The sequence below is a fragment of the Thermoflexus sp. genome, from assembly GCF_034432235.1.
Taxonomy (GTDB): domain Bacteria; phylum Chloroflexota; class Anaerolineae; order Thermoflexales; family Thermoflexaceae; genus Thermoflexus.
This window is the reverse complement of record NZ_DAOUCJ010000005.1, coordinates 1-55,177: the sequence shown is the minus strand read 5'-3', so window position 1 is coordinate 55,177 and position 55,177 is coordinate 1. Positions and strand designations below refer to the sequence as shown.

Here is a 55,177-nt window from a genome sequence, read left to right as displayed (position 1 = left end):
ATCGCCCCGCCCAGGGCCAGGAAGGGACCGTAAGGGATAGCGGTCTTCAGCGTGGCCCGCCGGGTCAGCAGGAGGAAAAGGCTCACCCCCCCAGCGATGAGGATCCCGTAAGCCAGCGCCTGGAGGCCCTGGGGGAACCCGGTGGTCAGCCCGATGAAGGCGGCCAGCGTGGCATCCCCGCCCCCGATCCCCCCGCGGGTGAGCAGGGCCATCAAGAAAAAGAAAACGAAGGCCCCCAGGCCCACGAGCCACGCCCCCACGGGGCCCGCCCCCAGCCACGGGGAAACCGGTGCTAGGATGGCCGCCAGGGCGATGGCCGGAAGCATCACCGCATCGTAGATCCGTCGGTGCTCCAGGTCGGTGACCGTGACCAGAACCAGAACCGTCAGATACAGAGCGACCAGCCCCGCCCGGGTGGAGAGCCCGAAACGGGCGGCCGTTAGCCCCCAGAGGATCGGCACCCCCAGCTCCACGATCAGATCCCGCCGACGGGAGAAAGCCCCCGTTCGAACCGCCCGGATCCAGGCGGAGGGAAGGCCCCCGCCATCCTCCCACAACGGAACCACCCGGCGACGCGGCAGGGCATTCGCCAGGCCGTTGACCAGCATCCCGATGGGCCATCCGATCCATCCGAAGAGAAAAGCTTCGATCATCCGACCTCCAGGCTCCAGGCAAGGATCTGGAAGGGACGGGTCGGCCGTGAAGCGGCCTGTCCTATCGGCATCCGAGGGATGATCCCCCGGACCCGAACTCCCTCATTATGCCATCAGTGGGCCCCGGGGGAGAACGGATAAAGGATTTGACACCCCATGCAAAGGCTGTTAAATTATTAGTCAAAAGAATCGCTCGAAAAGCGATGAGGGGGAAGAGTAAGGATCCAGCGCCGCCCAGAGAGTCGGGGTTCAGGTGGGAGCCCGATGCGGATCCTGGATCCTGAATGGGCCCCGGAGCTGCCGCCCGAACCGGAAGGCTTTCTTCCGCAGTAGGCGCGGCCGGAGACGCCACCGTTATCGGCTGAGGGCTTCGCCCGGTCTGACCGGGCGGCGCCTGCGACAATGAGGGGGGCCGGCCTCTCTCCGGAGAGGCTGCGCTCAAAAAGGGTGGCACCGCGGGCAACCCCAGGGCCCGTCCCTTTGCGGGGCGGGCCCTGTTTTATTCACCCGGAGGGTGCGGGCTTTCTTTATCCTGAGGGGCTTTCGGGGACAGGACACCCGTCGCTGGGCTCCTGTTCCGGAAAGCGGATTCACGCTTTTCCCATTTCAATCAGGAGGTCGCGATGGCGAAAAAGAAGCGCGTGCTGACAGGCGATCGCCCAACGGGCCCATTGCACCTGGGCCACTATGTGGGGACGCTGGCCAACCGGGTGCGATTGCAGGATGAGTATGAGGTCTTCCTCCTGATCGCGGATTACCACGCCCTCACCACCAAGCCGGAGAAGGCGGACATCCTGGCCGCCCGTGAATACATCCGGGAGATCGTGCTGGATTACCTGGCGGTGGGCATCGATCCGGAGAAAACCACCATCTACGTCCAGTCCGATGTGCCAGAGGTCTGCGAGCTGGCACTGTTGTTTTCCATGCTGGTCACCCTGCCCCGCGTCGAACGCATCCCCACCCTGAAGGATATGATCCGGGACCAGAAGATCGAGAACCCCTCCATGGGGCTTATGCTCTACCCCATCCTCCAGGCGGCGGACATCCTCCACGTTAAAGCGGAGATCGTCCCGGTGGGGAAAGACCAGGAGTCCCACATTGAGCTCTGCCGGGAGATCGCCCGCCGGTTCAACAGCCTCTATGGGGAGGTCTTCCCCGAGCCGGAGGCGCTGATCGGAGATGTGCCCACCCTCCCGGGGATCGACGGGCGGGCCAAGATGAGCAAATCCCTGGGCAATGCGATCTTCCTCAGCGACCCGCCGGAGGAGGTCGCCCGCAAGGTGATGCAGATGTTCACGGATCCCACCCGGATCCGGCCGGATATCCCGGCGGACCCCGATGCGCCCCACAATGTGGTCTTCCGCTACCATGAGGCCTTCAATGATGATAAAGCGGAGGTGGAGGAGCTGAAAGCTCGCTACCGGCAGGGGAAAGTCGGAGACGTGGAGGTCAAGAAACGGTTGATTGCGGCCCTGGAGCGGTTCCTGACGCCGATCCGGGAGCGGCGGGCGTATTACGCGGCGCGGCCCCATCTCATCGATGAAATCCTGGCCGCCGGTGCGGCAAAGGTCCGCCCGATCTCCCAGGCCACCCTGGCGGAGGCCCGGGAGGCGATGGGTCTCAGCGCCCGCCACCTCGCGGAGCTGAAAGCCCGCTATCTGTGAGGAGCTGGGGGCTGGAGCGGCCCATCGAAGGGGGCTGTCCCGGCCCCGGAGAAGATCTCTCGCACGTGCTGGCCGTCCACCCTGTCCCAGGAGGGATCACCCATGGGCGATCGAACTCGATTCCTGCTTTCCGAGGAGGACATCCCGAAGGCCTATTACAACATCCTGGCGGATCTCCCCTTTGAGCTGCCGCCGGTGCTCCATCCGGCCACCGGCCGGCCGATCGGGCCGGAGGATCTGGCCCCCCTTTTCCCGATGGCCCTGATCCAGCAAGAGGTCAGCCGGGAGCGGGAGATCGAGATCCCGGAGCCCGTCCGGGAGATCTACCGGCTTTACCGGCCCACCCCGCTGATCCGGGCGCGCCGGCTGGAGCGCATGCTGGATACTCCGGCCCACATCTATTACAAATATGAAGGGGTGAGCCCGGCCGGGAGCCACAAGCTCAACACCGCCCTGGCCCAGGCGTTCTACAACAAACAGGAGGGTGTGCGGGGCCTGACCACGGAGACCGGCGCCGGCCAGTGGGGCAGCGCCCTGGCCATGGCCTGCCGTTTCTTCGACCTGGAATGCACCGTCTTCATGGTCAAGATCAGTTACCAGCAGAAACCCTATCGCCGCATCCTGATGGAAACCTTCGGCGCCCGGGTGATCCCCAGCCCCAGCCCCGAGACCGCCGCCGGGCGCAAGGTGCTGGCCGAAAACCCCGATTCCCCCGGCTCCCTGGGGATCGCCATCAGCGAGGCGGTGGAGGCCGCGGCCACCAGCGGCGGGCGCCTGAAGTATAGCCTGGGCAGCGTCCTCAACCACGTTCTGCTGCATCAGACCGTGATCGGCCTGGAGGCGAAGAAGCAGATGGAGCTGGCCGGGGAATACCCGGATCTGGTGATCGGCTGCGTGGGCGGGGGGAGCAACTTCGCCGGGCTGGCGCTGCCGTTCATGCGGGACCGGCTCGTGGAGGGGCGACCCACGCGCTTTATCGCGGTCGAGCCCACAGCGGCTCCCAGCCTGACCAAAGGCGTCTATGCCTACGATTACGGGGATACGGTGCGCACCACCCCTCTGCTCAAGATGTATACGCTGGGCCATACCTTCACGCCGGCCCCCATCCACGCCGGAGGGCTCCGCTACCACGGCATGGCCCCTATCCTCTGCGCCCTGTATGAGAAAGGCCATCTGGAAGCCGTGGCGTATCCTCAGACGAAAGTCTTCGAGGCCGCCGTGCTCTTCGCCCGGGCTGAAGGGATCATCCCTGCCCCTGAGTCCGCCCACGCCATCCGGGCGGTGATCGACGAGGCCCTGCGGGCGCGGGAGGAAGGCATGGCCCGTGTGATCCTGTTCAACCTGAGCGGACACGGACACTTCGACTTAGCAGCTTACGATCAGTATCTGCGGGGGGAGCTCGCGGATTACGAATACCCCGCTGAGGAGGTGGCCCGTGCACTGGCCTCTCTCCCATCGGTCGGCGTTGCGGCCTGAGATCGGCACCCACAGGGGATCTTAGACAGGGCCTTGAATCGCCGGGCGGGCCGCTGGAATCGGCCCGCCCGGCTGCTCCATCCCCTCCGGAGAAAATCCCCCAGCGGAACCGGGAAGCGGATGGACCATGCGCTTCTCCGACAGAACCCGATAGACCAGCCCGCGTGAAACCGGAGCGCCTCGATTTCCACGGCCTGTGGAAAACCCGAAAGGCTCCCCCATATCTGGGAGGGCATCCAGTTATGGACCGAGGATATAGGCCCCTCCCCGCAGGATCCCCTGGCCTGGAACTGGGGAAAACCGGCGTGAAACCTGTGGAAAAGAAGGTCAGACTGGGGATAACTTGTCCCCAGGAGAGACCCGCTTTTCCCACTTTCCACAGCCTTCTACACCGGTAATCGGTCCAATCCGCCAGATATGGGGGCGGAAGAGTTTTCCACAGTTTCCATGAGTTTTCCACATCCTCCCCTATTAAACAGATTTTCCACAGCCTGCCCGTTATCCAGGTCGGAGGATCCTCAGGGGCCTTGCCCAGATCTGGCGAAGGATCCTTCAGGCCCCTGCATATTTCGGTCTCGCATTGGGGCATGCCGCGGAAATCTCCACAATCCACAGAGCCTGCGATGACTATGATTTATAATGCTAACGACACAAGGAGTTATACAGCTGGCCTCTCCCGAGCCTCCATGGGGAGGCCGAATCGCTCTTCCCCATAGCCCTGGGTGTTACGGGAGGAGGGTGAAGAAAATCCTTTTGGGGCGCAGCGTTCTATCCGCCCCGGAAGCCCCTGTCAGGAGCGCACGCCATGGAGGGGGAACCGCGTCGGGTTCTGATCACCGCCCGATTCGATCCGGAGTGGGTAGCCCGTTGGCAGGCCCGCTGGCCGATGCTGCGATTCGAGCTCCACCCAACGCGGCATCCGGAGAGGATCCCTCGGGAGATCTGGCGGGAGGTTGAGGTCCTCTACACGTTCAACACGCTTCCCATGCCGGAATGGGTGCCCCGTCTGCGATGGGTGCAATTGCATTCCGCCGGCGCGGATCACGTGCTGGAGCATCCGCTCTTTCGAAGCGATGTGCTGTTCACCACGGCCAGCGGGGTGCACGCCATCAATATGGCGGAGTATGTCTTCGCCATGGTGCTGGCATGGTTCCATCGGGTCCCTCGGATGCTGGAGTGGCAGGCCCGCGCCGAGTGGCCTCCCGATCGGGAGCGCTGGCCCCTGTTCGTTCCCGAGGAACTTTGGGGAAAGACCATCGGCATCGTGGGCTACGGCAGCATCGGGCGCCAGGTGGCACGCCTGGCGAAGGCATTTGGCATGCGGGTGCTGGCCATGCAACGGGGAGAAGAGCGACGGGACCGGGGGTTCGTCTTCCCCGGGACCGGGGATCCGGAAGGGATCCTGCCGGATCGCTATTACATGCCCGCCGAGCTCCATGCATTGCTGGCCGAGAGCGATGTGGTGGTGATCGCCGTCCCCCTGACGCCGGAGACCCGGGGGATGTTCGATGAGGCGGCCTTCCGGGCGATGAAGCGCAATGCCTTTCTGGTCAACATCGCCCGCGGCCCGATCTGCCAGGAAGCGGCGCTGGTGCGGGCGCTCCAGGAGGGGTGGATCGCCGGTGCCGCGCTGGATGTGTTCGAGCAGGAACCCCTTCCTCCTGAGCACCCGCTCTGGCGCTTGCCCAACGTGTTGATCAGCCCCCACGTGGCGGGGTTCACACCCCATTATGATACCCGGGCCGCGCAGATCTTCGAGGAAAACCTGGATCGTTATATGCGAGGCGAACCGCTATGGAATGTGGTGGATAAGATGCGGGGATATTAGCGTTGAGGGATCCCTCGATCTCCAGACGCCACGCTCCTCTCCAGGATCTGTTCAGGCCACGGCGGGGGATCTCCAGAGGCGGGTATGGCCACCTTTGGGTCGCCTCGCTCGCCTTCATGGTTCCAGGTCGCCGAACCCCCTATATGTGGAGGATTATAATTTATGATCCCCTACATATAGGGGTAACTGGGGGAGGATCGTTCACGAAAGCCTCACGGGACCTTCACCGAACGGCCACGAAGGCGGGCCTGGAGCGGCGTTAACATGCGATTGCCCGAGATGGGAGGCGGCGAGGGGGTGGGTGGTGGCCCGCTGCTTCCCTGCGGGCGAACAGCGAAGCCGGGAGGTTCAGGCATGACCGAAGCCGCTCATGAGCTCGCCGGGAAATCGCTGATCTGTCCGGATGGCGTGCTCGGCACCGTGGCCGAGGTGCTGGTGGATCCGGAAACCGGGCGTCCCACCCATCTGGTCTGGCGGGAGCCGGTGATCCTTTATCAGGAGATCAGCATCCCGATCGCCTATATGGAGGGCGTGGATGGCGATGGGATCCGCCTGCGGGTTCGCCGCGAAGAGATCGAGCGCCTGCCTCGCTTTGTATGGCGTTGATTTCCCCGGGAGAACGCAGCGTGTTGCTCGACGATCTGATCTTCCGGATGGTTAGCGGGTTAGAGGCGGCGGCCTCGCCTCCCCCCACTCCGGTTCCCTCTCCCTATCAGGTGTTCATTCCGGCAGTGGGCGCGCCTTCCCCGGCCGCCTCCGGGACCCCAGCGAGCCGGCTGCCGTTTTTAGAAAGCCCGTGGCTCTATCTGGCTTTCGGCGTGCTGGTGGGCGCGTGGCTGGCGCTGCGCGCGCTGGAGCGCCGTGGGAAGACGGGTCGGTGAATTCCACAAAAGGGGCTAAAGAGGGAGCCATCGGGGGAAGGCCCGCGGGTCTTCCTGGAATCCAGGGGCGTAAGCCATGAAAACAAAAGCCGGCGGAAGGAAAGCGCTCCTTCCGCCGGCGCTGTCGGGGCGGGCGGATTTGAACCGCCGACCTCGTGGTCCCGATCCACGCGCGCTAACCTGGCTGCGCCACGCCCCGTCCCGATGCAGATTATATCTCCCTCGGATTTTCCTGGCAAGGATAGGTGGCCCCTAACCCCGGAGTCCCTCCATCGGATAGCGTGTTGGACTTCCGTTCTTTCCTGCGTTCGCCATCCGGAAGGGCACGGGCGGGTGGGTTTAAAATGAAGGAGGGGGTTCACCTCCTGGGCTTTGCCGTTCTGGAGGGCGAGGGGATGGAAAATCCGGCAGGAGGTCTTCGATGGGCTGGACCGGGCCGCTGGTGGAAGTGCGCAACGTCTCCAAGATCTACGGGCGGCCGCCGCGACAGGTCGTGGCGGTGGAGCGGGTTTCGTTTGAGATCCGCCCGGGCGAGTTTGTGGCCCTGTTGGGCCCCTCTGGATGTGGGAAATCCACCCTGCTGCGGATGATCACGGGCCTGGCCCAGCCCAGCGAGGGGGAGATCCGCTACCGGGGACAGCCGCTGCGGGGAGTCAATCCCTATGCGACCATTGTGTTCCAGACCTTTGCCCTCTATCCCTGGCTGACGGTTCTGGGCAATGTGGAGCTGGCCCTGAAGGCCCGCGGGGTGCCTCCGGCGCAGCGTCGGGAGCGGGCCCTTCAGCTGATCGACCTGGTGGGCCTGGATGGCTTCGAGCATGCCTATCCCCGGGAGCTCTCCGGTGGGATGCGCCAGAAGGTGGGCTTCGCCCGGGCCCTGGCGGCCGAGCCGGAGCTGTTGTGCATGGATGAGCCGTTCTCCGCCTTGGATGTGCTGTCCGCAGAAGCCCTGCGGGGCGAGCTCATGGAACTCTGGCTCTCCAAACGTCTGCCGATCCAGGCCATCCTCCTGGTCACCCACAACATCGAGGAAGCAGTCTGGATGGCCGACCGCCTCATCCTGATGGATAAAGACCCCGGCCGGGTGATCGCCGAGCTGGAGGTTCGGCTGCCCCACCCTCGTCGTCGCAAGGATGGGTACTTTCAGTCTATGGTCGATCGGGTGTACGCAATGATCGCCGGGCAGACGGAGGAACAGGTGCCCGGGAAGCGACCAGGGGAGCCAGGCCGGGCGTATCGGATGCCGGAGGCGCGCATCAATGCGGTGGCGGGGTTGACCGAGAAGCTCCTGGAGGAAGGGGGATGGGCGGATCTCTACCGCCTGGCGGAGGAGCTGCGTTACGAGCTGGATGATCTGCTGACGATCGTGGAAGCGGCTGAGCTGCTGGGGTTCGTGAAGGTGGCGGAGGGCGACATTATCCTCACGCCCCTGGGGGAAGCCTTCGCCGAAGCCAGCATCCTGGCCCGTAAGGAGATCGTGGCCGGGCGCATCCTTCGCCTTCCGATCATCCGCTGGATCTATGAAACCCTCCATTCGGATGATGATGGCCGGGTGAGCGCGGATTACTTCCGCGAGCAGCTCCAGCTGGATTTCACTCCGGAGGAAGCGGAGCGGCAGCTGGAGATCGCCATTCACTGGGGCCGCTACGCGGAGCTCTTCGCCTACGACGAGGATTCCGATGAGCTGTTCCTGGAGGAGGTCCCGGCGCCGGCGATCGAGTGAGAAGGCAGGGCATGAGGCCGCTGCTCTCCCATCGAGGGCTTCAAAGGACGGTCCCCCTTGTCCGCCCCTTTCCAGAGATGGGATCCCGGAGGGGGGGGCGTTCCTCTATCGCCCGATCAAACGTCCCGCCTCTTCGACGATCCGTTCCACTGTGAAGCCGAGGCGCTGATAAACCTCCGGGTAGGGCGCGGAGGCGCCGAAGCGCTCCAGCCCGATCACGGCGTCCGCATAGCGATACCATCCCCACGGGACCCCCGCCTCGATGGCCAGACGGGGAACTCCCGGTGGGAGCACGGCGCGCCGGTAGTCCTCGGGCTGGGCCTCGAAGAGTTCCCACGAGGGCATGCTGACCACCCGGGTCCGAATCCCCTGAGCCTCCAGTTGCTCCCGCGCCGCGATGGCCAGGGCCACCTCCGAGCCGGTGGCGATCAGGATTAGATCGGGCTTCCCATCCCGGGCCTCGGCCAGCACATAGGCGCCTCGCGCCAGCTCGGAAGCCGGGGCCAGCCCACGGCGATCGAAGATCGGGACTTTCTGCCGGGTCAGGATCAGGGCGATGGGTCCGTCACGCCGGCGCAGAGCGACCTTCCAGGCCTCGGCCACCTCGTTGGCGTCGGCCGGCCGGATCACCCAGAGGTTCGGGATGGCCCGCAGGGCGGTCAGGTGTTCCACCGGCTGATGGGTGGGCCCATCTTCCCCTATGGCGATGCTGTCATGGGTGAAGATATAGATGACCGGTTGGCCCATCATCGCCGCCAGGCGGATGCTCGGCCGCATATAGTCGCTGAACACCAGGAAGGTGCCGCCGTAAACCCGGAAGGGGCCATACAGGCTCATCCCGTTGAGGATGCCGCCCATGGCGTGCTCCCGCACGCCGAAGTGGATGTTCCGGCCGTCAAAGCGTCCGCGGCCGATGGCCGGGAACCCATGCAGGTAAGTCTGAGTGGATTCCATGAGATCCGCGCTGCCTCCTACCAGGTTCGGGATGACCTTCGCCAGGGCGTTCAGCACCTTCCCGGAGGCCGCGCGGGTGGCCATCCCGTCAGAGGAAGGCGGGAAGGTGGGGATCGCCTCCTCCCAGCCCTCGGGCAGTTCCCCCCGCCACCAGCGCTCCCATTCCGCGGCAAGCTCCGGGTAGGCGGCGGCATATCCCTCCCATCGGGCCCGCCACTCCGCCTCCCATTGTGCCCCCTCTTCCATAAGCCTCCGCATATGGGCGTAAACGGCTTCCGGGACGTAGAAGGGGGGCTCCACGGGCCATCCCATGCGCTCTTTGGTGCGGCGCACCTCATCGGCTCCCAGGGGCGCGCCGTGCGCTTCCGCCCGATCCTGCTTATTCGGGCTTCCATAAGCGATATGGGTGTGGCAGATCAGCAGGGAGGGCCGGTCCTCCACCTGCTGGGCCTCCGCCAGGGCCTGGGCCACCGCCGCGCGGTCATGGCCATCGAGGTCCAGCACGTGCCAGCCGTAGGCCCGAAAGCGACCGGCCACATCCTCGGTAAAGGCAAGGTCGGTGGGGCCATCGATGGAGACGTCGTTGTCGTCGTAGAGGACGATCAGCCGCCCCAACCCCCAGTGGCCGGCCAGGGAGGCGGCTTCGTGGGAGATGCCCTCCATCAGATCGCCATCGGAGGCGATGACATAGACGAAGTGATCTACGATAGGAAACCCTGGACGGTTGAAGCGTTCGGCCAGGAGACGGGCCGCCAGAGCCATCCCGACAGCGTTGGCAAACCCCTGGCCCAGCGGCCCGGTGGTGGTCTCCACTCCTCGGTGGGGATCATATTCGGGGTGACCGGGTGTGGCGCTGCCCCACTGGCGGAACCGCTGGATCTCTTCCATCGGCATATCGTAGCCGGAAAGATGAAGGAGGGCGTAAAGCAGCATCGAGCCGTGCCCGGCGGAGAGAACCAGGCGATCCCGGTTAGGCCAGAGGGGATTGCGGGGATTGTGGCGCATCACGTAACGCCATAGCACATAGGCTGCGTCGGCCATCCCCATGGGCATCCCGGGATGGCCTGAGCGGGCCTGCTCCACCGCGTCCATGACCAGGGCGCGGATGGCGTTCACGCACAGCTGATCCAATTCGGGGTTCAGGGTAGGAAGCCTCGATGTTCCTTCCGAGATGATCATCCGCGGCCTCGCTGTATTTTTTGTGGAACTCAGCGCGTTCCAGGCGCCTCTGGAAGACAGCCGTTCGGGTTCCGTTTCATGCCGGAGGGGCGGGGCGCGGATCACCTCCCCCCACCGGGCCAGGAGGTCGAGCGGGCGCGCGACGAGCTGGAGGCCCTCCGGGCCCGCGAGGAGGTGCGGGATCCGCGCCTCCGCCTGCGTGCGCCAGAGATCCAGCCGCCGCATCGCTCTCACCCCCCTGGCCGGCCCGGGATTCGTCGATGGGCGCAGCCACCTTATAGTTTAAGCGAGCTATGTGAACATTTCGTTAACACCGCGTTCCGATCCCCCGGATCCGGATGCCTGCCGAAGCAGGTCCTCCAGCCCCAGCGTTCGGAACAGGCGCTCCCGGGCTTCCCCCGGCATCGGGATCCGACCATACCGACGGTAGAGCTCGATAGTTCGCTGCGTCGTGTTGAAAACCACATGGCAATCCGGGCATTCCCTCAGGTGTTGCTCCAGCTCCCGGCAGAGATGCTCGGCAAGCTCCCCGTCCAGGTAGAGGTAGATCTGGCCCAGCCATTCCTCGCAGCGTTTCGATAGGGGCATCCCGGGTTACCTCCCTGTTAACTCTTCGGCGAAATATCGCGAAAGCCGTTCGCGCAGCTGCAGGCGGGCGCGGTGCAGGCGGGCCTTCACCGCATCAGTGGAAATCCCCAAGATCTGAGCTACCTCTTCGGTCGACAGGCCCTCCACATCTCGCAGCAGAAACACGGTCCGCAGGCTCGCCGGCAGGCTGTGGATGGCTTCATCCAGCACGGATCGGAGCTCCGCGCGGAGCAGCTCCTCCTCGGGCAGGCAGCACCAGTCAAAGAGCTCCCGGGGGATTTCCTCATCGTCCTCCAGGAGGATAGGCTGATCGATGGAGATCGTTTCGGGCTCCTTCCGGCGCAGTCGCATCAGGGCCAGGTTATAGGCGATCCGGTAGAGCCAGGTGCACAGCCGGGCTTCCCCGCGGAAGTCCTTGAGATGCTGGAAAGCCTGGAGGAACGTCTCCTGAAGGACATCCTCCGCTTCCTCCCGGCTGCCCAGCAGCCGGTACGCGACGTGATAGATCACGTCTCCGCACCGATCGATCGCCGCTGCGAACGCCTGACGGTCTCCCCGCCGCAACGCGTCGAGCAGATCCGCTTCCGAGAGCTCTCCCTTCATCCGCCGGGCTATCGGCATGACGTATACCTCTCCCGAGTTTGAACCGTTGCCGGTCCGGGCGCGTTATCGTTCCCAGTTAAACGCCTCGATCAGCGTCGCCAGCGCTTGCCGGTTGGGGATCAGAACGGCGGCCCCATTGGGGGTCTGCCAGGGGCGGACCATGGAGGGCTCCACGGCAAGCAGGCGGATGCGCTCCTCCGGCACCCCGCGAGCGAACTGGGCGATGGCCAGCATCTCCGGGAGGGTGAGATCCGTTTGCACCGAGTCCCCCAGGGTCCGGAGGATCTCCGGGATCTGGGGCAGGGCCTGAAGGGAGAGGACCTTCGCTCGCAGGGCCATCAGCACCTGTTGCTGTCGCTTCAGCCGCCCGAAATCGCTGTCCGCATGCCGGGTCCGCACATACTTTAACGCCAGCTCCCCATCCATATGGAGACGCCCGGCCGGGATCACCAGGCGCTCCGTGCGGTAGTCATCGGTGGGGTAGGCGTTGTCCACGATGGTGCGGGGGACGTCCACATCGATCCCGCCCACCAGGTCGATGATCCGCTTGAAGCCGTTGAAATCCAGGATGATATAGCGGTGCACCGGGACGCCGAAGTTGTAGGCCACTGTCCGCTTGGCCAGCTCCCCGCATCCGCCGAGATGGTAATAGTCGCCGTAGAAGCACGCCGTGTTGATCCGGCTCTGGGAGATCCCGCGCTCCTCCAACCCCGGGATGGGCACGTAGAGATCCCGGGGGATGGAGAGCACCGAGATCGTGTTGCTGATGGGATCCAGGCCGATGAGCATGATCCCGTCGGAACGGACCGGGATGTCCTGCTCATCGGGCCGGCGATCCACCCCCAGCACCAGGAGATTCAGCCGGCCGGGGACGGGCCATGCGGGCGCCGGGTTGAGCCACTCGATCGGGTTGAGCATCCGCCCCACCTCCGAGATGGGCGGCAGGCCCAGGGGACCACCTCCAGATCCTCCCCCGCCGGCCATCGCCCGCCAGCGCTGGGCGCGCGCGGCCATCACCACCGCGATCCCTAGCCAGGTGGAAAGCAGCGTGGAGGCCAGCAGGACGGCGATGAAGAGCCGATAATACCGCCCGCCGGAAGCCGGGCGGGAAGCGGTCGACGCCACGGACTTCACCGTGTTCCTCCCGTTGCAGATTCCAATCCGCCCCCGGAGGGCTGTCCCACCGTTCCTCCCAGCCTTCCGGGGCCAACCCCTTATTGTAATCCATCTGCCGCTCATCCATCGCAGCGAAGAAGGATCTCAGGGCGAGAGGGCCGGGCTGATGTGCTCTCCACCCATCCCCGCCTCTTGTTAATGATATTTGATCTTATGTCGCAAATCATATACAATGTCGCTGAATTCGTGGTTCGTTCCGGTGGGGGAGGCGATGGGACGACGGGTGGAGCTGGAGGGATGGGAGAGCCGGGTGCGGGAGATCCGGCAGCAGCGCGGGTTGAGCCAGGCCGAGCTGGCCCGACGGTCAGGGTTAAGCCGGCAGGCCCTCAGCGCCATCGAGGCGGGCCGGTATCTCCCCAATGTGGCGGTGGCGCTTCGTTTGGCGCAGGTTCTCTCCTGCCGTGTGGAAGATCTGTTCCCTGTCCGGGCTCCCCCTCCGTTGCTGGAAGCAGAGTGGCCTCTCCGGGCAGGTCTGATCCAACCGGGCGCGCTTCGGGTGTGCCTCGGCCGGGTGGGCGGGCGCTGGATCGCCTGGCCGTTGCACGAGATGTGGGGTTTCCATATCGCGGCGGATGGCCGGGTGGTGGAAGGCGGGCGACCCGGCCAGGTTCGGATCGCCCTCCCGATCTCCTCCTCGATGTTGGAACGGACGCTGCTCATTGGGGGATGCAATCCGGCCCTGGCCCTGCTGGCCGCCCACCTGGAAGCGTGTTTCCCGGAGTATCGAGTGCGCTGGATCCCGATGAACAGCCGGTCTGCCTTGCAGGCCCTGGCCCGGGGGGAGCTCCACATCGCCGGCACCCATCTCTGGGATCCGGTGCGCGGGGAGGACAATCTCCCAGCGGTCCGTCGGGCGCTGGCCGGGCGTCCGGTGGCGGTTTTCGCGATGGCCCGCTGGGTCGAAGGGGTGATGCTGCCTCCGGGAAACCCTGGGCGGATCCGGCGTCTACAGGATCTGACCCGGCCGGACCTGCGGATCATCGGGCGGGAAGGAGGCGCGGGCAGCCAGCGGGTGCTGGTGTGGCAGCTTCGCCGGGAAGGCATCCCGGCCTCCGCCCTCCCCGGGTTGCGATGGCAGGCCCGGGATCATCTAACGGTGGCCGCGGCCCTGGCCGCCCGCCTGGCCGACGCCGGGCCTGGGGTGCTTCCGGTCGCCCGCGCCTTTGGCCTGGCGTTCCTTCCCCTGGCGGAATCCCGTTACGATCTGGTCATCCCGGAGGAGCTGCTGGGGACTCCCGAGGTGGAGGCTTTTCTGGAGGTGTTGAGCAGCCGCCGCTTTCGGGAGGAGCTGGAGGTCATCGGCGGCTTTGATCCGCGCCCTGCCGGCACCCTGGTGGCCCATCTGAGCCGCTTATCCCCACACTCCAGGAGGAGGTAAATATGCGCCGCCCTGGAATGGCTCTGCTGGTTGTGTGGATCCTGGGAGCATGCGCGGGGAAGGGCATCCTCCCTTCTCCGGCGGGCACTCCCTCGCCGGAAGGGGAGCTGATCGTGTTCGCGGCCGCCTCCCTGACGGATCCTTTCCAGGAACTGGCCGCGCTTTTCCAGCAGCAGCACCCCGGGACGAAGGTTACGTTCAACTTCGGCGCCTCCTCTGCGCTGAGAACCCAGATCCTGCAGGGCGCCCCCGCGGATCTTTTCGCTTCGGCCGATGAGAAGAACATGGAAGAAGTGAAACAGGCCGGCCGGGTGGCGGAGGGCCCATGGATCTTCGCCACCAACCGCCTGGTGATCGTGACGCCGGCCTCCAATCCCGGTCGCGTCACCGCCCTCGTGGACCTGGCGCGTCCTGGTCTCCGTCTGGCCATGCCGGGTCCGGAGGTCCCTATCGGGGCCTATGCTCGGGAGGTGCTGGCCCGCGCCTCTAAGGATCCGGCTTACGGGGTGGATTTCGCCGAGCGGGTGCTTCGGAACGTGGCCTCCGCGGAACCCAATGTCAAAGCCGCCCTCTCCCGCGTGGCCCTGGGGGAGGCGGACGCGGCCTTCGTTTACCGCACCGATGTCACGTCGGCCTATCGGGAGAAGGTGCAGGTGGTGGAGATCCCGGATGCGCTGAACGTGATCGCCCGCTATCCGATCGCCCTCTTGAAGGGGGCGCCTCATCCGGAGGCCGGACGTCTTTTCGTGGAGCTGCTGCGCTCCCCTCAAGGCCAGGAGATCATGCGGCGCTGGGGATTTGGTCCTCCGTAGGCGAATCCAACCCGGAGAGGCGGCGATGGTGTGGCCTCATCGTATCCCGTTTGTGCGCCCTGGTGTGGGGAGGCCGGGGATCCGCGCGGCCTCCGCTTTCTGGTGGTGGGCGGGAAGCCTTCCTCTGGCGCTGTTCCTGAGCAGCCCCCTGCTGATCATGGCGCTTTATCTCCTCCGGGAGTCTCCCTGGCCCGCCGCCGCCTCCGATCTGGTCCGCCAGGCCCTGGTTCTCACGGCGAAGACCAGCGCGGGGAGCACGCTGCTCGCCATCGGGGCGGGGACCCCGCTGGCGTATCTGCTGGCCCGACGGCGGTTCCCGGGCAAAGCCTTCCTGGAAGGTCTGGTGGAGCTGCCGGTGGTCATCCCGCCGACGGCAGCCGGGGTGTTGCTGCTGCTGACCTTCGGGCGGAGGGGGGCGCTGGGCCCGCTCCTGGAAGGGATGGGGATCACGCTTCCGTTCACCCCGGCCGGGGTGGTGGTCGCTCAGCTGTTCATCTCGGCTCCTTTCTACATCCGGGGGGCGCGCCTGGGGTTCATGATGGTGCCGCGGGAGCTGGAGGAGGCTGCTGCCGTCGACGGGGCCTCTGCCCTGCAGATCCTGCGGCATGTGACGTTGCCCCTGGCCTTTCCGGGGCTGTTCTCCGGGTTGCTGCTCTGCTGGGCCCGAGCGGTGGGGGAGTTCGGGGCCACCTACCTGTTCGCCGGGAACATGCCAGGGCGCACCCAGACCATGCCCCTCGCCATCCTGACCGCGATGGAGCGCGATCTGGGGGCGGCCCTTCTGCTGACCGGGATGCTCACATTGTTCGCCTTCGTCATCCTCCTCGGCGCCTGGCTGCTGCTGGGAAGCCGGGAGGATATCCCGCCTGTCCTGTAGCGGAACGCCCCGGGGCCCTGGTCTGGCGTTCCCCTCAATACCGCAACAGGGCGGCCGTCCCCAATTCCTGGAGCCGGGGGTGGCCCTCGATGATCTCCACCTGGCCGCCGTTCTCCAGCACGGCCGCGATCATCCAGTCCACGGCGTCGGGCAGAGTTTCGAAGGCCGCGCCGCAGAACGGGCAGGCCGTGCGAGGCACAGTGGTCAGAAAGCCGCAGCCGGCGCACCGGTAGGCGGGGGCATGGAAGCCGTCCGCCACCAGCAGCACCTGCACCCGCCCTTCCGCCGCGGCCCGCAGGGTATCTTCCAGGTTGATCACACCGTTGCCGCCCTTGGCTGCCGCCGTGATCGCCGCGTCCACCAGCGCGAACTCCCGGCGGCGCTCGACCTGCTGGAGGATCCGCAGGGCCGCCTCCAGGATCTCCCCCTCATCCGACATGCGATCCCCCGGGATCGTCCCCGCGATCCGATCGCCCCAGGGGCGAGGGAGGAGCTCCTGGAACTCGACAACGGTGGGGTCGGCGCCGCCGAGGAGCAGGTAGCGGGGCTGATGCCGTTCGCAGAAGCTCACCGTTAGCTCAGCGGCCTCTTTCAGGTTGCGGTAGGCGACTTCATCTTCGTGGCGCTGAAGTTTCTCGGCGCCCCACCCCCCCTGTTTGTGGCGCTTGATGGGCTCCCCGCGCAGTTCCAGCGTCTCCTGCAGCTCCCCCATCTGGTAAAACAGCAGGCGGACCCGGGTCTTATCGACCAGCGCGACCAGAAAGCGCCCGTAAGCATCCCACAACTTGGCCAGGGGGAAGACGTAAGGCTTCCGGCCAGCGAAGACGAGGTTCGGGGTGGGCACGGCCAGCGAGAACACCCGCCAGAGCCCCAGGCCATGGGAGGAGAAGATGGCCAGCCCCCGCCCGGACCCGTCATATTCCAGCTCCACGAAGCGCTGGACCGCCTCGCGATCCGCCCGGGGGATCTGATCTTCCACACGCTCCAGCAGATGGCGTAGGTTCAATCGATAATGATCCTTGGTTTGGCGGCGGGGATCCACATCGAGGTAGAGGCTGAGGATCGGAGCTTGGGGGCTTTCCAGCGCGGCCAATTCGCGCAGATCCCGTTCGCTCAGCATGACCACCTCCCAAACCGTTTTCCCTCCTCCCTGCGACCCAGCAGGCCAAGGGGAAAGCAGGGCGCGATCTCGCCCCATCCGCGAAATTCTTTGACCGGATCCAGGAGGCGGGATGGCCCCCGAAGTCCTCACGGGAGATCCAGCCGCTCATCTCTATTTTACCTCTTTACCTCTCCACCAGCTGTCGGAACCGCAGCGCATCCTCCCACATGGACACGTTATTGAACAGCACGAAGACCTCGCGGAATCCCTGACATCGGTTCCAGAGCTCCTCCAGATCCGCATCCGTGTAACGGTAGGCGTATCCGGTCCGCCCGTGGAGGCGAAAATAGGCGATCTCGCGGGTGACGGGAGGACGGGCGAAGGGATCCACCGCGTGGATCAGTCCGTAGCGTTCGCAGATCCGTCGGATCACCGGGTCCGGCCAATCCCCTCGGGGTTCCCAGGCGATCCGAAAGGGAACCTCCCCCATGCGCTCCAGAAACGCTTCGAGATTTCGGAGATGCTCCGGTGTGGGCCTGAAGGAGGGCGGGCACTGGAGCACCACCACCGCCGCCATTAGCGCCTCGGCGGCCTCGATGGTGGCGGCCCATCCCCGCTCGACCACCGGGGTCGCCTGGAACAGGCCGGCCATCGGGCGCTCTTCCGGAGCCAGGGGGCGTCGGAGCCGACGATAGGTGGGGCTGCTGGCCGGGTGGGTGATGAGCTGCCAGGCCTTCATCGTGAAGATGAAATCAGGGCCCGCCTCCTCCCGCCAGCGTCGGAGGGTCCTCGGCTGAGGTGGGTCGTAAAAGGTCTGCTGGACCTCCACCACCTGAAAGGTCCGGAAGTAAACGGACCGGGATTTCGGGAATCCACAGCAGCCGATATGCCACATCCCGGCGCGGGTTCCATCGGAAGGAGTTGACGCCGCTGGCCTCTTCCGAAGGGCTTTCGGGGCCAGGGGCAGGTCTGGCCCCAGCGTCCCTGGGGAAAACCGGCCGCGGCAGGCCTTACGGCGAATCTTCCGCGCGCATCACCCGCCCCCCGGCGGCGCGGACCAGCCGATCCCGGATGGCCAGGCCCAGTCCCTGGGTTCCGAAATCCCGTGCGAGGATCAGATCCAGCCCCCGGGCGTCCAGATCCCGCATGGCGGGATACAGCCGCCGGGCGATCCCTGCCAGATCCCGCTCCGATCCCAGCGTCGCGATCTCCGCCGGCAGGTCCGCCACCGCCGGCCGATCCTCTTCCGCGATCAGCAAACCCACCCGATAGCCCTCCTGGAGATACCGGGTGGCCAGCTCTCGGAGGCGCAGGCGGATCCAGTCCCCCGGCCCGATTAGAACCACCATCTCGGCTCGGGGGGCATAGTGCTTGGGCAGCATCCCGGGGGCCGGCGCCGGGCCCGTCAGAGAGCGATCGAACACCGCCACCGGCCCGAGGGTTTCCTCCAGGTCCTCCCGGGGAAGCCCTCCCGGCCGCAGGATGGTGGGAACGGGTCGGGTGAGATCGACGACCGTGGATTCCACCCCGATGGGAGCAGGCCCGGCATCCAGGATCATGTCGATCCGTCCTTCCAGATCCTCCAGCACATGCGGGGCGGTGGTCGGGCTGGTGTGGCCGAACCGGTTGGCGCTGGGCGCGGCAATGGGCACTCCCGCGGCGCGGATCAGGGCCAGGGCGACCGGATGGGCCGGCATCCGGATCGCCACGGTCGGCAGCCCCGCGGTGGCGAGATCGGGAACCACGGGTTGCTTTGGCAGGACCATGGTCAGCGGGCCCGGCCAGAAGCGCCGGGCCAGGGTCCATGCCGCCGGGGGGATTTCCCGCGCCAGCAGGGGCAACGCATCCAGATCGGCGATGTGCAGGATCACCGGGTCCGTGGCCGGCCGTCCTTTGGCCTCAAACAGACGCGCAAGGGCATTCGGGTCCAGGCCGTTTGCGCCCAGCCCGTAGACGGTCTCGGTGGGAAAAGCCACCAGTCCCCCCCGCCGCAGGATCTCCGCCGCCCGGGCGATGACCTCCGGATCGGGATGCTGGGGATCCATGGGAACAACCCGGGTCATGAACACCCTCCGCCTCCGGCCCCCATTGAGACCCACCGTACAGGCCCTATCCGGTTTGAAGTTTGAAGGAGATGGGAAGGAAGCGCAAAATGAAGCGTGGCGGGCACATCCCCCGGGAGCGAGGGATCCATGCGCATCCGCGCCGTGACGGTTTTCATTGCGTGGGACCCGCGGGAGCTGGCGCGGGCGGGAGCCCTGGCGCAGGCCGCGCGCGAGGCCCTCACCCGCGCCGGTTACGAAGTCCAGACGATGCGCCTGGCGTTGCCGCCCCTGGAGGATTCCATGAAAGCGGCGGATTTTCTCCGTCAGGCCCGGGAGTGGGAGGCGATGGCGCGGGAGGCCGGGTTCGATTACCTGAGCCTGGGCCCCCTGGGGTCGCTGGCGTTGGAGATCCCTCGCCTGTTTGCCGAGACGGAGCGGACCTTTGCCGCCATCCGGCTGGCGGATCGCGATGCCGTATGGGTGGCGGCGCGGATCATTCGGGAGAACGCCGCGGTGGCTCCCGATGGGTTCGCCAACCTCCGGTTCGCCGCGCTGGCGGGCGTCCCTCCCCTGTGCCCGTTCTTCCCGGCGGCTTATCACGACGGCGGGCCGTTGGCCATCGCCCTGGCGACCGAGGCGGCGGATCTGGCCGTGGAAACCGCCCGCGCCGCCCGGGATCCGGGGGCGGCCCAGGCCATGCTGCAGGCTCAGGTGGAAGCGAGCGGCCGCCATCTGGCCCATCTCCTCCGCCCCGTTGCCGCCGCTTTCTCCGCCCGCTTCGCGGGGATCGATTTCTCCCTGGCCCCTTTTCCGGAGCCGGAGCGCAGCATCGGGGCCGCCATCGAGCTCCTCAGCGGCGTTCCTTTCGGCGAGAGCGGGACCCTGACGGCCGTGGCCGGGTTGGCGGCAGCGGTGCAGGGGGCGGATTTCCCCCGGACCGGTTTCTGTGGGATCATGCTACCGGTTCTCGAGGATGCGATCCTGGCCCAGCGGGCGGCGGAGCACCGTTTCCAGCTCAGGGATCTGCTGCTTTATTCCACGGTGTGCGGGACCGGGCTGGATACCCTTCCCTTACCCGGATCCGTTCCGGAGGAGAAGCTGGCGCGAGTGCTGGAGGACCTGCGCGCGCTCAGTGTTCGTCTGGGGAAGCCCCTCACCGCTCGGCTGATGCCGATCCCGGGCCGGGAACCAGGGGATCCCGTCCGGTTCGATTTCGCCTATCTCGCGCCATCGGCGGTGATGCCGATTTGAATCTACGTTGAGGAAAGGCCGCCGCATGTCTTCCGCCTTATTCGTCCCGCCGGAGTTCTGCATCCCGGACCGGCCCCGGGCGCAGGAGCCGGCCGGTTGGATCGTTCATGTGGACCCCGACAGCTGGGGCGCTCGCGTCGGGATCCAGGCGGGGGATCTTTTGCTGCGTGTCAACGGGCGCCCCGTGGAAGATGTGATCGATGTTCACTTCTACGCCGCGGAGGATTTCGTCGCCGTCGAGATCCTGCGGGAGGGGAGGCGACATGTCCTCAGCGGGCCCCGGGCGGAGGGAGAGCCCCTGGGGCTAACCTTTGCGCATCCGACCTTTGACATCGACATCCGGCGGTGCAACAACCTCTGCACCTTCTGTTTCGTGCTCCAGACGCCGAAGGGAATGCGCCGCACCCTTTACATCAAGGACGATGATTATCGCTACTCCTTCCTGTATGGGCACTTCGTCACGCTCACCAATCTCACGGCCCGCGACTGGCGGCGCATCGTGGAGCAGCGCCTGTCCCCTCTTTATATCTCTGTCCATGCCACGGATCCGGAGGTCCGGCGGCGGGTGTTACGGAATCCCCGCGCCCCCGACATCATGGCCCAGCTGCGCTGGCTGGCGGATCACGGCATCGAAATGCACACCCAGATCGTGGTCACGCCGGGCCTCAACGATGGGGAACATCTGGAGCGCAGCGTATTTGATCTGGCGACCCTCTGGCCCCAGGTGCGCTCCGTCAGCGTGGTCCCTGTGGGGGTGACCCGCTTCCAGCGTTACGGCGTGCGTCCCCACACGGTGGAAGAAGCCCGTCAGGTGCTGCAAGCGGTGCATGCCTGGCAGCGGATTTTCCGCCGTCGCCTGGGGGTTCGCTTCGTCTACGCCACGGACGAATGGTATCTCCTCACCGGGCGGCCGGTTCCCTCGAAGGCGGCTTACGATGGGCTCCGGCTTCAGGAGAACGGCCTGGGGATGGTGCGGGATTTCCTGGAGGACTACCGGCGGGTGAAACGGATCCTGCGCCGGCGGAAGATCGAGGGCCTTGCCGGACGTCGGGCGACCCTGGCGACTGGCACCCTGTTTGCGCCGGTTCTGGCCTGGGCCGCCAGGGATTTCAACGCCTGCACCGGGGCGGCCCTGGACGTGATCCCGATTGTGAACACGCGGTTGGGGGAAACGATCACGGTGGCGGGCCTGCTGATGGCGGAGGACATCATCACCCAGCTCGCTGCCCGGCCGCTTGGAGATCTGGTGATCCTCCCCCGCATCATGTTCGATCATCCAGCAGGGGTCTCCCTCGATGACCGCACGCCCCTGGACATCGCCCGCGCGCTGGGTCGCCCGATCGCCCTGGCGGACACCATGGGCGACGTCCTGGATGCCCTGGAAGGGCGCGCCCGTCGTGTCTTCTATCCCGATCCAGAGGGCATTCCCGTGCCAGCCGGGTCGGCATAATCCCAGTGGTCTTAGGAAGGAGTGCAAGATCATGACTTAAGTGGCGTGGGGCAACTGCGAGCAGTTGCCCCACGCCAAAAGGAGAATGATGCAGGCTTGGCAGCCCGTGCCACATCAGCAAGTGCGTAAGTCCTGATCAAGAGGACTTTGGGATGAGCGAATTTGTAATCTGCATCAACAATGAGAGCAATCCGGCCAGTCTGATCGTCGGCAAAGTGTATCGTAAGCTGCCGGATCCCGATGCGGAGGCGCACGGGATGATTCGCATCGTGGATGAGGATCGATCGGAGCCGGATGGCTATCTCTATCCGGCATCTATGTTTGTGCCTGTGGAATTGCCGGAGGAGGCAAAGCGAGCATTAATGGCGCTGGAGTCTAAGCCATAGATGATGTCTGCTGGAAGCACGTGTGGAAGGTTGCCCATGCCAGAAGTCGCCTAACGCCTGCTGCGGCCGACCCGCCTTCCCCCTTTCCGGGGGATCACCGAACCACCCAGATCCGGCGGAAGCCCACCGACAGCGCGCGCGTATCTCCCGTAGATGGGGGCACCGCGTAGGCGAATCGGAACCGCACCTCGTGCACGCCCCGCCGGATCGCCTCCGCTGGGATCTCCCAGCGGATCTGTCGCTCGCCGCAGTCGGGGAACCGTTCCTCCCCCAGCCGCCGTCCGTTGAAGAACGCTTCCATCCGCTGGACCTCCCCCGCCCGGCACAGCGGGAACGCCACCACCTCCAGTGTGGCTGGCTCTCCTCCCCTCTCCGTTAGATACAGCGCCCGCGCTTCCGTCCCCTCGGCCCAGAGCCCCCATGCCTCCGGCCCCGACCATCCGTCGAGCAACAGGAGGTTGGTGATCTCCGGCTCCCCGCGATCCGGAATGCGGAAGATGCAGATCGGATAGTCCCAGGGCGATGGGACCGGCGGCGGATCGAAGCATCCGATGAGCGGGAAGGGCCAGCCCCACTTCCGCCAGTCTGGTGGGGGATGATGAACCACCAGGAAGCGGAAGCCGTGCCGGCCCAGCCCGTCCGGTCGGTGCCGGAACAGCAACCCGCGTCCCCGCTGCAACGCTTCGATCCAGCGGGGATGGAACGGGGGAAAGCCCGACATCGTTGGACGCCGGTGATATTCTGTGGCCATAACGGCCACCCGTGAGAGATGCAGCCCCGGCGTGTAATCGGCGAAGGCATCGATCACCGCCCCGGGCTCCGGGTTCTGCCGCAGCCACTCGAAGGCGGGATGGGGCACATAGGGCCACGGGAGGATAGGGATCGGCCGCATGAGGGCCTCCAGGAGCCAGAGGGCCGCCAGCCCTCGCCGGAGCCCTCGGGAGGCGATCCGCGACCAGGCCTCCGCGCCGCCTGTGAACAGCCCCAGGGCGGTGAGGGCGATGAACCGCCACACCGTCCCCGCGGCCTCGTAGAACGGCACCACGGCCCATAGCAGCAGCAAAGGGGTGAGGGCCTGATGCGCCCAGTCCTCGGGCAGGGCCGGCTCCCGGAAGAGCTCCGGCTTCCGGACATGGCCGATCCGCCAGATCCCCTCATAGACATCTCGCACCCCAGGGATCGCAGGGATCGAGAGCGGCGCGTCAGCCCGGAGGACGATCCCGGTGGCCAGCAGCGCCCCCATAGCCGCCGCCCGCAGCAGCCCGTGACTCCGCAGCCGCCGGCGGGCGAGCCAGCTCCACCCCAGGCCGATCAGGCTGCTTCCCGCCGGCAGAAGGCCCAGGGTGAGGATCGGACGATCGGGCCGGGATGAGGGTTCGGGCTCCCACGGATGATACGGGTTCCAGACCAGGACGTCCACCCACGGATATCCGTTGCCCCGCGCGGTTTCCAGGGTCTGACCCAGCATCTGATCCTGCTGAATGGCACGGACCCAGAGACCCAGCCATGGGCCGCCGATGACCACCGCGGTCCCGAGCCCATAAACCAGGAAGCGCCGGAGATATCCATGCCGCCATGCTTTCCAGGCGTAAATCAGGGCCAGCACCCCGCCCAGGAGCACAAGGTAAGGGTTGCCGGCGATCCCCAGCCCCCAGAGGAGCCCCGCCCGCCCCAGGAAGCGAGGCTTCCATCCGCCCTCCCGGGCGCGCTCCAGGGCCCAGGCCATCAGGGCCAGGCCACCCGCCCCCCACGCGACCGGCAGGTAATCCCCGTAGATCCGCATGGCCGCGTGGCTTCCGTGGAACATGGCGTAAGCGATCCCGGCCGCCGTGGCCAGCCAGCGATCCCGGGCGAACCGGTGGGCAAGGCGGAAAGCGCCGAGGAAGGCCAGGGAGTAGGCCAGCCATCCGAACAGATGGACTGCGAAGGCATCCCCGCCGAGCAGCGCCCAGGGGAGCATCAGGCCGATCAGGAAGGGGCCATGGTGCAGCTTGGCCACATGCCAGCCCTGCGGGGCGAAGGCCAGCGGGTGGAAGAGCGGGGACATATGCTGCTCGAAGAGCGCCCGCCGATACCAGGCGAGGGCCCACATCACCTCCAGGGTGTCCTCTCCCGCCGGTGCGCTCCGGAAGAACCCGCGGGCGGGCCAGGCCTGGTGGAGCCACAGGAACCAGACTCCCAGCGGGATCAGCCAGCCGCCGACGCGCTGGATCACGGTTCGCCATCGGGGATCCATGGGAGGGCACGCTTTGCCAGTCTGGATGCCTTACATGGTAACACGCCGCGCAGCCGGCCTACGAAGATCCATCCCCGGATTTGACATTCCCGCCCCATCGGATTATCATGGCTACAGTCCCCATCCCCGGGAGGGGGATAAAAGCGAGGGGGTTCATATGCCGGTTCGTCTGAATCTGGAGGTGCAGGGGATGACTTGCGACGATTGCGCCCGGCACGTGGAGCGGGTGCTGCGATCCGTGCCGGGGGTGCTTTCCGCCCATGTCCCCCACTGGTCCTCCGGGGAAGCGGAGGCCATCGCGAAGGGAGAGGTTCCCGCTTCCGCCATCGAGGAGGCGGTGGCTCGCGCCGGTTATCGGGCCCGTGTGCGGCAGTCCGAGCCCATGGACCTCCCTCCCCCGCCGGCCGGGGATCATCGCTTCGATCTGATGATCATCGGCGGGGGATCGGCCGCCTTCGCCGCGGCCATCCGCGCCGCCGAGCTGGGCGCCCGCGTGGCCCTCGTCGAGGCAGGGACTCTGGGTGGGACCTGCGTGAACGTGGGCTGCGTTCCGTCGAAGTTCTTGATCCGCGCCCTGGAGGTCTACCATCGGGCGGGCGCCCATGGCTTCCGGGGGTTGGCCACCGCCCGGGGGGCCCTGAACTGGGCAGAGCTGATCGCACAGAAAGAGGCCCTCGTCGCGGACATGCGCCGGGAGAAATATGAGGAGGTCCTGGCTGCCTATCCCCAGATCACCCTGATCCGGGGCCGCGCTCGCCTGGCCGAGGGCGGGGCGGTGGTGGTGAACGGCACGACCTATGCGCCGGGGCGGGTGATTCTGGCCACCGGTGCCCGGCCGTGGGTCCCGCCGATCCCCGGGCTGGCGGAGGCCGGGTATCTCACCAGTACTGAGGCCCTTTCCCTGCGGGAGCTGCCCCGCTCCCTGATCGTGGTCGGCGCCAACGCGGTGGGCCTGGAGCTGGCCCAGGTCTTCGCCCGGGCCGGCGTGGCGGTCACGGTCCTGGAGGCCCTGCCCCGCATCGTCCCCTTCGAGGAGCCGGAGATCAGCGCGGCCTTGCAACGGGCTCTGGAGGACGAGGGCATGGTCTTCCACACCGGCGTGAAGATCATCCGGGTGGCTCGCTCCTACGGCCGCTATGAGGTGTCTTTCGAGAAAGACGGGGAAACCCGCATCGTCTCCGCGGAGCAGCTGTTGATGGCCACCGGCCGCCGCCCGAACACCCAGGATCTGGGGCTAGAGGCAGTCGGGGTGGCGGTGGGGCCGAGGGGGGAGATCCGGATCAACCCCTATATGCAAACCTCGAATCCTTCGATCTACGCCGCCGGCGACTGCGCGGACCTGCCCATGTTCGTCTATGTCGCCGCGGCCAGCGGGACGGTAGCGGCGGAGAACGCCCTGCTGGGCAACCACCGGATGCTGGATCTGAGCGCTGTCCCCCGGTTGACATTCACGGATCCGGAGGTCGCCTCCGTCGGATGGACGGAGGCACAGGCGAGGGAACAGGGGCAGACTCCCAAGGCCATCCTGCTCTCGCTGGACGCGGTGCCGCGAGCGCGCATCGCCTTCGAGACCCATGGGGTGATCAAGCTGATAGCGGATGCAGCCACCGATCGGCTGCTGGGCGTCCATCTCGTGATGCCCCAGGCCGGGGAGGCCATCGCCGCCGGCCTGATCGCCCTCCAGGCGGGATACACGGTCCACGACCTCGGTCGCACCCTCTTCCCGTATCTCACCTGGTCGGAGGGCCTGCGGCTGGCGGCCCAATCGTTCACGCGGGATGTGGCCCGGCTGAGCTGCTGCGCGGGATAGGCGGGCAAGATGACAGGAACCCCGGATCTGGAGCATCTGGCCCATCGGCTGATGATGGAGCTGAGCGGTCGTGGCTGGGCCCTGGACCGCGGGCCGCTGTTTGAGGCGGCGTTGCAGCTGCTCGCCCGCGGGGAGCCGGTCCCGCTGGAGCGCCTGGCGGAGGCGGTCGGATGGCCCGTAAAGACCGTCCGCGCGGCCCTGGAGGAGGACCCGGCGGTCGAATGGGATGAGGCCAGGCGGCTGATCGGCTGGGGCCTTACCCTCCGCCCTACGCCGTTCCGCCTGGAGTGGGAGGGACGGTCCCTATGGACTTGGTGCGCGCTGGACACCCTGCTCTTCCCGCTCTGCCTGCAGCGGGAGGCCCGGGTGGAGGCCTCGTGCGCGCGGACCGGACAGCCCATCCGTTTTACGATCTCCCCCGCGGGGATCCGGGCGATCGAGCCGGTGGAAGCCGTCCTGGTCCTGGCAGCCCCCGGGCCTGGAGCGGGCATCCGGGCGGCGTTCTGCCAGCGAACGGTTTTTCTCGCCTCGCCGCGCCTGTTCCAGCCCGGCGGTCCCTGGGATCCGGTCCTGGCGTTGTTCTCGCTTCCAGAGGCCTTCCGGCTGGCGCAGCGGATCATGCCCTATCTGCGATGGGAGGGAGGGATCGGTTGTTGCGTCGCCGTACCCGGGCCCGATCTTCGATCCCTATCCCCGTCCTCGCTCTGGTGCTGGCCATCCCTTCCCAAAGCCCGCTTTCATCCTTCTGGCTGGCACCGGGGCCGGATGGGTGGACCCTGATTTTCCGCCCGGCGCTGGCCTCGGCCATCGTAGCTCCCCAGGGGAGGTGGATCTGGCTGGCGTTTCAGCGGGACGGCATCATCGATGCCCTGGCGGTGGAGGGGCGTTCCGGGCGAGTGCGGGCTCACATCCGGATGGGAACTCCTGGGTGTTGCCTGCCTCCTCCGCTGGCGATGACGCCCGATGGCCGCTGGGCGCTGGTGGGGGGCGATGCCGTGTGGGTCTATTCGCCAGAGCTGGGGAAGCGGCGCCTGCTCCGCATCGAACCTTCGGACACGGTCATCGCACTGGCGATCGCGCCGGATGGACGGGTTGCCGCGGGCGTCACGCTCAAAGGCCGGGTCCTCCTGTTCGACCCCGCTCAGGGGGGGATCCTCTACCGTTGGGATCCCGCGCCGGGCAGGAGGGAGGTTCCCGGGATCGCGTTCGCTCCAGACGGCCGGGAGCTCTGGATCGCCTGGAACCAAAGGCTGGAGGCCTGGTCTCTTCCCGCTCTCAGAGCCCGGGCCATCCGGTCGCTGCCGTTTGATGGGACGCTGGTCCTCACGGCGATCGCTCCCGAGGGAACATGGGGCCTGGCTCTCGGCGATCGGGGGGAGGTCCTGGAGGGATGGATCCTCCGGCGGGAGGACCTGGCCCTCCAGCAGATCGTCCCTCTGGGCTCGCTGACGCTTCCCCGGCTTCGACCGATCCAGGGAGGCTTCCAGATCGACAGCCTGTGGGAGCCCTTCTCCTTCCAGATCCAGCGGGATCGGTGGATCCGCCAGGAGATTCGACAACAGGGCCCCGGGCCGCTGGCGGAGCGGATCATCGAAGCGATCTGCCGGGAATCCGAAGCGGGGATCCCTTCCTGCGGCGAGCTGATGGGCTCCAGCCCTCCGCTGGCCGATCGATTCCGCTGGAGGATCGGCGTGGAATCCAGCGGATCCTTCGTTTGCTGTGGGTATTTCTCTGATTCGCGAAAAGGAGGCAGGGATGGAGCAGGAGGCTGGAATTGATCGGGAGATCGGAAAAACGGCGCTTCGTTGCGCGGAGTGCGGGGCTCCGATTGAGGGGACCCCGGTCTTCGCCCATGGGAAGGCGTTCTGCCATCCGTGGCACGCGGAGCGGTATCCGCGCACCCATCCCGGGTTCTGGCAGCGGCTGTGGCGCGCCCTGAGGGGTTCGGGGGAGTCCGGAGGAGGCGGTTGCTGCTGAGCGGAAAGGGGGCTTGTATGCTCGAGAACCTTCGCCGAGGCATGGGGCTGGCGCTGGCGCTGGTGACCTGTCCATGCCATCTGCCGGTGACGGCCCCTCTGCTTCTGGGTCTGCTGGCTGGGACCGCCCTGGGATCGTATCTCTCCACCCATATGGAGGTCCTGGCGGCGGTCTCCGGGGTGCTTTTCCTGGGCGGCCTCGTGCTGGCCACGGTCGACCCGGGGGGCCGCCGAGGGTCTTCCAGTGGGGTATGCCGTTCCGTCCGTTCTTCCTCCAGGAGGTTCCGGCGATGAGGCGAGCCCGATGGCGCGTTCTCCTATTGACGGCGATGGGGCTCCTGGCCGCCTGCGCCCGACCCTCTGTTCCGTCTGAAATCCCACCGGATTCCTCCTCCGCCCTCCGGTGGGAAGCGACTCCCGCCACTCGTTTGTCCGATTCGTCCCCGGAGCAAGGGGAGCGCCAGGCTCTCCCGACGGCGGCGCCCCAGGGGACGGCGGCTCCGGAGCGGGTGGCGCGCCAGATTTACACGTCCTTCCGGACGATCCCCTCTCCGTGCTGTCCCCCGCGTCCGCTCCCGGAGGTGATCACCCGGCTGGAAAGCATGCCCGGCATCCGAAGGATCCTCCTGGAAGGGGATCGTCTGATCGTGGAATATGAGCCGGATCAGCTCACGGCGGAGGATCTCCCGGTGCTCTTCGCATTGCAGGGCCTGGAGGTGCGTCCATGAAAGCGCCCCGGTGGATCGGGATCGGGCTGGGGATCGGGCTGGTCCTCGTCGGGTGCAGGGGGGAGGCTCCCGCGCCGGATTTCACGGTGCCCACCCTGGGAGGGGGAACTTTTACGCTTTCCCGGGCCCTGGGCGAGGGCAAGCCGGTGGTGCTTTTCTTTATGGCCTACTGGTGCGGCACGTGCATTCCGGAGGCTCGAGCGCTGGCCCGCCTTCACCAGAGCGTGGGGGATCGGGTCGTGATCGTGGCCCTGGACGTGGATCCGACCAGCACCCCGGAGGCCCTGATGGCCTTCCGGGAGGCGGCGGGGAGCCCGGATTATGTATGGGCCTTCGATCGGGAGAACGCCGTGGCGCTGGCCTACCGGGTGACCCGGCTGGACACGACGGTGATCATCGATCCGAGGGGCCGGATCGTCTTCCGGGATGAGATCCCTACTTCGTATGAGACGCTGGCAGCCCAGGTGGCGCGGATCCTCCCGCCCGCCTCCCGTTAGCAGGAGCCCAGGATCCGGAGGTCTTTCCATGGACCTTGCTCTGGCTTTCTATGCGGTGATCACCGGGATGATGGCCACCCTCAACCCATGCGGCATGGCGGTGCTTCCGGCCTATGTGGGTTATGCCCTGGCGCGGACGGGAGGGCGTCTTTCGGTGCGGGAGGCTGTCAGGATGGGGCTGGCGATGGCGGCCGGCTGCACCGGTCTGTTTGTGGCGGCGGGGTTCGCCCTGGCGATGGGCCTGAGAACCCTCACCCGCTGGTCCCCTTTCCTGGGCCTGGGGGTCGGCGGGATCCTGGTCCTTCTCGCCCTCTCCCGGCTCGTCGGGCGGCCCTGGCCCCTCCCCGGGATCCCTCTGGAAGTTCGTGCGGGGGAGCGCTCCTCCCGATGGACCGGGTTCGGCTTCGGGGTGGCGTATGGCCTCGCTTCCCTGGGGTGCACGCTTCCCCTCTTCTTAGCCCTGGTGGGGTTTTCGCTGGCCCGGCGGAGCAGTGGAGAGGCGCTCCTCCTGATCCTGCTGTATGGGCTGGGGATGGGGGTGGTGCTCGTCGCCCTCTCCCTGGCCCTGGCCCTGATTGGACGTCCGCTGGCCCGGGGGCTTCGCCGCCTGGCCCCCGTCGTGGAGACGGCCGGGGTGCTGCTCCTGCTGGGAGCCGGGCTTTATTTGGTTTACTATTGGGGGCGTATCCTTTTATGATCGAAGACTGCCATGAGCGAGACGGTGGTGTATCGATCCCGTGTCCGGATTGAGCGCGTGAAGGGCCCCTTGCGGCGGGCCTTTCTCCCCAGTGAGCCCCAGCCGATCTTCTTCGGAGTGCACTCGGAAGTCGCCCAGCATTACGGCGTGGATCCCCAGGCCTATGAACCCCATGCCACCACCCTGGATTATCTGGTCGCGGCGGCAGCGGGCTGACTCACCGGGACCTTTGGCGGCGCGCTGGAAGCGCGCGGGATCCCAGCGGGGGAGGGTCGGCTGATCGCCGAAGCGGTGGGAGAGATCGAAAAGGAGGACAAGGTCCTGGTCCTGCGGCGGATCCATGTAACCTATCGCCTGCGCATCGCTCCCTCTCAAATGGAGACTGCCCGTCGTGTCCATGGCTTCCATGCCCGTTACTGCCCGGTCGCGCGAACCATTCGAGACAGTGTGGCCATCACTACCGAGCTGGAGCTGATCCCGGAGGGGCCCTGAATCCGAGGGATGGCATTAAGGAAAGAGGGGCGGATAGGCGGCAAGGACATGCCTCAAGCTCTGAAAGGCGGAGGCTCTCATGGCGTATCTCACCACGGTTTCCGGACGGCTGTTGCCGGTGGATCCGGCCTATGCCGCCCTGGCGGCTCAGGATCCCGCGCAGGCGGAAACCATGTGTCCGGTCTGCGGCGGGCGGTTCCCCTTCCGGATCCGGCGCTGGACCCTGGAGCGGATGATCCGGGGCTGGCACTTCGACAAGATCCGGGATGCGGGCTTTCATTTCTGTGAGACCCCGACTTGTCCCATCGTCTACTTCCACAACGGGGAAGGCCTCTACTTCGCCCTGGAGGATCTCCAGGTTCCGGTGGGGATCAAGCGCCTGGAGGCTCCTGTCCCCGTCTGCTATTGCAAGGGCGTGGATGAGCAGACCATCCTCTATGAGATCGTGGTCAAGCGCTGCTGCGATTCCATCAAGGACATCCAGGCTTACACGAAAGCCCGGACGGGGACGGAGTGTCATATCCGGAATCCCTCCGGGCGCTGTTGTGGGGACCATGTGCAGGCTGTCCTGCGCAAGGGGCTGGCGATGGCAGCGGATCTCCCGCCGGGCCTTCAGGCGGAGGCGGAAGGGGTTGCCGCGGCGATCCCTAGCGACGATTCATGCTGCGCGGTGGGATCGCGGGATCTTTCATCGCACCTCGAACGCTAAGCGGATCTGCAGGCGGTCCTCGATATAAAGACGGACCTCCCATCGCCCAGGCGGGAAGCCGTTGGGCCGGGTGTTATAGATGTAACCGGGCTGGTTCGGACGGCCATCCCAGAGCAGCGTGGTGCTATCTTCCAGTTCCCCCTCCCGATACCAGGCCGCGGTCCAGGCGGCCCCCGCTGGCATGTTCTCCACCCGGAACCGCCCGCAGATCCGCTCCGTTCCGGCGGGGAAGGTGGTCGGCGGCGGCGTAGGGATCCGGATCGGCCGCCCGCGCTCATCGCAGGCATCGGTGAGGGCGAGATCGAAGAACCGGGCGCTGGGCGGCGCGGGCACCGCCTGGGGGATCGGCGTCAGCAGGGTGGGCGGATAGGGGAGCGGGGTTGGCGAGGGGGATGGGGAAGGCCAGGACGTCGGGGAAGGCGTCCCACCGGGCATTCGAGCGGGGGTTGGTGAGATCTCGATAAGTGAAGTGGCGGTGGGGGAAGGGATCGGGGAAGGAGTGGCGGTCAGGGGCGGGGACAGCCATCCGGGCGGGGGGATCTCCAAGGGCAGCGGGAATCCGGTGCGGGCGAAGCCGTTCAGGATGCCAGTCCCCAGGGCCAATCCCATGGCGATCCAGAACCACTGACGGGCGCGGCGGCTGGCGCTGCGGCGCAGGATGAGATAAGGGGCGAAGCGCGCTTCCCGCCATGCCAGGAAGGACAGGGTCAGCGCCAGAAGGACCCCTGCGATGCCGAGGCCTGTGATCACCGGAAGCCATGGGATCCTGGAAGCCATTACGTCCCTCACCGGTGGTCGCCTCAAACGCCTCAGACCATCCCTAAGCCTGAAGATCCCGCGCGAACGGCTCCGGCGAGAGGGGGTATCCGGTCGCGAAGACCATGAGGGTGTTCCAGTCCACCGATCGCCCGGGTCGGAAATATCGCTGGATCAGGAACCGCCCGGTCTCCGGGGAGGCAATCCAGGCCTCATCCTCCCCGATCCGGGCCCGCAAAGTCATCAGCAGCTGGGAGGCCGCCAATTCCCCCAGCAGATAATTGTGGTAATACACTGGGGCCACGCTGAGATGGATCTTCGCCGCCCAGTCGGGCGCATCCCGCCCCTCCGGACGGCGGACCATCTGGAATTCCTCCACCAGATCCCACCACAGGCGGTTGAGGTCCTGACGGGGGTTCTGATACAGGGCGCGCTCGAAGTGAGCCATCACCAGCACCCAGCGGGTGAAGATCAGCAGCTTGGCCCGGTTGCGGCGGAGGGCCTGGGGGAGCGTCCCCTGAAGGGTTTCTTCGTCGAGATTCAGATAGCGTCGCAACCAGGCGGGGTGATGGATCAGACGCCCCATCAGCACGGCGATGGCCTCCGTGGAGAGGATATGGGCCGGCGTGCGCAGCAGGAAGGGGAGGTCCCGGTCGATGTATTTATCGTAGACCGCGTGCCCGAGCTCGTGGAGCATCGTCTCCGCCCAGTAGGCATCGGGCTGGAGATTGGCCAGGATCCGCACGTCCCCTTTCCGGTCGATGTGGATGCAGTAGGCGTGCTGCTGTTTCCCTTCCCGCTCGTGAAGATCGCTCCGGGCCAGGATGTCTTCGATCTCCAGCCCGATGGCGCTGTAAAAGGCGCGGGAGAGGGCGACGGGATCGCGCCCCTCGAAGAAGCGGGCCACGCCATCGCCGACTTCTGGGGGCTCCTGGAAGAAGGGATCGCTGTAATGCCAGGGCCGCAGCTCTCGCAGGTCGACTCCGAAGCGATGGGCCAGCTCTGCGTCGAGCTCGGCTTTATAGGCGGCGAACAAAGGGCGCGTGCGTTGATCCAGCTGATCGAGGAGTCGGAACAGTTCTCCCTCGTCCTGTTCCGCCAGGGTCAGGCTCATCGTGTAGAAGTTATCGAAGCCGACCTGGCGGGCCCCTTCGTTGCGGAGATCAACCAGGCGGAGCAGCCGTTCGGCCACCTGGGCGCCGATCTGTTTGCTGGCCTCCCAGGCCTCCCGTCGCAACAGGAGATCGGTGGAATTCCGCAGGATCTGGCGGATCTGGTTATCGGTGACCGGCCGGCCGCGCAGGGTCGCCCGGAACGTATTGAATGCACCCTCTACTTCTTTCTCGAGCTCGGTGATCGCATCGATCAGCGAAAGGTCGATCTGGAGGCCGCGGAAGTCGTCGTAGAGGATGCGGGCCTGGCGGGCGAGGAGAGGGGGAACTTCCGGGTTGGGGGTGAAGGCGCCATCTTTCAGGAGACCGGCGGCTTCCATCAACTGGCGCAACCGCGCGAAGGCCTGGCGATCGGCGTAGACCTTGCGGAGGGCAGCGGTCAGCCGCGCGTATTCCTCCTCGTCCTCTTTCCGTCCCGTTGTGGTGAAGCGCCAGTAAGCCTCCGACTGGGCGATGATCAGGGGCTCCACCTGGCGGGTATGGACCTCGATAAAGGACTCCAGGGCCTGGATCACCGGGCACATTCCCTCCGCATGGAGAGTGAAGAACCCATCGCGAGCTCCACGGTGTGGATCTGTTCCCGGAGGGCCTGGGGGTCGCGGCAGCGCTGAAGGCTCCTCCCCATTCTCCCCATACCCTGCAGAGGCGGAGCGGATCATCCCCAGCGCCCAGCCCCTCGCCCCATGCCTCCCGGGAGGGAATCGGCGTCCTTCAGGCGTTCTCCGGGTGCTCCATCGGACGGGGGCGGCGCACCCAAAGGACCAGCACATCGCCCTCCGGCCAGTGCTCCACCCGCGCGGCGATCACATCCGCCCAGTGGCGTTCTCCGGAGGGCGCGGGGAAATCGAGCTGCACGGGCCGGCCCTCCTCCCACGCGCGGCGGCAGCGTTCCAGCATCTTCTCGCCGTTGAAGGTGCGCATCTGACAGACCGCCACCGGCTGGGTGGTCGGCCCTTCATAGATCGAAAACGCCCAGATCTCCCGGGCCGGCTGAAACTGGGGGGTCGGTCCTTCCACGACCGTGATCCATTCCGGCTCTATCCAGCGCATCACCCCATTTCCTCCTGAGCAGGAGTGTTCCTTCGGTCTCAGGGGGCTTTCCTCGCCCGTTCCGCTGTCCATCCGGCCGCATCCCAACCCTGGTGGACAGCAGAGCCCATCCTGTGTCATAAAAATTCTACCACCATAAGGGGAAATAGAGCATCGCCACGCCCGTTTTGGGAGGCATGGGATAGGTTTCTTCCTCGCGCTCCGGCGGGGTCAGAAGAAGGCGCCTCGCCGGGTATGACCCAGCAGGTAAAGAAAGAAGGGTCCCCCCAGAAAGGCGGTGAGGATCGTCAGCGGGATCTCCTGGGGTGGGAGGAGCGTGCGGGAGAGGAGATCGGATAGAGTGAGCAGGGAAGCTCCCAGCAACATCGAGGCGGGGAGCACCCGTGGGTAGCGGGGTCCCACGATCAGGCGGGCCAGGTGCGGAGCGATCAGGCCGACAAATCCGATGATCCCCGTGAAGGCCACGGCGCCGGCGGTGGCGAGGGTGGCAGCCCCAATGGCCAGCCGCTTCACCCGCTCCACCGGCAGCCCGAGTTGCTGCGCCTGCTCCTCCCCAAACTGGAGAACATCCAGCGGGCGTCCCAGGAGGAGCAGGAGGCCCAAGCCGGTGACCACGTAGGGGAAAGCGCCGCGGAGGGCCGGCCAGCCCCCCAGGGCGTAGCCGCCCAGCATCCAGATCCACGCCCGATGAGGGGCCACCCGGCCGACCATGAGCATCAACAGACCCAGGCTGAGGGCGTTGAGGATGGCTCCCACGGCGACCCCGGCCAGCAGCAGCGCCGTCAGCGGCACCACCCCTCCGATCCGGGCGAGGCGGATCACCAGCCCCACGGTGAGCAGGCCCCCCAGAAAGGCGGCTACGGGAAGCGTCAGCAGCCCGAAGGCGGTGGCCGAGAGGTTCATGGCGACGGCGATCAGCGCCCCCAGGTTTGCCCCCGCCGCCACCCCGATGAGATAGGGATCCGCCAGGGGGTTGCGGAACAACCCCTGATAGGCGGCGCCGGCCCCGGCCAGCGCCGCGCCGGTCAGGGCGAGGAGCAGCACCCGGGGGAGCCGCACCTCCCATACGATGGCCGTCAGGGTTGGATCCCGGGCTTCCCTCAGGAGGATCCGACCCAGCTCCACCAGGGGAACTGGAACAGGGCCCAGGGCCACCCCCAGGGCCAGGCTGCCGCTGAGGAGCAACCCCAGGCCAACCCACAGTCCGATCCGAACGGACCGGGAGCGCCGGGAGGCGATGGAAAGCGCGCGAAGCGACATATTCTCCTCCACCCGACGGGTGAGGAGGGGCCCTCCGGGGAGCGACGAGGAGAGCTGAGCGGCAAGGTAGGCGAAGGAATCCGCGCCCGCGGAAGCCCCTCCCAAGGAGGGATCATGCGTCTGGATCACCGCACGAGCGCCGGGAGCCGCAGCGCGATCCGCACCGGGCCCTCCCCGGCCGGTTGCGGGAACAGCTCCGGATGGATGATCCGCGCCAGCGCCTCCAGGCCGTCGACGATCCGCGGACCGGGTCGGGAGATCAGATCCGCGTTGATGGGATAGATCCGCCCTTCCCGCACCGCCCGCAGGCGGTTCCATCCCGGGCGCTGGCGGACTTTCTCCGGTGTCTCGCCGTAATTGGCGGTGCCCAGGATCATGAGGTCCGGATCCTGTCGGATCAGTTCCTCCAGGCTGATCTGCCCCCACTCGCTGGAGAGGCTTGCCCCGATGTTCTGCCCGCCGGCCCGGGCGATCAATCGGTCGATGAAGGAGCCGGGCCCGGCTGTCCACGGCTTGCCCGGATCGGTGGCATCGAGTTCGTAGAAGACCTTGGGGCGGGTGCGGGCCTGGCGGATTTTTTCCTCAATAGCTGTTAGGCGGGCCCGCAGGTCCGCGATGGTCTTTTCCGCCTGCTCCGTGTTCCCGGTCAGTCGCCCCACCATCTGGATCTGCTGGAAGATCTCCTCGATGTCCTTGGGCGTGCGCTGGTGGAACACCACCAGCCCCAGGCTCTCCAGCGCCTTCACCTGCTCCGGGCTGATGACGCCGGGAGCCAGGATCAGATCGGGGCGCAGGGCGACGATCGCCTCCGTGTTGATCGAGGGGTAGGTGCCGCCGATGCTGGGGACGTTCTTCGCCTCCGGCGGGTAATCCGAGAGCTCATCCCGCCCCACGAGGCGATCGCCGGCTCCCACGGCGAAGATCATCTCCGTGGCCGAGGGCGCGAGGGTGACGATCCGTTGCGGGCGGGCTGGCAGCACCACCGTCCTTCCGAAGTCATCCGTAACGCTCAGGAAAGGCGCGGGCGTGGGAGTGGCTGTGGGAAGGGCGGTGGGCGAGGGCGTCCGCGTCGGAAGCGGCGTCGCTGTGGGCGTGGGGGAAGGAGCCCCCGCGCAGCCGGCCAGGACCATCAGGATCAGAGCGAATCCCAGGATCCGTCGCATCGTCCGACCTCCAGGTTCGGGATGGGGGCCTCCGCGAAAGGGGCGGAGGCCCATCCCGGCCGGAGGCCGGAAACAGGCGGCCTCCCTGCCGGAACGGACAGGGAGGCCGCGGGAAAGCCAGAGGGGACCCGGAGATGGGTCGGCGGCGCTCCTACCCCTTCCGCGAGGCTCGGAGGAGGCCGAGGCGGGCGACCGGGCTTCCATGGTCCGCGGCTGCGGCCATGGTTACCGTTGCGGGACAGCGCCGGACTTTCACCGGACTTCGCCTTTCAGCCCTGCCATCCGGGGCGTCGGGCACCTCGGCCGTATTCAACTGTCTGGGATCATGATACGACCCGCTCCCCTCCTGTCAAGACCGGTGCGGGATAGGCCGCGCGGGCGCGAAGGGTTCTGTGGGTTGCCTTTGCCCGCCGTCCGATGGTGATGGTCTCCTCCGGCCGGAGGCCATACCCCTTATCCGCGCACCATCTCCTCCAGCCCCACCAGGATCACATTCCCGGTCGCCTTGGCGTATCGACGCACCTCATCCGTAAAGCCTGCCCGGGAGAACAGCACATAGGCCGCATCCTGCCACTTTTCCAGAGGGAGCCTGCTGGCCCTGGCTACGAGGCTCTGGAGCGTATTCATTCCCACGGGGTGGGTCGACCATTTGCACTCCCCCAGCAAGATGCGCCCCTCACGGAAGTTGATGGCCACCACATCGATTTCTTCCTTCCCATCCCACCATGCCCCCACCCGCTCTGGCATCCACATCCGGCGTCCCGTCCGGTGGAGCCGCAGGATGTATTGCCGGGAGATTTCCTCGAAGACGAGGGCCGTGAACTCGTCGAGGAAACGCTGCACATGCCGGCGCACGTAGGCCACATCCCCCCTTTCCAAAATGGAGCGATTGGGGTAGACGAACCGGAACCAGAAACGAAAGAAGTTGTCTTTGAGCCGATAGATGGCCCGCTTATACTTATGTGGTTTCTCCACCGTTGCAGGCACCACCCGCTCGACCAGGTCCAGCGCCTGCAGGGTATCCAGGTAAAAGCTGAGCGAGGATGGGCTGATCCCCGCAGCCTGAGCGATCTCGCTGGGCCGCGTCTTTCCGCCGGCGACAGCCTCCAGGATGGCGAAATGCCGGTGCGGGTCACGCAGCTCCTCCAGGAGCAGAAAGCGGGGCTCCTCGTAAAGGAAAGTTCCCGGCGTGAGGATGTTCTGTTCGATGCCCGACAGCAAATCCTCCACCTTCCGGAAATGGATCAGATAGGCGGGAACGCCTCCCAGGACGGCGAAGGCGCGCACCCTGTCTGCAGGCTCGAGGTGGGGGAAGAACGCCTGGGCCGCCCAGAAGTCCAGCGGGGCCAGCTTCCACTGGCCCGTGCGCCTCCCATAGAGGGGGGCACGGTAGGCCAGCACGTGTCGCTCCATCATGCCCCCATATGAACCGCAGAGAACCAGCATGATACGGGTGTCCTTCAGGCGCGTATCCCACAGGCGCTGGAGAATGGAGGGGATGGCGTTGTTGATCTGGATACGGAAGCGTGTTATAATGGCCGCGTTCGCGGTGGGGGATGGTGTCGGCCCTTCCCAGCTCGAAGGGTTGTGGGGAGAGACCAAAAGGGGGTGCTGTGATGAAGAAAAAACCGCGCGCCGCCCGGAAGGCCGTAGCGGGCGAGGCGCCCGAGGGGTTCACGGAGGAGGAGCGAGCCGCCATGCGGGAGCTCGCCCGGGAGCGGAAGGCCGCCGCGCGTCGCGGATCCCGGGCGGATGAGGAGAGGGCGGTGCGGGAGAAGATCCAGGGGATGCCCGAACCCGACCGCACGATGGCCATGCGGCTCCACGCGATCATCCGGGCCAGCGCGCCGGTCCTCGTGCCGAGGCTCTGGTATGGGATGCCCGCCTACGCCTGGAACGGCAAGGTGGTCTGCTTCTTCCAGCCGGCGCACAAGTTCCACACCCGGTATGCCACGCTCGGGTTCACCGATGCCGCGCATCTCGATGAGGGCGCGATGTGGCCGGTGGCCTTCGCGCTGAAAGCGCTGACGGTCGCCGAAGAGGAAAAGATCGCCGCCCTCGTGAGGAGAGCGGTGAGCTGAGGCTTTCTTGGAGTGCGGTGCCTGGGCACCGCCCTTGGTTCGGGGAGGGGCGCCGGGGTGCCGCACTGAGGAGAGCGGCGCCAAGGTGCCGCACTCCGAAATCTTTTGCCTTATAGGACCTCGGGCGGACGGTATTCCCCCCACACCTGGCGCAGGATCCCGCAGATCTCCCCCAGGGTGACGCCCGCGGCCACCGCCTCCACGAACAGCGGCATGAGGGGCTCGTCGGGCTGGCGGGCCGCCGCTTCGATGCGGCTCAGAAGGGCCGAGGCCCGCTCGGCATCCCGTCGGGCCCGCAGCTCCTGCAGCCGCGCCTTCTGGGCTTCCTCGATGGTGGGGTCCACTTTCAACCGTTCCAGATCGGAGGGTTCTTCCTCCACCTGGAAAGCGTTCACCCCGACGATGATCTGCTCGCCCGACTCGATGGCCTGCTGGGTCCGGTAGGCGGATTCGGCGATGGCCCGCTGGATATATCCGGACTCGATGGCCCGCAGCGCCCCGCCCATGGCCTCGATGTGGTCGATTTCCTCCAAGGCCCGCTTCTCGATCTCGGTCGTCAGGTATTCGATGACGTAGCTGCCCGCCAGGGGATCGATGGTGTCGGCCACGCCGGATTCATAGGCCAGGATCTGCTGGGTGCGCAGGGCGATCCGTGCGGATTTCTCGGTGGGCAGCCAGAGGGCTTCATCCATGGCGTTGGTGTGGAGGGACTGGCAGCCGCCCAGGATGGCGGCCAGGGCCTGGAGGGTGACCCGGATGATGTTGTTCTCCGGCTGCTGGGCGGTGAGGGTGCTGCCGCCGGTCTGGACGTGAAAGCGGAGCATCATGGCCTCGGGGCGGGTGGCCCTGAGGCGATCCCGAGCCAGCCGGGCCCAGAGGCGGCGGGCGGCGCGGAACTTGGCCACTTCCTCCAGGAAATGGTTGTGGGCGTTGAAAAAGAAGGAGAGCTGGGGCCCGATGTCGTCGATGGAGAGGCCGGCCCGGGCGGCCGCCCGGACATACTCCAGGGCGTGGGCGAAGGTGAAGGCCACCTCCTGCACCGCGGTGGCCCCTGCCTCCCGGATGTGATAGCCGCTGATGCTGATGGGGTTCCAGCCGGGCACGTGGCGATGACAGAAGGCCATGACATCCACGGTGAGCCGCATGGAGGGCTCCGGCGGGAAGATGTAAAGGCCACGGGCCACGTATTCCTTGAGGATGTCGTTTTGAACGGTGCCTCGCAGCCGTTTCCAGTCCACCCCCTGTTCCCGGGCCAGGGCGAGGACCATGGCCAGGAGGATGGCCGCGGGGGCGTTGATGGTCATCGAGAGGCTCACCCGATCCAGGGGGATGCCCTCCAGGAGGCGCCGCATATCGTCGAGGGAGCAAATGCTCACCCCAACCCGGCCGACCTCCCCGTGGGCCAGCGGGTGATCGGCGTCATAGCCCAGCTGGGTGGGGAGATCGAAGGCGACGGAGAGGCCGGTCTGGCCCTGGGCCAGCAGGTAGCGATAGCGTCGGTTGGACTCCTCGGCGGTAGCGTAGCCGGCGTATTGTCGCATGGTCCACAGGCGGCCCCGATACATGGTCCGGTAGATCCCGCGGGTGAAGGGAAACTCCCCCGGGAAGCCCAGATCCTGCAGGTAGTCGACCTCGACATCCGCGGGGGTGTAAAGGGGCTCCAGGGGGATGCCCGAAGGGGTCTCGAAGCGGGGGCGACGCTGAGGGGCCTCCCGAATGGCCTCCTGCCATCGTTGCTGCGCTTCCCGGATCTCCTGCACCGGGATCGAGGTCCCGATCGCCATCGAGGCCTCCCTTCCTTCCCTTGCGGATTCAAGACGGAGTGTCTGCAGCGGATGGGGCGTTAGCTCAGGATCACCAGGATCTGGTTCTGCTCCACGCTCTGGCCGGGCTTCACCCGGATGGACTTCACGGTGCCATCGCGGGGAGCCCGGATCTCGTTCTGCATTTTCATGGATTCCAGGAGGACCAGTTTCTCTCCCTTGCGGACGGGCTGGCCTTCCTGAACGGGCACAGCGACGATGAGGCCGGGCATGGGGGCCTTGACGGCGACCTCCCCGGCTGGCCCGTGGCGCTCCCCCGAAGCCTCCCGCAGCCGCCGCTCCCGCTCATCCTCCACGCGTACGGCGAAGAGGTAGCCGCGGAGGAAGACCCAGTATTCTCCTTCCCGTTCCTCCACGAGGGCCTCGTAAGAGGCGTTATCCAGAAGCAGGGAGTAGACATGCTGCTGGTCGATCAAGCGGAAATCCACGGCCCGCTCGACGCCCTCGAACAGGATCCGATTCTCGTGATTGATTTCGATGGTGAACGTTTTATCGTTGAGGGTGGCGACGTATTTCATGGCTCATCCGCTCCTCTGAAGCTGCTCCCAGCGCCCGGCCCATTTCCATGCGTTGATCGCCCGCCCGGCCCGTCGGGCCACGTGGGCCGCCGCCTGGCCCCGGCGATGGGCGACCAGGGTGGCGATGATGGCCGCCACCTCCTCCAGCTCGGGCGGCGTCTCCTCGTCCATGGCGAAGCGCTCTTCCACGAACTTGGTGTCGAAGTGGCCGGCCAGGAAGCGGGTGCTGTTCAGGATCGCCTGGTGGAAGGGGATGACGGTCTGGATGCCGATGATGCGGAACTCCTCCAGGGCCCGCCGCATCCGCAGGATGGCCTCGCCCCGGGTTTCCCCCCAGGTGATCACCTTGGCGATGAGAGAGTCATAATACGGCGTGATCTCGCACCCTTCGTAGACCCCGCTGTCCACCCGCACCCCGGGCCCGGTGGGCTCGGCCAGGGTGACGATGCGGCCCGTGGACGGCATGAAGTGGTTGAAGGGATCCTCGGCGGTGATGCGGCACTCGATGGCCCAGCCGGACTGATGGATGTCTTCCTGTCGATAGCGCAGCTTCCGTCCCCGGGCGATGCGGATCTGCTCCTTGACGATGTCCACCCCGGTCACCATCTCGGTCACCGGATGCTCCACCTGGAGGCGGGTGTTCATCTCGATGAAGTAGAAATTGCGATCCTTGTCCACCAGGAACTCCACCGTGCCCGCGTTCACGTAGCCGATGGCCTGGGCGATGCGCACGGCCACCTCCCCCATACGCTGGCGCATGTCCTCGTCGACGATGGGGGAAGGGGATTCCTCGATGAGCTTCTGGTGGCGGCGCTGGATGGAGCACTCCCGTTCCCCCAGATGGATGACGTTGCCATGCTGATCGGCCAGGATCTGGATCTCCACGTGGCGGGCGCCCTCGACCAGCTTCTCCAGGTAAACGTCGTCGTCCCCGAAGGCCGCCATGGCCTCGCGGCGGGCCGCCGCCAGGGCGTCCGGCATCTCCTCCAGGGAGCGGACGATCCGCATGCCCTTGCCGCCGCCGCCGGCGGAGGCCTTGATCAGAATGGGGAAGCCAATGCGCCGGGCGGCCTCCATCAGGTCTTCATCCGAGAGCCCGCCGTCGGTGCCGGGGACAATAGGGATCCCCAGGGCTTTGGCCATTTTGCGGGCGGTGGCCTTGTCGCCCATGGCCCCGATGGCCCGGGGAGGTGGGCCGATGAAGACGATGCCGGCTTCCTCGCAGGCCTCGGCGAAATCCGGCCGTTCCGCCAGGAACCCGTAGCCCGGATGGATGGCGTCGGCGCCCGCCTGGCGGGCGACGTCGATGATCTTATCGATGCGCAGGTAGCTTTCGCGGGCCGGGGCCGGCCCGATGCAGTAGGCTTCATCGGCATACCGCACGTGCAGGGCGTTCCGGTCCACTTCGGAGAACACGGCCACAGTGCGGATGCCCAGCTCGCGGCAGGCCCGGATGATCCGCACGGCGATCTCGCCCCGGTTGGCGATCAGGACTTTGCGGAACATGGTCGGACTCCTTATGGGAAGCGCCGGGGGATCATAGCGGGATGTTCCCGTGCTTCTTGGGCGGGTTCTGGTCCCGCTTGTTCTGGAGCATCTCCAGGGCGTTGATCAGGCGGGGGCGGGTCTCCTTCGGCTCGATGACGTCGTCCACGAAGCCGTAAGAGGCAGCCACGTAGGGGTTGGCGAAACGGGCCCGATACTCCGTCACCAGCTCGGCCCGCCGGGCCTCGGGGTCCGCGGCCTCGGCGATCTCCCGCCGGAAGATGATGTTGACCGCGCCCTCCGGCCCCATCACCGCCAGCTCGGCCGTGGGCCAGGCCAGCACCAGGTCCGCCCGCAGATGCCGGGAGTTCATCACGCAGTAGGCGCCGCCGTAAGCCTTGCGGGTGATCACCGTGATCTTGGGGACGGTGGCCTCGGCGTAGGCGTAAAGGAGTTTGGCCCCGGCTTTGATGATGCCGCCGTGCTCCTGAGCGACCCCCGGCATAAAGCCGGGAACGTCTTCAAAGGTGATGATCGGGATGTTGAAGGCGTCACAGAAGCGAACGAAGCGGGCCGCCTTCTCGCTGGCTTTAATGTCCAGCACCCCCGCCAGCACCGCCGGCTGGTTGGCCACGATCCCCACGCTGTGCCCGCCCAGCCGGGCGAAGCCGATGACGATGTTAGGGGCATAATCCGGCTGGACCTCGAAGAACTCCCCGTTGTCCACGATCAGCCGGATCACTTCCTTAATGTCGTAGGGTCGGGTGGGATCATCGGGGATGAGGGTGTTGAGGCGCTCCTCGGTGCGCAGGGGGTCATCGCTGTTGGGCACATACGGAGGGTCCTCCATGTTGTTCGAGGGGAGATACGAAAGGAGCTTGCGGATCATATAAAAGAGGTCCGCCTCGGTATCGGCGGCGAAGTGGGCCACGCCGCTGATGGTCGTATGGACGTCCGCTCCGCCCAGCTGCTCGAAGGTGACTTCCTCGTGGGTGACGGCCTTCACCACATCAGGGCCTGTGATGAACATATAGCTGGTCCCGCGGACCATAAAAATGAAATCCGTGAGGGCAGGGGAGTAGACAGCCCCCCCGGCGCACGGCCCCAGGATGGCGCTGATCTGCGGCACCACGCCGGAGAGCATAACGTTGCGCAGGAAGATGTCGGCGTAGCCCCCGAGGGAGAGGACCCCCTCCTGGATCCGGGCGCCGCCGGAGTCGTTGAGGCCGATGATGGGCGCCCCGTTCTTCATCGCCATGTCCATGATCTTCACGATCTTCCGGGCATGGCCCTCCCCCAGGCTCCCTCCCAGGACCGTGAAGTCCTGGGCGTAGACGTAAACCAGGCGCCCGTCGATGGTGCCCCACCCGGTCACCACCCCATCCCCCAGGTAGCGGCGCTCCGCCAGCCCGAAGTCGGTGACCCGGGTGGTGACGAAGGGATCCACCTCGCGGAAGGATCCCTTGTCCAGCAGAAGCTCCAGGCGCTCACGGGCCGTGAGCTTGCCTTTGGCGTGCTGCTGGGCGATCCGCTCCGGCCCTCCGCCCCGCTGAGCTTCCGCCCGCAAACGCCGCAACTGCTCCAGCCGGTCTTCCATAATCTCGATTCGCATAAGTCCGCTCCGGGTGTGGAATAAGGGCCACCCAATGCATAAGGACGCGTTTTTCATTATAACCTGAGGATTCGGAAGCCTGGAAAGATGGGGATCGGGGGTTCGAGGGTCGGGTGAGGCGTTGATCCGAAAAGCCTCCCGATATCCGTCTCGCCCGGATCCACGGCGCGCGTTTGCAGCAGGGTATGGATGCTTCAATAATGGAAGAGGATCGCTGGGGAAAGATGGAATCCCCTCTTCTCGCCCGCAGGAGGCCGCGATGGCTCGTTCCCGTCTCTTCCGCCTGGATGGGCTTCAGGCTCCGGTGGAGATCCGGTTCGATGAATGGGGGATCCCCCATATCGAGGCGCGCACGCTGCTCGATCTCTTCTTCGCGCAGGGCTTTGTCCACGGGCGCGATCGAGGGTGGCAGATGCGGTTCAACCGCCTGGTCGCGCTGGGCCGCCTGAGCGAGGTCTTCGGCCCCATGGGGCTGGAGATGGACCGCTTCGCCCGGGGGATCGGATGGGCGGAGCACGCGCGGGCCGGGCTGCAGCGGCTTCCGGCGGATCCGCGAAGACTCCTCGAGGCGTATGCGGCGGGGGTTACGGCGGCCTTCCGCGGTGGCCCTGCCGGACCCGAGGACCGGCTGATCCCGCTTCCGGATTTCCCGTGGGCTCCGGAGCACAGCGCGGCCTGGGGGCTGATGATCGCCTGGTCCCTCTCCTGGAACTGGGACAGCGAGCTGTGCCGGGTGGCCATGGCCCGGGCCCTGGGGGAGCGGGCGGCGGATCTGGAGCCGGAAGCGATCTTCGGCGAGACCGCCCTCTTCCCCGAAACCATGGGCATCGAACCCATGGCGGAACGGCTGCTCGGGATGTATGCGGCCCTGGCCCGCTGGCTCGGCCCCCGCGAGGGGATCGGCAGCAACAACTGGGTGGTGGCAGGGTCCCGAACGGCCACCGGGTTTCCGATCCTCGCCAACGATCCCCATCTTCCCCTTTCCCTGCCCAGCATCTGGTATGAGCAGCATCTCGTCTGCGAGCCGGAAGGGTTCGCGGTCGCCGGGGTGACGGCGCCCGGCCTGCCCGGGGTGGTGCTGGGGCACAACCATGCCATCGCGTGGGGAGCGACCGCCGTCATCGCCGACACCCAGGACTGGTTCATCGAGCGCTTCGATCCGGAGGATCCGCTGCGCTACGAGACGCCGGACGGATGGGCCCGGGTGGAGGTCCGGGAGATCGAGATCCGGGTCCGGGGGAAGCGCGCGCCGGAGCGGTTCTGCGTGCGGGTCACCCGTCACGGCCCGGTGCTGACCGATGGGCTCCCCGAATATGAGCCGGGGGGGATCCCATGGCCCCAGCTCGGCCTGGCCCTGGCCTGGGCCGGGGCTCAGGCGGAGACGTGGCTGGAAGCCATCCTCCGGCTGAACCGGGCGCATGACTGGGAATCCTTCCGGGAAGCGCTGCGATACTGGCCGGGGCCGGTGCTCAATTTCGTCTATGCCGATCGGGAGGGTCACATCGGCTATCAGATGGCCGGCCGGATCCCCATCCGGCGCCGCGGCCATGGCCTGGTTCCCGTCCCGGGCTGGAGCGGGGAATACGACTGGATCGGGGAGATCCCCTTTGAGGCGTTGCCCTCGGTTTTCGATCCGCCGGAGGGGATGCTGGTGACCGCCAACCATCGCATCGTCGGATCCCGCTATCCGTATTTCATCAGCGCGGAGTGGATGCCGGATCATCGGGCGCGGCGGATCCGCGAGCGGCTGGAATCCACGCCCCGCCTGACCGCTGCCGATTGTCTGACGATCCAGGCGGATGTGGTTTCGCTGGCCGCGCGGGAGTGGAAGCCGTGGCTGGCGCAGGTGGAACCGGCGGACGAGGAGGAGGCGTGGCTGCTGGCGCAGGTCCGGGCATGGGATGGGCGGATGGATCCCGGGGGGGTGGCGCCGACGATCGTGGCCGCGGTGGAGTGGATGCTGTTGCGCCAGCTCCTGAAGCCCCGGCTCGGGTCGACGTGGCGCCGATATCTGGGGGAACCGCTCAACGCCTTTCTGCCCGGTCAGTCCTTCTATCGCACCGCTCCTCATGCGCTCCGGGAGATCCTCCGACGCGGGGATCCCTTCTGGCTGGGGGAGCGCCCCGCTGTGGCCTGGGTATCGGAGGCGTTCCGGGAAGCGGTTCGGTGGTTGCGGGGGCGTCTGGGGAAGAACCCCGCTCGATGGACCTGGGGGCGGGTCCATCGGGTGACCCTCCGGCACGTGCTGGGCCAGGCTCCTGTGCTGGCGCCGTTCTTCAATCGAGGGCCCTTCCCGCTGGGCGGCGATGGCGACACGCCGCTGCAGGCGGGCTTTCAGGGGAACCAGTTCGGCGGGCCGCTGGGGGCGCTCCCCTCGTGGCGGTTTGTGGCCGATCTCCAGGACTGGGACCGCTGCCTGGCCGTGCTCCCGGGGGGTCAGGGTGGTTCTCCTGCTTCCCCTTATTATTTCGATCAGTTCGCTTTATGGCATGAGGGGCGGGCACGGCCGATGTTCTGGCGCCGGGAGACTGTTCGCGCCCACACCTGCCGGATGTGGCGGATGGAGCCGCCAGGATCGGGAAGGATCCGCAAATGAGGCCCATCGATGGAAAGAGGGAAGCTCTGGTCGCTCGAGGGATTTCAACGGGCGCTTCTGAAACCCGAAGCCGCCCGATGGTATACTCCATGATGTGATGGGAGCCTCCGTGTAGTCCTCCCGGTGGACGGCTGGCCTCCGGATCCATGGAACTGGAGGGGATCCGCCCCGGCGGAACCGTATCCTGCCCGGGTGGAATCCAGATGGGCGGGATGTCTGCATTCCGTGGGAGGTCGTCGGCAGCGTTGTCGATGGTGGTGCTCGATGGAAGCTATGGAGAGGGCGGCGGACAGATCCTGCGCTCGGCCCTGGCCCTCTCCGCCCTCACCGGGCGGCCGGTGCGGGTGGAGAACATCCGGGCTCGCCGCCCGAACCCGGGCCTGCAGGCGCAGCATCTCAGCGCGGTGAAAGCGGCTGCCATGCTCTGCCGCGCCCAGGTTCAGGGGGCGGCCCTGGGCTCGACGACGCTTACCTTTGTCCCTCAGTCCCCCCCTTCCCCGGGCACCTATGTCGTGGATGTCGGGGCGGCCCGTCCGGGAGGGAGTGCCGGCTCCGTGACGTTGATCCTGCAGGCCATCCTCCTGCCCCTGGCGTATGCGCCCGGGACATCGCGGGTGACGCTGCGGGGCGGCACGCATGTGCCCTGGAGCCCGCCGTTCCACTATGTGCGGGATGTGTGGCTGCCGTGCCTGAGCCGGATGGGGCTCCATGCCGAAGTCCATCTCGAGCGCTGGGGCTGGTATCCGGTGGGCGGCGGCGAGATCCAGCTCTATGTCCACGGCCCGCTGGAGGGAGAGGGGTTATACCGCCTGCAACCGATCGTCCTGGATCAGCGGGGGCCGCTTCGTCGATTGTGGGGATGGGCGGCGGTCTCCCATCTGCCGCTGGAGATCGCCAAACGGATGGCGGGGCGGGCGAACCGGCTGTTGCGGGAGGCCGGCCTCCCGGATGACGTGGAGGCGATCCAGGTGGAGAGCCCGGGGCCGGGGACGGGGATCTTCCTGATCGCGGAATACGCCCACATCCGGGCGGGCGCTTCCGCCTACGGCAAGAAGGGGGTGCCGGCGGAGAAAGTGGCGGAGGAGGCCGTGGCGGAGCTGCTGGCCTTCCACCGCTCGAACGCCGCGGTGGACCCGCACCTGGCGGATCAGCTGATCCTCCCGCTGGCTCTCTCGCCGGGCGCCTCCCGTTTCACCACATCCCGCATCACCGGTCATCTGCTCACCAGCGTCTGGGTCGCCTGCCATTTCGTGGGGGACCGGTTCGAGGTGATCGGGGAAGAGGGTGAGCCGGGCGAAGTGCGCGTTCATCCTCTGTAGCGCTCAGGGAAGCCATCCATGATCGAGATCGTCTTCCTGGGAACTTCCGCCTCCGCGCCATCCATCCGCCGTGGGTTGCCGGCCCATGTGGTGATGTTCGAGGACCGGCGATTCCTGGTGGATTGTGGGGAGGGCACCCAGCGGCAATTGCTGAAGAGCGGCCTGGGCTTCCGCCGCCTGGAGACTGTCCTGCTGACCCATGCCCATCTGGATCACATCCTGGGCCTGGCGGGGTTCCTCTCCACGGTGATGCGCTGGGAGATCCTCCCGCGGGTGGCCATCTATGGCCGCCGCGGCGCCATCGAGCGGGTCAAGGACCTGATCTACCGGGTGGTCCTGCGGGGCGTGCGGCCCTCCATAGAGATCTCGTTCCACGTCATTGAGCCCGGCCTGCTGTTCGATGATGAGAAGTTCAGTGTTTACGCCTTCCCGGTGAGCCATCGGGGGGGAGATAGCCTGGGGTATCTCTTCCGGGAGAAGCCGCGGCGTCCCTTCCTGGTGGAAAAGGCGGAAGCTCTGGGGATCCCACCCGGCCCGGAGCGGCGCCGCCTGGTGCAGGGGTATCCGGTCACCCTGCCGGATGGGCGGGTGGTGACGCCGGAGGAGGTGCTGGGGCCGCCGGTGGAGGGCGCCTCGCTGGCCCTGGTGGGCGATGCCGGACGGGTGGACGATCTGGTGGAGGCGGTGCAGGGGGTGGGGGCCCTGGTGATTGAGGCGACGTATCTGGAGCCGGATCGGGAGCTGGCCCGTCGTCACGACCACATCACGGCGGCGGAGGCGGGATGGCTGGCCCGGGCCGCTCAGGTGGGGCACCTCATCCTGACCCATCTCTCCCGGCGGTATCGGGAGCGGGAGATCCGACAGGAGGCGCAGGCCTTTTTCCCCCATGTCTGGGTGGCCCGGGATTTCGATCGTTATCGCATTATGAAGGGCGGCCATCTGGAGGTGGAGCGGGCAGAGGCTCATGAAATCGAGGAGGAGCGGGATGTCCTTGCGGAAAGCGAGCGTGCTGGAGCTGGCCACCGCGGCCTATGAGCTGGAGGCCCGGGTGCTGCGCGGCCTCCTCCATCGGGATGCGGAGGGCCGCTGGCGGGTGGGTGAGACGCCCGTCGAGGAGTGGCTGGCCGCCTGTGAAGGGCATGAGGCCGTTCTCATCCTGGCCTCTCTCTCGGAGGAACCCCCCCTTTCCCCCCGGGTCTGCCGCACCTGTGGCCGGGAATACGTGGGCTGGGATTGCCCCCATTGCCGGGAGGTCCGCCGTCGCTTGCGAGGGCGGTAGATTTCATGGTCCTCATGAAGTCCAGGAGCCCAGGAATGGTGAAGGTCATCACGCTGTATCGCACCCCCGCGGATGCCGGGGCCTTCGAGCGGTGGTATGTGCAGCATCTGGCCCGCATCGAGCGGATCCCGCATCTCCGCCGGCTGGAGGTTTCCCGGATCTGGGGGACGCCCCTCGGCGCTTCCCCGTTCCATCTGATGGTGGAGATGTATTTCGACGATCGGGCCGCCATGGAAGCCGCATTGCGTTCGCCGGAGGCCCTGGAAGCCTCCGCGGACCTGTCGCGCTTTATGGCCGGACAGGTGCTGGTGATGTTCGCGGATGCGTTTGAGGAGGAGCGATCGAGGGAATGAAGAGGCCAGGGCAACAGCCAGCGAAAGAGCTCATGAATCGGGGGAGTCCCCTTCCGGGGTCTTTCCGTCTTCAGGGTTTTGAGAAGAGACGGATGAAGGCGCTGCGAGTCCCGCCGCTTTCCCGCGGCGTCGCTGCCACTGCTTCCATCCCCATCGGATCCCCGCGGCCGGGCCTCCCATCGCGAGGAATCCCCAGAGGCTGAGGATCATTCCCCCCACCCCCTGGGCGGTGAGCTGGCCGGGATCGGCCGGCTGACCCCAGCCCGGAACCCCGACCACGCCGAGGTTCGGAACGCCCATAAATGTTTCGCGCCCCACTTCATTCCATCCCGCCCCGGCCCGCCCATCGGCCAGGCATCCGATCCCTAGCAATCCCAGGAGGCCGGCGATCCCGTAAAGCAGGGCCAGGCTCTGGGGGGTTACGCCCCACCGGCGAAGACCATAGACCAGCATCGGCGTCCCCAGGCCGATCAGGAGGCCCCATCCCCCGGCCAGCCACGGGCCGGTGAACGGGGCCGCGCTGATCCCGGTGATCCATCCCATGGCCACGGCCCGCAGGATCATGAGGGTATCCACCTCGCGGGCGACCAGGCCGGTGTAGAGCCCCGCTCCCAGGGCGGCCCCCAGAACCCCCAGCCATGCGTTTCGGGCCAGAAGGGTGGGATCCAGAGCCGGCCGGGCGGCGGAGAGGGGATCCGTGGTGAGCCAGGAGAGCCATCCGATCCCGAAGAGCAGGCTTCCCCACGCTCCCAGGAGGGGAAGATGCACTGGCGGGAAGACCCGCTCCGGGCTGGGCTGTCGTGGGGACCATGGGAGCAGGAGCCCGAGGAGCGCGCCTCCGGAAAGGGCCAGCACAACCCCTGCCCCGGCGGGATCCACGACCCCGTGGCCCAGGTTCAGGGTGAGGCCCAGGCGGCTCAGCCACCCGTTCCCCCAAACCCAGTGCATCCCCAGGGGCAGGACGAATCCCCCGAACCCGATGCCGGCCAGGGCGGCGGCGAAGGGGGACCATCCTTCCAGCCCGAAGCCCAGAAGGATCGCACCGGTCAACACAGCGGGGGCGTAATGGAGCCACAGGGCGGCGATGGCCGGCGACCGATCCACCGCATGGAAGAGAAATCCGCTTAATCCGATCACACTCCAGAGCGGCTGGGGATCCGCCCCCAGGGTGTAAACCCGCCGTAAGGCCTGGAACTCCGGCCGTTCCACCCACAATCCGATGCCCCCGAAGGCCCATGCGAAGCCGGTCGTTCCCCACATGGTCAGCGCCGCCACCCCAGCCGCCAGCCCCCGGGCGAGGGCTCGGCGGGCTTCCTCCTCGGACATCCCGGCCCACAGCACGGCCATCAGCCCGATCGGCCACAGCCAGCTCAGTCCTTCCATAACCTTATTCCTCCACCACCGCCTCGACGCGCAGCGCCTGAAGCACGCGCTCGATCGGGTGGATCAACGTTGTGGTCTCTGATCCGGCGAAGAGCAGGCCGACCAGCCGGCCGTTCAGATCCAGGATCGCCGAGCCGGAGTCCCCTGGCGCGCTCATGGCCCCAGCCATCACCTGCCCCTGGAATGTCGCCACCCGCCCATCGTAATCCACGTTCGCGGTGACATCCACCTGGATGATCCGCCCGCGGGTATACTGGGTGGTCCGCCCGAACTTCTGGACTTCCATCCCCAGCGTGGGGGTCGTCACTCCCTTGGGGATGCCGATCTGAAGGATGGCGGGGGTGATATCGCTCGGGTGGAGCGGGCGGGCGATGGCGGCGTCGACCTCATTGAGTGCCGTCAGCCTTCGAATCGCCTGGAGGCGGTGGGAGGAGCCGATGAGGCGCAGCAGCTCGTTCAACCAGCGCGTGAAGAGCTCTGCCCATGGGCAGGTGGCCGGCTCATCGCCGAAGCGGATCGGGATGAATTCCACCAGCTCGGCGATCTCATCGGCCACCGTTCCGCCATCCACCGGGCCGGGCTGCCGGATTCGATCTCCCGGACGTCCGCGGTTGGTCGCCGCCAGGACGTGGTTGTTGCTCAGGATGAAGAGCTCGTTCCCCCGGCGCACCACGCAGCCGAACGTCCCCGCGGTGACCAGCGGGTGGCCGATGGAGACGCCGGGGGGAGCCGGGCGGTAGCGGCGGGTGGGATCCTGGAAGGCCCGGAATCGCCCGGTCTCGATCACATCAGTGGGGATCCCATCCAGGGCAGGGGGGATCAGATCCGAGGGGGCCAGCTGAGCGGCGGGAAGCTTCCGCTCCACCGAGACCACCACGCTGAGGATATCCAGCGTCTGACCTCCCTTCACTTTATAGCCGATCCCCACTCCGACCACGTGGCGGCGGGTGAGCAGGCGAGGGAGATGAGCGGCCTTCACCCGAGCCAGCGGCTGCCATTCGGGTAGCATCCGATTCCCTCCGGGAAAAGGTGATCGGCGCGATCCCAGGATCCTCCGAGCGCCCCGGGGAAGCCTGCCGCATTAAAAGCGCTCGAAGCGGGACACGTTCAGCACAATCGCGATCCCTCCGAGATCCCCTCGGATCTGCTGTCGGGCTTCCCGCAGGAGGCGGAGGGCGGTTTCCACCTGTTCCTCCTCCGCGCCGATGAGGAGCGTGGCGCTTCCGCGGCGCAGGAAGCCACCCGTGGAGGCCAGACGGGTCACCCGATAACCCTGGGCCACCAGCCGGTCGGAAGCCAGCGTGGCCGCTTTCTCCGGCAACACGGCGAGGATCAGCTTCATGCCCCCGGCCCCTCAAAGGGTTTCGAAGCGCTCGACGTCCAGGACGAAGATCGTGGCCCCGCCGACTTCCACTTCGATCATATGGGCCTGCAGGAGCCCGGTGGCCTCCACGGCCACCGGCAGATAACTGGTTCGGGTCCGGCAACAGCGCCGCAGGATTTCGATCACCCCCGGGACCTGAGGATCCTCCACGCCGATCAGCAGAGTGGTGTTGCCCTGGCGCAGGAATCCCCCCGTGGAGGCGATCCGGGTCACCCGATAGCCGCGATCGACGAGCGCCTGGATGGTCGTCGGGGCATCTTCGTCCTGGATGATGGCCAGGATCAATTTCATCGGGCCCGCTCCGGATTGAGCTGAGGCATTTTACGCCCATTGTAACATAGCCGGGCCTTCTCAGGGCTGCCGGCCGACGGTCAAGGCGTTTCGAGGCGTTGTGGGGTTTCGCTCTGGATTTCCAGGGGAAGGATTCCACCCGCTGAGAGGGTGGAGAGCGCTGGATCGGGATCCCTGCTTTCTCAACCCGGGGAGCGGGTATACTCTTGATCGGACGATCTTCATGAGTTCAGCGAACAGGACGCTGCGTATGCGCTGGGGGCATCTGGGCCTTCTCGTGGCGCTGGTGGTGGTGACGCCGGCGCTGGCCCGCCTCTATTTATGGCTTCGGGGCGCGCCGCGGATTTACGAACGGCCGGAGGAAGTCCCGGCGCAGCCTGTGGCTCTGATCCTGGGCGCCGGGCTCCGGGCGGATGGATCTCCCACCGCGGTGCTGGCCGATCGGGTTCGGGCGGGCGTCGAGTTATATCGCCTGGGGAAGGTGAAGGCGCTGCTGCTGAGCGGCGATGGTCGATCTTCCCCCTACCATAACGAGCCGGAGGCGATGCGGCGCCTGGCGCTGCGCCTCGGGGTCCCGGAAGAGGCCCTCCGGGTGGACCCGGAGGGCATGCGGACGCTGGCATCGTGCCGGCGGGCGCGGGAGGTCTTTGGCTTCACCCGCGCCGTGGTGGTCACCCAGCGCTTCCATCTGGATCGGGCGCTGTGGCTGTGCGATGCCGCCGGCATCGAGGCGGTGGGGCTTGTGGCCGATCGCTCCCCGTATGGGCCGCGCCAGCTCTGGTGGACCGTGCGGGAGATCCCGGCTTCCCTCAGCGCGCTGGCGGAGGGGCTGCTCCTGCGCCTTGGTCGTAAGGATAGCCGCTGATCCGCATCAGCTTGTCCCACCGGTGATCGGCCTCCACGAACCGGATGGTCCCGGAGCGGGAGCGCATGACCACGGAGTGGGTGCGGGCGCCGCTCCCGGTGTAGCGCACGCCCCGCAGGATCTCCCCATCGGTGATGCCGGTGGCGGCGAAGAAAATGTTGTCCCCGCGGACCAGATCGTCGGCGGTGAGGATGCGCTGGAGGTCGTAGCCCATCTCCGCCGCGAAGCGGCGCTCCTCCTCGTTCCGGGGCCACAGGCGGGCGTGGATTTCCCCGCCCAGGCATTTCAGGGCGGCGGCGGTGATCACCGCCTCCGGCGATCCGCCGATCCCGATCAGGACATCGATCCCGGAGTCGGGGAAGGCGGTCATGAGGGCGGCGGAGACATCGCCGTCGGTGATGAGCTTGATGCGGGCACCGGCCGCCCGGACCTCGCGGATCAGGTCCGCGTGGCGGTCGCGTTCCAGGATCACCACCGTGAGGTCATCGACATCCTTCCCTTTCGCCCGCGCGATCCGCCGCAGGTTCTCGGGGATCGGCGCATCCAGATCGATGACCTCGCGGGCTTCCGGGCCCACGGCCAGCTTGTTCATGTAGACGATCCGTCCCGGGCTGAACATGGTGCCCCGCTCGGAGAGGGCCACCACCGCGATCGCCCCCGGGCGGCCCAGGGCGAGCAGGCGGGTGCCATCGATGGGATCGACCGCCACGTCCACCTGGGGCGGGCGGCCGTTCCCGATGCGCTCGCCGTTGTAGAGCATGGGGGCCTCGTCTTTCTCCCCCTCGCCGATCACCACGACGCCGTCCATATCGATCGAGCGGAGCATCAGCCGCATGGCCTCCACGGCCGCTCGATCCGCCGCGTTTCGATCCCCCCGGCCCATCCAGCGGCCCGCGGCCAGGGCCGCCGCTTCGGTCACCCGGACCAGCTCCAGGGCCAGGTTGCGATCCGGTTCCTGGGGCATCCGCCGCCTCCTGAGGTTGGAGATTGTATGCATCGCCGGAGGTCCATCGCCTGCGCCGTTGAGCTCGAATGGGGGGAAGGGGGATGCGCCATCCTTCCCGGGGGCGCCCGGCGTCGCCTCCCTCGAAATCCGTGGGGCCGGCCCCTGGAAGGCGCCAGCCCGGGCCGGAAAAAAGCGGGGCGATCCATCCCCCGATGGACCGCCCCGATGCAAGCCCCCAGCGGGACTCGAACCCGCGACCTTTGGCTCCGGAGGCCAACGCTCTATCCAGCCTGAGCTATGGGGGCCTGTTCTTCATTTAAAATTTAGCGCGATCCGGTGCATCTGTCAATGGAAGCCGTCCTGGGGCTCCGGACGGAGATCGGAAGGCGGCGGGGCCTCCGTCCCGCCTTCTCACCTTATCCGCGAATCCCCCATGGGCCTTGAAACCGGGGGGATTCGCGGCAGGGGCGGAAGCAAAGAAAACATCCTTGACCGAGGGGCGAAAACGTGAATAAAGAGGGTGGGGCACTCTTGCAGGAACGTGACCCGTTCTCAGGGGATGGTGAGGGGTGTAGGTGCACGGCATGCCGTGCACCTACACGCGTGCCTTGCGGTAGCGAGATCCGTTTTCAGGGGTATGTAGGGCAACTGCTTGCAGTTGCCCTACACT

General features: G+C 66.8%; 52 protein-coding genes, 2 tRNA genes, 1 pseudogene and 1 riboswitch (1 of these 56 cut by a window edge). Of the genes and pseudogenes, 29 read left to right on the top strand and 26 right to left on the bottom strand.

Annotated features, from left to right (window positions below; all coding sequences use genetic code 11):
* On the bottom strand, nucleotides 1-653 hold the 5' portion of the coding sequence (locus VAE54_RS01145) for an A24 family peptidase (RefSeq protein WP_322800088.1). Its footprint begins 28 nt before the window's first position; 653 of the gene's 681 nt are visible here — the first part of the coding sequence; it begins with the start codon at nucleotides 651-653; its stop codon lies beyond the left edge, outside the window.
* 623 nt (nucleotides 654-1,276) lie between these two features.
* On the opposite strand from VAE54_RS01145, the gene trpS reads away from it, so the two are divergent.
* From trpS to VAE54_RS01120, 5 genes are all read left to right on the top strand, one after another.
* Nucleotides 1,277-2,317, top strand: a complete 1,041-nt coding sequence (gene trpS / locus VAE54_RS01140) for a tryptophan--tRNA ligase (protein ID WP_322800087.1) — start codon at nucleotides 1,277-1,279, stop codon at nucleotides 2,315-2,317.
* A gap of 102 nt (nucleotides 2,318-2,419) precedes the next feature.
* Complete coding sequence (locus VAE54_RS01135) at nucleotides 2,420-3,793, top strand: TrpB-like pyridoxal phosphate-dependent enzyme (protein ID WP_322800086.1); 1,374 nt, start codon at nucleotides 2,420-2,422, stop codon at nucleotides 3,791-3,793.
* A gap of 805 nt (nucleotides 3,794-4,598) precedes the next feature.
* Complete coding sequence (locus VAE54_RS01130; RefSeq protein WP_322800085.1) at nucleotides 4,599-5,621, top strand: D-2-hydroxyacid dehydrogenase; 1,023 nt, start codon at nucleotides 4,599-4,601, stop codon at nucleotides 5,619-5,621.
* 354 nt (nucleotides 5,622-5,975) lie between these two features.
* Complete coding sequence (locus tag VAE54_RS01125) at nucleotides 5,976-6,227, top strand: hypothetical protein (protein ID WP_322800084.1); 252 nt, start codon at nucleotides 5,976-5,978, stop codon at nucleotides 6,225-6,227.
* 20 nt (nucleotides 6,228-6,247) lie between these two features.
* Nucleotides 6,248-6,502, top strand: coding sequence for a hypothetical protein (locus VAE54_RS01120; protein WP_322800083.1), 255 nt, complete (start codon nucleotides 6,248-6,250; stop codon nucleotides 6,500-6,502).
* 124 nt (nucleotides 6,503-6,626) lie between these two features.
* Here the strand turns inward: VAE54_RS01120 and VAE54_RS01115 are convergent.
* A tRNA-Pro gene (locus VAE54_RS01115) sits at nucleotides 6,627-6,701 on the bottom strand.
* A 222-nt stretch (nucleotides 6,702-6,923) separates the two neighbouring features.
* Between VAE54_RS01115 and VAE54_RS01110 the strand changes: the two genes are divergently transcribed.
* Nucleotides 6,924-8,225, top strand: coding sequence for a nitrate/sulfonate/bicarbonate ABC transporter ATP-binding protein (locus VAE54_RS01110; protein WP_322800082.1), 1,302 nt, complete (start codon nucleotides 6,924-6,926; stop codon nucleotides 8,223-8,225).
* Between the two features lie 105 nt (nucleotides 8,226-8,330).
* Here the strand turns inward: VAE54_RS01110 and tkt are convergent, their stop codons facing one another.
* The 4 genes from tkt to VAE54_RS01090 form a co-directional block, all read right to left on the bottom strand.
* Nucleotides 8,331-10,358, bottom strand: coding sequence for a transketolase (gene tkt / locus VAE54_RS01105; RefSeq protein WP_416223749.1), 2,028 nt, complete (start codon nucleotides 10,356-10,358; stop codon nucleotides 8,331-8,333).
* Nucleotides 10,359-10,649: 291 nt separating this feature from the next.
* Nucleotides 10,650-10,946 carry an anti-sigma factor family protein gene (locus VAE54_RS01100; protein ID WP_322800080.1) on the bottom strand — a complete coding sequence of 99 codons (297 nt, stop codon included), beginning with the start codon at nucleotides 10,944-10,946 and terminating at the stop codon, nucleotides 10,650-10,652.
* Nucleotides 10,947-10,952: 6 nt separating this feature from the next.
* The gene (locus VAE54_RS01095; RefSeq protein ID WP_322800079.1) at nucleotides 10,953-11,567 is read right to left on the bottom strand and encodes an RNA polymerase sigma factor; all 615 of its coding nucleotides are present in this window, start codon (nucleotides 11,565-11,567) and stop codon (nucleotides 10,953-10,955) included.
* Nucleotides 11,568-11,612: 45 nt separating this feature from the next.
* The gene (locus VAE54_RS01090; protein WP_322800078.1) at nucleotides 11,613-12,683 is read right to left on the bottom strand and encodes an LCP family protein; all 1,071 of its coding nucleotides are present in this window, start codon (nucleotides 12,681-12,683) and stop codon (nucleotides 11,613-11,615) included.
* A gap of 253 nt (nucleotides 12,684-12,936) precedes the next feature.
* On the opposite strand from VAE54_RS01090, the gene VAE54_RS01085 reads away from it, so the two are divergent.
* From VAE54_RS01085 to VAE54_RS01075, 3 genes are read left to right on the top strand one after another with little or no spacing between them, the layout of a single operon-like run.
* Nucleotides 12,937-14,103, top strand: a complete 1,167-nt coding sequence (locus VAE54_RS01085; RefSeq protein ID WP_322800077.1) for a substrate-binding domain-containing protein — start codon at nucleotides 12,937-12,939, stop codon at nucleotides 14,101-14,103.
* A 2-nt stretch (nucleotides 14,104-14,105) separates the two neighbouring features.
* Nucleotides 14,106-14,915 (top strand): molybdate ABC transporter substrate-binding protein, encoded by an 810-nt coding sequence (gene modA, locus VAE54_RS01080; protein WP_322800076.1) that lies wholly within the window; start codon nucleotides 14,106-14,108, stop codon nucleotides 14,913-14,915.
* Between the two features lie 25 nt (nucleotides 14,916-14,940).
* Nucleotides 14,941-15,792 carry an ABC transporter permease gene (locus VAE54_RS01075; RefSeq protein WP_322800075.1) on the top strand — a complete coding sequence of 284 codons (852 nt, stop codon included), beginning with the start codon at nucleotides 14,941-14,943 and terminating at the stop codon, nucleotides 15,790-15,792.
* Nucleotides 15,793-15,826: 34 nt separating this feature from the next.
* Here VAE54_RS01075 and VAE54_RS01070 read toward each other — a convergent pair whose 3' ends face one another.
* The 3 genes from VAE54_RS01070 to VAE54_RS01060 all read right to left on the bottom strand — a co-directional run bounded on the left by VAE54_RS01070 (nucleotide 15,827) and on the right by VAE54_RS01060 (nucleotide 18,957).
* Nucleotides 15,827-16,912 carry a Vms1/Ankzf1 family peptidyl-tRNA hydrolase gene (locus VAE54_RS01070; protein WP_322800074.1) on the bottom strand — a complete coding sequence of 362 codons (1,086 nt, stop codon included), beginning with the start codon at nucleotides 16,910-16,912 and terminating at the stop codon, nucleotides 15,827-15,829.
* Between the two features lie 166 nt (nucleotides 16,913-17,078).
* Nucleotides 17,079-17,789, bottom strand: a complete 711-nt coding sequence (locus VAE54_RS01065; RefSeq protein WP_322800073.1) for a DUF72 domain-containing protein — start codon at nucleotides 17,787-17,789, stop codon at nucleotides 17,079-17,081.
* A 115-nt stretch (nucleotides 17,790-17,904) separates the two neighbouring features.
* Nucleotides 17,905-18,957 (bottom strand): L-threonylcarbamoyladenylate synthase, encoded by a 1,053-nt coding sequence (locus tag VAE54_RS01060; RefSeq protein ID WP_322800072.1) that lies wholly within the window; start codon nucleotides 18,955-18,957, stop codon nucleotides 17,905-17,907.
* Nucleotides 18,958-19,086: 129 nt separating this feature from the next.
* On the opposite strand from VAE54_RS01060, the gene VAE54_RS01055 reads away from it, so the two are divergent.
* From VAE54_RS01055 to VAE54_RS01045, 3 genes are all read left to right on the top strand, one after another.
* Nucleotides 19,087-20,190 (top strand): DUF711 family protein, encoded by a 1,104-nt coding sequence (locus VAE54_RS01055; protein WP_322800071.1) that lies wholly within the window; start codon nucleotides 19,087-19,089, stop codon nucleotides 20,188-20,190.
* 25 nt (nucleotides 20,191-20,215) lie between these two features.
* A complete protein-coding gene (locus VAE54_RS01050) occupies nucleotides 20,216-21,640 on the top strand; it encodes a DUF512 domain-containing protein (protein WP_322800070.1) in 1,425 nt (474 codons plus the stop codon).
* A gap of 152 nt (nucleotides 21,641-21,792) precedes the next feature.
* A complete protein-coding gene (locus VAE54_RS01045; RefSeq protein WP_322800069.1) occupies nucleotides 21,793-22,026 on the top strand; it encodes a hypothetical protein in 234 nt (77 codons plus the stop codon).
* Nucleotides 22,027-22,120: 94 nt separating this feature from the next.
* Here the strand turns inward: VAE54_RS01045 and VAE54_RS01040 are convergent, their stop codons facing one another.
* Nucleotides 22,121-24,262 carry a hypothetical protein gene (locus VAE54_RS01040; RefSeq protein ID WP_322800068.1) on the bottom strand — a complete coding sequence of 714 codons (2,142 nt, stop codon included), beginning with the start codon at nucleotides 24,260-24,262 and terminating at the stop codon, nucleotides 22,121-22,123.
* 157 nt (nucleotides 24,263-24,419) lie between these two features.
* On the opposite strand from VAE54_RS01040, the gene merA reads away from it, so the two are divergent.
* From merA to VAE54_RS00990, 10 genes and pseudogenes are all read left to right on the top strand, one after another.
* A complete protein-coding gene (gene merA / locus VAE54_RS01035) occupies nucleotides 24,420-26,072 on the top strand; it encodes a mercury(II) reductase (protein WP_322800067.1) in 1,653 nt (550 codons plus the stop codon).
* A 9-nt stretch (nucleotides 26,073-26,081) separates the two neighbouring features.
* Complete coding sequence (gene merB / locus VAE54_RS01030) at nucleotides 26,082-26,852, top strand: organomercurial lyase (protein ID WP_322800066.1); 771 nt, start codon at nucleotides 26,082-26,084, stop codon at nucleotides 26,850-26,852.
* A 975-nt stretch (nucleotides 26,853-27,827) separates the two neighbouring features.
* The gene (locus VAE54_RS01025; protein WP_322800065.1) at nucleotides 27,828-28,049 is read left to right on the top strand and encodes a hypothetical protein; all 222 of its coding nucleotides are present in this window, start codon (nucleotides 27,828-27,830) and stop codon (nucleotides 28,047-28,049) included.
* Between the two features lie 17 nt (nucleotides 28,050-28,066).
* Nucleotides 28,067-28,342 carry a hypothetical protein gene (locus VAE54_RS01020; RefSeq protein ID WP_322800064.1) on the top strand — a complete coding sequence of 92 codons (276 nt, stop codon included), beginning with the start codon at nucleotides 28,067-28,069 and terminating at the stop codon, nucleotides 28,340-28,342.
* A complete protein-coding gene (locus VAE54_RS01015; protein WP_322800063.1) occupies nucleotides 28,339-28,776 on the top strand; it encodes a hypothetical protein in 438 nt (145 codons plus the stop codon). Before VAE54_RS01020 ends, VAE54_RS01015 begins: the two co-directional genes overlap by 4 nt.
* Nucleotides 28,773-29,273, top strand: coding sequence for a TlpA disulfide reductase family protein (locus VAE54_RS01010; protein WP_322800062.1), 501 nt, complete (start codon nucleotides 28,773-28,775; stop codon nucleotides 29,271-29,273). Before VAE54_RS01015 ends, VAE54_RS01010 begins: the two co-directional genes overlap by 4 nt.
* 28 nt (nucleotides 29,274-29,301) lie before the next feature.
* On the top strand, nucleotides 29,302-29,970 hold the full coding sequence (locus VAE54_RS01005) for a cytochrome c biogenesis CcdA family protein (protein WP_322800061.1): 669 nt from the start codon (nucleotides 29,302-29,304) through the stop codon (nucleotides 29,968-29,970).
* A gap of 12 nt (nucleotides 29,971-29,982) precedes the next feature.
* On the top strand, nucleotides 29,983-30,186 hold the full coding sequence (locus tag VAE54_RS01000; protein WP_322800060.1) for a hypothetical protein: 204 nt from the start codon (nucleotides 29,983-29,985) through the stop codon (nucleotides 30,184-30,186).
* A gap of 21 nt (nucleotides 30,187-30,207) precedes the next feature.
* Nucleotides 30,208-30,462, top strand: a pseudogene (locus VAE54_RS00995) (OsmC family protein); the annotation flags it as partial.
* A 79-nt stretch (nucleotides 30,463-30,541) separates the two neighbouring features.
* A complete protein-coding gene (locus tag VAE54_RS00990; protein ID WP_322800059.1) occupies nucleotides 30,542-31,171 on the top strand; it encodes a hypothetical protein in 630 nt (209 codons plus the stop codon).
* Here VAE54_RS00990 and VAE54_RS00985 read toward each other — a convergent pair.
* The 6 genes from VAE54_RS00985 to VAE54_RS00960 form a co-directional block, all read right to left on the bottom strand.
* The gene (locus tag VAE54_RS00985; RefSeq protein ID WP_322800058.1) at nucleotides 31,151-31,948 is read right to left on the bottom strand and encodes a hypothetical protein; all 798 of its coding nucleotides are present in this window, start codon (nucleotides 31,946-31,948) and stop codon (nucleotides 31,151-31,153) included. The two genes, VAE54_RS00990 and VAE54_RS00985, sit on opposite strands and share 21 nt — an antisense overlap.
* Nucleotides 31,949-31,991: 43 nt before the next feature.
* On the bottom strand, nucleotides 31,992-33,623 hold the full coding sequence (locus VAE54_RS00980) for a M2 family metallopeptidase (RefSeq protein WP_322800057.1): 1,632 nt from the start codon (nucleotides 33,621-33,623) through the stop codon (nucleotides 31,992-31,994).
* 187 nt (nucleotides 33,624-33,810) lie between these two features.
* On the bottom strand, nucleotides 33,811-34,149 hold the full coding sequence (locus tag VAE54_RS00975; protein WP_322800056.1) for a hypothetical protein: 339 nt from the start codon (nucleotides 34,147-34,149) through the stop codon (nucleotides 33,811-33,813).
* Between the two features lie 210 nt (nucleotides 34,150-34,359).
* Nucleotides 34,360-35,409 (bottom strand): iron ABC transporter permease, encoded by a 1,050-nt coding sequence (locus VAE54_RS00970; protein ID WP_322800055.1) that lies wholly within the window; start codon nucleotides 35,407-35,409, stop codon nucleotides 34,360-34,362.
* A gap of 125 nt (nucleotides 35,410-35,534) precedes the next feature.
* The gene (locus VAE54_RS00965; protein ID WP_322800054.1) at nucleotides 35,535-36,572 is read right to left on the bottom strand and encodes a cobalamin-binding protein; all 1,038 of its coding nucleotides are present in this window, start codon (nucleotides 36,570-36,572) and stop codon (nucleotides 35,535-35,537) included.
* 165 nt (nucleotides 36,573-36,737) lie between these two features.
* A riboswitch (cobalamin riboswitch) is annotated at nucleotides 36,738-36,889 on the bottom strand.
* 136 nt (nucleotides 36,890-37,025) lie between these two features.
* Nucleotides 37,026-37,985: an ATP-binding protein gene (locus tag VAE54_RS00960; RefSeq protein WP_322800053.1), complete on the bottom strand. Its 960-nt coding sequence runs from the start codon at nucleotides 37,983-37,985 to the stop codon at nucleotides 37,026-37,028.
* Nucleotides 37,986-38,188: 203 nt separating this feature from the next.
* On the opposite strand from VAE54_RS00960, the gene VAE54_RS00955 reads away from it, so the two are divergent.
* Nucleotides 38,189-38,653, top strand: coding sequence for a DUF1801 domain-containing protein (locus VAE54_RS00955; protein WP_322800052.1), 465 nt, complete (start codon nucleotides 38,189-38,191; stop codon nucleotides 38,651-38,653).
* A 110-nt stretch (nucleotides 38,654-38,763) separates the two neighbouring features.
* On the opposite strand, the gene VAE54_RS00950 is transcribed toward VAE54_RS00955, so the two are convergent.
* The 4 genes from VAE54_RS00950 to VAE54_RS00935 are packed head-to-tail and all read right to left on the bottom strand — an operon-like array spanning nucleotide 38,764 to nucleotide 44,091.
* Entirely contained in the window at nucleotides 38,764-40,437 is a 1,674-nt protein-coding gene (locus VAE54_RS00950) for a methylmalonyl-CoA mutase family protein (protein WP_322800051.1), read from the bottom strand.
* 59 nt (nucleotides 40,438-40,496) lie between these two features.
* Nucleotides 40,497-40,994, bottom strand: coding sequence for an acetyl-CoA carboxylase biotin carboxyl carrier protein subunit (locus VAE54_RS00945; protein WP_322800050.1), 498 nt, complete (start codon nucleotides 40,992-40,994; stop codon nucleotides 40,497-40,499).
* Between the two features lie 3 nt (nucleotides 40,995-40,997).
* A complete protein-coding gene (accC, locus tag VAE54_RS00940; protein WP_322800049.1) occupies nucleotides 40,998-42,500 on the bottom strand; it encodes an acetyl-CoA carboxylase biotin carboxylase subunit in 1,503 nt (500 codons plus the stop codon).
* A 31-nt stretch (nucleotides 42,501-42,531) separates the two neighbouring features.
* Nucleotides 42,532-44,091 (bottom strand): acyl-CoA carboxylase subunit beta, encoded by a 1,560-nt coding sequence (locus VAE54_RS00935; RefSeq protein ID WP_322800048.1) that lies wholly within the window; start codon nucleotides 44,089-44,091, stop codon nucleotides 42,532-42,534.
* Between the two features lie 259 nt (nucleotides 44,092-44,350).
* Between VAE54_RS00935 and VAE54_RS00930 the strand changes: the two genes are divergently transcribed.
* From VAE54_RS00930 to VAE54_RS00910, 5 genes are all read left to right on the top strand, one after another.
* Nucleotides 44,351-46,687: a penicillin acylase family protein gene (locus tag VAE54_RS00930; protein ID WP_322800047.1), complete on the top strand. Its 2,337-nt coding sequence runs from the start codon at nucleotides 44,351-44,353 to the stop codon at nucleotides 46,685-46,687.
* A gap of 245 nt (nucleotides 46,688-46,932) precedes the next feature.
* Complete coding sequence (gene rtcA, locus VAE54_RS00925; protein ID WP_416223748.1) at nucleotides 46,933-48,006, top strand: RNA 3'-terminal phosphate cyclase; 1,074 nt, start codon at nucleotides 46,933-46,935, stop codon at nucleotides 48,004-48,006.
* 18 nt (nucleotides 48,007-48,024) lie between these two features.
* On the top strand, nucleotides 48,025-49,041 hold the full coding sequence (locus VAE54_RS00920) for an MBL fold metallo-hydrolase (protein ID WP_322800046.1): 1,017 nt from the start codon (nucleotides 48,025-48,027) through the stop codon (nucleotides 49,039-49,041).
* Entirely contained in the window at nucleotides 48,992-49,285 is a 294-nt protein-coding gene (locus VAE54_RS00915) for a hypothetical protein (RefSeq protein ID WP_322800045.1), read from the top strand. The genes VAE54_RS00920 and VAE54_RS00915 overlap by 50 nt, the downstream gene beginning before the upstream one ends.
* Before the next feature lie 35 nt (nucleotides 49,286-49,320).
* Nucleotides 49,321-49,638, top strand: a complete 318-nt coding sequence (locus VAE54_RS00910; RefSeq protein ID WP_322800044.1) for an EthD family reductase — start codon at nucleotides 49,321-49,323, stop codon at nucleotides 49,636-49,638.
* Nucleotides 49,639-49,668: 30 nt separating this feature from the next.
* On the opposite strand, the gene VAE54_RS00905 is transcribed toward VAE54_RS00910, so the two are convergent.
* From VAE54_RS00905 to VAE54_RS00890, 4 genes are all read right to left on the bottom strand, one after another.
* Nucleotides 49,669-51,021, bottom strand: coding sequence for a hypothetical protein (locus VAE54_RS00905; protein WP_322800043.1), 1,353 nt, complete (start codon nucleotides 51,019-51,021; stop codon nucleotides 49,669-49,671).
* Nucleotides 51,022-51,025: 4 nt separating this feature from the next.
* The gene (locus VAE54_RS00900) at nucleotides 51,026-52,030 is read right to left on the bottom strand and encodes a hypothetical protein (RefSeq protein WP_322800042.1); all 1,005 of its coding nucleotides are present in this window, start codon (nucleotides 52,028-52,030) and stop codon (nucleotides 51,026-51,028) included.
* A 72-nt stretch (nucleotides 52,031-52,102) separates the two neighbouring features.
* Nucleotides 52,103-52,363: a cyclic-di-AMP receptor gene (locus VAE54_RS00895; protein ID WP_322800041.1), complete on the bottom strand. Its 261-nt coding sequence runs from the start codon at nucleotides 52,361-52,363 to the stop codon at nucleotides 52,103-52,105.
* Between the two features lie 12 nt (nucleotides 52,364-52,375).
* On the bottom strand, nucleotides 52,376-52,696 hold the full coding sequence (locus VAE54_RS00890; protein WP_322800040.1) for a cyclic-di-AMP receptor: 321 nt from the start codon (nucleotides 52,694-52,696) through the stop codon (nucleotides 52,376-52,378).
* Nucleotides 52,697-52,946: 250 nt separating this feature from the next.
* Between VAE54_RS00890 and VAE54_RS00885 the strand changes: the two genes are divergently transcribed.
* Complete coding sequence (locus tag VAE54_RS00885; RefSeq protein ID WP_322800039.1) at nucleotides 52,947-53,561, top strand: SanA/YdcF family protein; 615 nt, start codon at nucleotides 52,947-52,949, stop codon at nucleotides 53,559-53,561.
* Here VAE54_RS00885 and glpX read toward each other — a convergent pair.
* Nucleotides 53,506-54,525 carry a class II fructose-bisphosphatase gene (glpX, locus tag VAE54_RS00880; RefSeq protein WP_322800038.1) on the bottom strand — a complete coding sequence of 340 codons (1,020 nt, stop codon included), beginning with the start codon at nucleotides 54,523-54,525 and terminating at the stop codon, nucleotides 53,506-53,508. The two genes, VAE54_RS00885 and glpX, sit on opposite strands and share 56 nt — an antisense overlap.
* Before the next feature lie 212 nt (nucleotides 54,526-54,737).
* Nucleotides 54,738-54,812 (bottom strand) — tRNA-Arg (locus VAE54_RS00875).
* Between the last annotated feature and the right edge of the window lie 365 nt (nucleotides 54,813-55,177).

Bases quoted from the DNA above. Each gene is read 5' to 3' on its own strand.
- trpS (WP_322800087.1), top strand. From the start codon at position 1,277: ATGGCGAAAAAGAAGCGCGTGCTGACAGGCGATCGCCCAACGGGCCCA.
- VAE54_RS01135 (WP_322800086.1), top strand. From the start codon at position 2,420: ATGGGCGATCGAACTCGATTCCTGCTTTCCGAGGAGGACATCCCGAAG.
- VAE54_RS01130 (WP_322800085.1), top strand. From the start codon at position 4,599: ATGGAGGGGGAACCGCGTCGGGTTCTGATCACCGCCCGATTCGATCCG.
- VAE54_RS01125 (WP_322800084.1), top strand. From the start codon at position 5,976: ATGACCGAAGCCGCTCATGAGCTCGCCGGGAAATCGCTGATCTGTCCG.
- VAE54_RS01110 (WP_322800082.1), top strand. From the start codon at position 6,924: ATGGGCTGGACCGGGCCGCTGGTGGAAGTGCGCAACGTCTCCAAGATC.
- tkt (WP_416223749.1), bottom strand. From the start codon at position 10,358: ATGATCATCTCGGAAGGAACATCGAGGCTTCCTACCCTGAACCCCGAA.
- VAE54_RS01100 (WP_322800080.1), bottom strand. From the start codon at position 10,946: ATGCCCCTATCGAAACGCTGCGAGGAATGGCTGGGCCAGATCTACCTC.
- VAE54_RS01095 (WP_322800079.1), bottom strand. From the start codon at position 11,567: ATGCCGATAGCCCGGCGGATGAAGGGAGAGCTCTCGGAAGCGGATCTG.
- VAE54_RS01085 (WP_322800077.1), top strand. From the start codon at position 12,937: ATGGGACGACGGGTGGAGCTGGAGGGATGGGAGAGCCGGGTGCGGGAG.
- modA (WP_322800076.1), top strand. From the start codon at position 14,106: ATGCGCCGCCCTGGAATGGCTCTGCTGGTTGTGTGGATCCTGGGAGCA.
- VAE54_RS01075 (WP_322800075.1), top strand. From the start codon at position 14,941: ATGGTGTGGCCTCATCGTATCCCGTTTGTGCGCCCTGGTGTGGGGAGG.
- VAE54_RS01070 (WP_322800074.1), bottom strand. From the start codon at position 16,912: ATGCTGAGCGAACGGGATCTGCGCGAATTGGCCGCGCTGGAAAGCCCC.
- VAE54_RS01065 (WP_322800073.1), bottom strand. From the start codon at position 17,789: ATGTGGCATATCGGCTGCTGTGGATTCCCGAAATCCCGGTCCGTTTAC.
- VAE54_RS01060 (WP_322800072.1), bottom strand. From the start codon at position 18,957: ATGACCCGGGTTGTTCCCATGGATCCCCAGCATCCCGATCCGGAGGTC.
- VAE54_RS01055 (WP_322800071.1), top strand. From the start codon at position 19,087: ATGCGCATCCGCGCCGTGACGGTTTTCATTGCGTGGGACCCGCGGGAG.
- VAE54_RS01050 (WP_322800070.1), top strand. From the start codon at position 20,216: ATGTCTTCCGCCTTATTCGTCCCGCCGGAGTTCTGCATCCCGGACCGG.
- VAE54_RS01045 (WP_322800069.1), top strand. From the start codon at position 21,793: ATGAGCGAATTTGTAATCTGCATCAACAATGAGAGCAATCCGGCCAGT.
- VAE54_RS01040 (WP_322800068.1), bottom strand. From the start codon at position 24,262: ATGGATCCCCGATGGCGAACCGTGATCCAGCGCGTCGGCGGCTGGCTG.
- merA (WP_322800067.1), top strand. From the start codon at position 24,420: ATGCCGGTTCGTCTGAATCTGGAGGTGCAGGGGATGACTTGCGACGAT.
- merB (WP_322800066.1), top strand. From the start codon at position 26,082: ATGACAGGAACCCCGGATCTGGAGCATCTGGCCCATCGGCTGATGATG.
- VAE54_RS01025 (WP_322800065.1), top strand. From the start codon at position 27,828: ATGGAGCAGGAGGCTGGAATTGATCGGGAGATCGGAAAAACGGCGCTT.
- VAE54_RS01020 (WP_322800064.1), top strand. From the start codon at position 28,067: ATGCTCGAGAACCTTCGCCGAGGCATGGGGCTGGCGCTGGCGCTGGTG.
- VAE54_RS01015 (WP_322800063.1), top strand. From the start codon at position 28,339: ATGAGGCGAGCCCGATGGCGCGTTCTCCTATTGACGGCGATGGGGCTC.
- VAE54_RS01010 (WP_322800062.1), top strand. From the start codon at position 28,773: ATGAAAGCGCCCCGGTGGATCGGGATCGGGCTGGGGATCGGGCTGGTC.
- VAE54_RS01005 (WP_322800061.1), top strand. From the start codon at position 29,302: ATGGACCTTGCTCTGGCTTTCTATGCGGTGATCACCGGGATGATGGCC.
- VAE54_RS01000 (WP_322800060.1), top strand. From the start codon at position 29,983: ATGAGCGAGACGGTGGTGTATCGATCCCGTGTCCGGATTGAGCGCGTG.
- VAE54_RS00990 (WP_322800059.1), top strand. From the start codon at position 30,542: ATGGCGTATCTCACCACGGTTTCCGGACGGCTGTTGCCGGTGGATCCG.
- VAE54_RS00985 (WP_322800058.1), bottom strand. From the start codon at position 31,948: ATGGCTTCCAGGATCCCATGGCTTCCGGTGATCACAGGCCTCGGCATC.
- VAE54_RS00980 (WP_322800057.1), bottom strand. From the start codon at position 33,623: ATGTGCCCGGTGATCCAGGCCCTGGAGTCCTTTATCGAGGTCCATACC.
- VAE54_RS00975 (WP_322800056.1), bottom strand. From the start codon at position 34,149: ATGCGCTGGATAGAGCCGGAATGGATCACGGTCGTGGAAGGACCGACC.
- VAE54_RS00970 (WP_322800055.1), bottom strand. From the start codon at position 35,409: ATGTCGCTTCGCGCGCTTTCCATCGCCTCCCGGCGCTCCCGGTCCGTT.
- VAE54_RS00965 (WP_322800054.1), bottom strand. From the start codon at position 36,572: ATGCGACGGATCCTGGGATTCGCTCTGATCCTGATGGTCCTGGCCGGC.
- VAE54_RS00960 (WP_322800053.1), bottom strand. From the start codon at position 37,985: ATGGAGCGACACGTGCTGGCCTACCGTGCCCCCCTCTATGGGAGGCGC.
- VAE54_RS00955 (WP_322800052.1), top strand. From the start codon at position 38,189: ATGAAGAAAAAACCGCGCGCCGCCCGGAAGGCCGTAGCGGGCGAGGCG.
- VAE54_RS00950 (WP_322800051.1), bottom strand. From the start codon at position 40,437: ATGGCGATCGGGACCTCGATCCCGGTGCAGGAGATCCGGGAAGCGCAG.
- VAE54_RS00945 (WP_322800050.1), bottom strand. From the start codon at position 40,994: ATGAAATACGTCGCCACCCTCAACGATAAAACGTTCACCATCGAAATC.
- accC (WP_322800049.1), bottom strand. From the start codon at position 42,500: ATGTTCCGCAAAGTCCTGATCGCCAACCGGGGCGAGATCGCCGTGCGG.
- VAE54_RS00935 (WP_322800048.1), bottom strand. From the start codon at position 44,091: ATGCGAATCGAGATTATGGAAGACCGGCTGGAGCAGTTGCGGCGTTTG.
- VAE54_RS00930 (WP_322800047.1), top strand. From the start codon at position 44,351: ATGGCTCGTTCCCGTCTCTTCCGCCTGGATGGGCTTCAGGCTCCGGTG.
- VAE54_RS00920 (WP_322800046.1), top strand. From the start codon at position 48,025: ATGATCGAGATCGTCTTCCTGGGAACTTCCGCCTCCGCGCCATCCATC.
- VAE54_RS00915 (WP_322800045.1), top strand. From the start codon at position 48,992: ATGTCCTTGCGGAAAGCGAGCGTGCTGGAGCTGGCCACCGCGGCCTAT.
- VAE54_RS00910 (WP_322800044.1), top strand. From the start codon at position 49,321: ATGGTGAAGGTCATCACGCTGTATCGCACCCCCGCGGATGCCGGGGCC.
- VAE54_RS00905 (WP_322800043.1), bottom strand. From the start codon at position 51,021: ATGGAAGGACTGAGCTGGCTGTGGCCGATCGGGCTGATGGCCGTGCTG.
- VAE54_RS00900 (WP_322800042.1), bottom strand. From the start codon at position 52,030: ATGCTACCCGAATGGCAGCCGCTGGCTCGGGTGAAGGCCGCTCATCTC.
- VAE54_RS00895 (WP_322800041.1), bottom strand. From the start codon at position 52,363: ATGAAGCTGATCCTCGCCGTGTTGCCGGAGAAAGCGGCCACGCTGGCT.
- VAE54_RS00890 (WP_322800040.1), bottom strand. From the start codon at position 52,696: ATGAAATTGATCCTGGCCATCATCCAGGACGAAGATGCCCCGACGACC.
- VAE54_RS00885 (WP_322800039.1), top strand. From the start codon at position 52,947: ATGCGCTGGGGGCATCTGGGCCTTCTCGTGGCGCTGGTGGTGGTGACG.
- glpX (WP_322800038.1), bottom strand. From the start codon at position 54,525: ATGCCCCAGGAACCGGATCGCAACCTGGCCCTGGAGCTGGTCCGGGTG.